Here is a 57,671-nt window from a genome sequence, read left to right on the forward strand (position 1 = left end):
CCGGGGCATTTGCTCGTTCATTTCGTTGTGTCGGAAGCTTATCTGGTCGGTGTTTCCGATGTCAAATCCGCTGTTTCGCGGTCTCTCGCCGGTCCCGATTCAGTTCTCGCTTCCCGCCAACCGTATCCGGTCCGCATTCTCGGTGTCAAATCCGCGGTAACCGCAGATATGATGTTCGCCGAGGTCACAGACCCTTTCAGGTCGGCGCCGCAGACGTTATCCGAACCGCATTTCCAGTGTCAAATCGGGGCCGAACCCACCATTTCCACAGAAAACCGTTCCGCACACACGCCTATCGGAACATATTCACTTCACATCTGATGGGAGCACACCCCAGCGACGCACCGCACCCAGGCGGTTTTAGTCAGGAGTGTGTTGTTCCCGAGGGTCGTACGCTACCCGATCAGTCGGAGCCGTCTTGAAGTGACCCCCTCAACAGAGGGTCAGCCTGTCAGCTGCGAATCAGGAGCACCGCAGTAACTTACCCGGTCCGTATCGCGGTGTCAACCCGCTCGACCCGGAGTTTCTGGCCGTACTGCCCGGGCTCTTCCGATCCCGGTCCGTTCGGCTTCCCGTGCGGCGGAGAGAAAGTTACGCAGCGCCGCACGGGAAGTCAAATCGGCTGGTCAGAGCCTTGCGGGACGATCTTGGGTGATCATCTTCAGCGGCCTCGTGGGCGGAGCCAGAGGGTCAGCGTGTCCGGGGTTCGACCGGTCTCCGGGTCGGCTCCGAGCAGGTCAGCGGGGTCCCGCGGCTCGGTGGACCCGAGCGGTACCAGGTCGTAGCCCCAAGTGCCGAACTCGCGCAGCACGGCGGCCGGGTCGTCGCCGAGCTCCACGGTCTGGCGCAGTGACAGCGAGCACACCACGTGCGGGCGGTCCCTGCGGAGCAGGCGGACCAGGCCGCCGAGCGCACGGTGACTGCCGCCCGGTGCGTCGACCTTCACCACGGACAGGCGCATCCCCCCGGTGGCGGGCAACGACTCCAGCTCCGTCTCCAGCCGGACGGCGCGCACGGTCGGTGCCTGCTGTTCCCCTTCCGCCGGTTCCCCGGCGGGGTGAACCACGACCCCACCGGTGAGGGCGGGCCGCACCTGGAGATCGGCCGGGGCGTCCCACGCCGCCGCGTCCACAACGGACAGCCGTTCGGCGACCGCGGGCGAGACGTTCACTCCGACGTTGTGCCGCAGCAGTGCCCTGGCGTGGGCGTCGGGCTCGACCGCGACCACCGCTCCACTGGTCCCGAGCATGTTGAGCACCCGGATCGAGTGGTAGCCGACGTGGGCCCCGATGTCGACGAACACCCCGTCCGGCTCGACCAGGGAGTCGATCAGCGCGGACAGCTCCGGCTCCCACACCCCGTTGGTCGAGAGCACCGGCAGCATCAGCGAGTCCTCGGCGGGCAGTCGCAGCAGACCGGCGTCTGTCAGGACCAGTGAGGTGCTCACTCCCTCTAACGACGGGTCAACGACTCCCGCGCGGTCGTGCTCGCGGACGACGATCCGGCGCAGCGAGTCCGCGGTGCGCAGGGCGTCGTTCGCCGCGCGGACCCCGGACTCCAGCCTCGCATCGCGTTCCCGCAGGGTGCTGACGACGCGGGACTCCAGCGAGTCGATGCGGTCGAGCGTGCGGTTGAGCGCGGAGGTGAGCCGGTCGATGCGCTCGGCGAGGGTGTCGACCTGCTTGTCGCGCATGGCGTCGCGTTCGGCGATGGACTCTTCGAGCGCCTGGAGGCGACGACCCTGGCTTGCCATGTCCGCACGGGCTCGGACCACTCCGTCGTCGACACCGATGAGCTGGTCGTCGAGCTGGCTCTGGCGTTCTGCCAGCTGGATCACGTCCGCGCGCACGTCGGCGATGTCGGCGCGGCCACCTCCGGTTCCGGCGTCCTCGCCCTGCCTGCGGGCCAGCTCACCCGCGGTGCGCTCGACGCCGTCGACCACGGCGGTCAGGACTTCGCGAAGGTGGTTGTCGTAGTGGCTGAGCACGCGGAGGACAGCCTTGCGCAGCGCCGGCGCACCGGGCGTGCGGCTCTCCGTCTCCACGTTCGGCTTGCGCAGAAGTGCGTGCCTGGCAACAAGAAGCGGGCGAAGTGGGTCCTCGGCCGGGCCAGGAGCCGGGGCGGCGTGCTGGGCTCGCCAGCCACGGTAGGCGTGTTCGACGCGGTCGCGGAGCTGCTTCGCGGTGCCGTCCACCGTGCGGCTGTGCGTCAGGTGCTCGCGGGCGGCCTTGCCGAGGCGGATCGTCGCGTCGGGGTCTTCAGCGACGGAGCGCATCAGCTCGACGGCCGCCTGGGCATCCGGTTCCGTGCCGACTCCGTGGCAGGGCACCAGCATGGCGACCTCGGGACTGAACAGCTCCGCGACGGCGCCGTGCTGCGAGGCGAGCACCGGCAGCGACATGCTCGCCGCCCTGGCCAGCAGCAACGATGTGCGGTCGGCTCCGTTGCCCTCCGCGCGGTGCAGCGAGACGACGCAGTCGGCCATCGCCAGCAGGTCGTCGGTCAGCTCGATGTCGGTGACGCGGCCGTCCGAGGTGCGCTCGATGAGCAGGATGCGGTGGTCGGAGGCGGTGGCAAGGCGCAGGCGCTCCGCGGCTTCCGGGTTGCGGGCCGCGCCGCTGACCGTGAGCACCAGCCGGGCTTCCTGGCGGTCCGGGAACGCGCTGAGGAACGCCGAGACCAGCCCGAGCGCGTTGCCCCTGCGCTCCGCGGTGTGGTCGACGGCGGAGATGAACACGACTCCGTCGTCGAGGCCGAAGCGGGCTCGGGCGGCCTTGCGGGCCGGGGCGTCGACCTCACCTCGGTCCGGCACCGGGAGGGAGAGCACGCGCACCGGCACGGAGGTCGTGTTCTGCGTCGCCTGGCGGGTGGCGTCGGAGAGGACCCACACTTCGTCCACTTCGGACTGCGTGTCGGTGGGGAGGCCGTCCGGGCTGACCGAGATCACGTAGCGGTCGCCCGGCACCGGGAGCGCTCCAGCGCAGCGCAGCACCACCGGGTAGACCGGTTCGTCCGCCGTGGGCAGGCCGGACGCGCGGACGGTCGCGCGCAGCAGCTCCGCCTCGGTCCCCGTGCCGACGACGCTCACACCGAGCTGGTCGACCAGGACCGGACCCGCGTTCGGGTCGAGGCGGGGGACGGCGTCCGGGTGGACGCGGCCGGTGGAGACCCCCGTGGTCGCGCACCAGGTGCGGAACTCCTTGGCCTGCGCGCCGAACGGGTCCGGGTACTGCCTGCGCAGCTCGGGGTCGTCCTGCCAGAGCGCGGCGCCCCAGCGCGAGCCGCCGGAGGCGTGCTGGTTCTCGTCGGCCGGTTCGCACGCCCAGCGCAGGAAGTCCGCGATGTCGGCGGCCGGGCCGAACGCGGGTTTCGCGGGCGGGACGCCGTTGCGCTGCTGGGTGCTGAGGCGGTACTCGCGGCGCAGTGCGTCGGGGACCGGGGTGCCGTCGGGCAGCGCCGCGAACGCGTAGGGGTCGCGCTCGCGGTTGTGGCCGACGCGGACGAGCTCGTTGCGGTAGATCGCGCAGAGCTGCGCCATCGGCGGGTGTTCGGACAGCAGGACGCGCGGGCGGTCGGCGATGTTGGCGGAGAGCAGCCAGGGTCGCTGCGGGTCGAAGCCCGCGAGGTGCACCGTGCGCAGCGGCTTGTCACCGACGAGCAGGCGGCCCTTGGCGTCGCGCCACGGCGGACGCTGGTCGATGTTCCAGATGGAGACCCCGATGCCGGGATCGCGCAACACCTCGTGCTCGACCAGCGCGGGGGCTCCGTCCAGGAACGCGCCCGCGGCGTCGGGGGCCTGGCGGACCTGCTCGGCCCACATGTTGAGGAAGGGAGCGGAGCCGGGCGCGACCGCGATGAAGCCCGGGTCGAACATGCCCGCCGTCAGCAGCTCCTCCGGAGCTGGTCGCATGCCGTCGCGGGGAAGCGGTTCGAGGACCCTCGGCAGCAGCACGACCGGGTTGCGGGCGATCGCGCCGAGGATCTCGTCGATCACCGTGTCCAGCACGAGCACGTTGGAGTCGAGGTAGAGCACCGGGCCCGCCTCGGCGAGCAGCCGCATCATCAGCCTGGGCTGCAGGACCGCGCGCAGCTCCTCCGGGGTGCACGCCGTCGCCAACCAGGACAGCTCGGCCGCGTCCACGCCGATGTCCGCCGGGGTGAGCAGGCCGGGGCCGACCGATCCCGGCTCGGCGTCCACCAGCAGCGCGACGAACCGGCCGCCGGGGTGCTTGGCGAGGAAGGCCCCACTGAGGAGCCGGACCGCGGGCAGGTCCGCGCGGGTGGCGACTGTGCACGCGTTCAGCACGGCCTGCGGTTGCGACTGCGGCTGCGGATCGGTGGTCGGCTCGGTCTGTGCGGGAACTTCAGTCACGTCCCAGAACCTATCCCGCACGGCACGTGTTCGGGGTCGGTCAACCGGAGCACAAGGACCGCCGCTCGGCTCAGGCTCACGTCACCGCGGCAGCGTCGGCAGGTAGCGCGGGGTGAGCCGCGCTGGTCGCAGCCTCTCGAAGCCGGCGGCGAGCGCGAGCAGCCGGGCGTCGGAGTCCCGGCCCGCGAACAGCGACACGCCGATGGGCAGCGGCCCCGCCGCACCCGCGGGAACGGTGATGTTGGGGTAACCGGCCATGGCCGCCGGAGCGCTGGAGCCCAGCACGAACGCGTCGCCTTCGCCGTACTCGGTCTTCCACGCGGGGCTGTTGGTCGGCGCGAGGATCGCGTCCAGCCGGTGCTCGGCCAGCGTCTCGTCGATCGAGCGCCGCGAGAGATCGGTCACCAGGGCGCGCTTGCGCCGGTACTCCGGGTCGGTGGTCGGCGCGGCGGTGAGGGTCCGGGTGAACAGCTCCTGACCGAACTTCGACAGTTCGACAGGATCCTTCGCGTTGAAGCGAACCAGCTCGTCCAGGGTCTTCGGGCCGCAGGAGCGGGTGGCGAGGTAGGCGGGCAGGTCGCGTTTGAACTCGCTGAGGAGCACGTCGAGGGAGTGCTCACCGGCCTGGTCCAGGTAGGGCGGCTCGACGTCGACGACCGTGACCCCGTTGACGCGCAAGAGGTCCACTGTGGAGTTGAGCACCCGGTCCACGTCGGGGTCGGCGCCGGCCCTGCGCCACACACCGATGCGGGAACCGCGCAGGCTCGCGGGCGCCGTGGCGGCGGGCCTGGCGCGCAGCGCGTCCAGGGTGATCGCGACGTCGACCACGTGCCGGGCCATCGGTCCGGCCGTGTCCTGCTCGTGGGAGATCGGCACGACGCCTTCGCCGCTGACCACTCCGAGGGTGGGCTTGAGGCCGACGACCCCGGTCGCGCCCGCCGGGCAGACGATCGAGCCGTTGGTCTCCGTGCCGATCGCGACCTGTGCGAGCGACGCGGCGACCGCGGCACCCGAGCCGGAGGACGAGCCGCAGGGGTTGCGGTCGAGCACGTGCGGGTTCGCGGTCTGGCCGCCGACACCCGACCAGCCGGAGGTGGCCTTGGTGGAGCGGAAGTTGGCCCACTCCGAGAGGTTCGTCTTGCCGAGGATCACCGCGCCCGCGGCCCGGAGCTTGCGGACGAGCTCGGCGTCCTTCGCCGGACGGCTGCCGAGGAGCGCGCGCGAGCCAGCGGTGGTGACCCCCGCGTCGATGTTGTCCTTGAGCAGCACGGGAATGCCGTCGAGCGGGCCGCGCAGCGCGTTCGACCTCCTGCGCCGGTCGCTCGCGGCGGCTTGGGCGAGCGCGTCCGGCTCGACCCGCATGACCGCGTGCACCTCGCGGTCGACGGTGCGGATGCGCCGGAGGTAGGCGCTGGTGAGGCCGACCGCGCTGAGCCGGCCGGCGGCCATCTGCCGTTGCAGCGCGGGGATGGTGGCGCTGTCCAGGTGCTCGGCGGGATCGGCCGCGGCGGCCGGGGCGATCGCGGTGGCGGTGATCGCGATCACGGCCGAGCTCGTGGTCAGGATCGTGCTGAGGCGGCGACGCATGGCCACCACCCCAGCCGCCGACCCCGCCGGGGTCAACCCTCGATCAGAGCATCGGAAGGTAGGTGCTCAGTTCGAACGGGGTCACCTGACGGCGGTAGTCGTCCCACTCCGAGCGCTTGTTCCGCAGGAAGAAGTCGAAGACCCCCTCGCCGAGGGTCTCCGCGACCAGCTCCGAGTTCTCCATCTCCGCCAGCGCCTCCGCCAGGTTGTACGGCAGCGAGTCGTAGCCCGCGGCACGGCGCTCGGACTCCGTCAGCGACCACACGTTGTCCTCGGTGGGCGGCGGCAGCTCGTAGCCCTCCTGCACGCCCTTCAGCCCGGCGGCCAGGATCACCGCGTAGGCCAGGTACGGGTTGCACGAGGAGTCGGGGCTGCGCAGCTCGACGCGGCGCGAGGACGCCTTGCCCGGCGAGTACATCGGCACCCTGACCAGCGCCGACCGGTTCGCGTGGCCCCAGCACACCGTGGTCGGGGCCTCGCCGCCGACGATGAGGCGCTTGTAGGAGTTGACCCACTGGTTGGTGACCGCGCTGATCTCACGGGCGTGCTTGAGCAGACCCGCGACGAACGCCTTGCCGGTCTGGGACAGCTCGTAGGGGTCCTCGCTGTCGTAGAAGGCGTTGCGGTCGCCCTCGAAGAGGCTGAAGTGGGTGTGCATGCCGGAGCCCGCGTGCTGCGAGAACGGCTTGGGCATGAAGGACGCGCGCACGCCCTGGGTGATCGCGACCTCCTTCACCACGTAGCGGAAGGTCATCACGTTGTCGGCCATGGTCAGCGCGTCGGCGTAGCGCAGGTCGATCTCCTGCTGGCCGGGCGCGGCCTCGTGGTGGCTGAACTCCACCGAGATGCCCATCGCCTCCAGCGTCTCGATCGCGTGCCTGCGGAAGTGCGGCGCGGCGTTGAGGCTGGCCTGGTCGAAGTAGCCGCCGCGGTCGGCGGGCTCCGGCGGCCTGCCGTCGCCGTGCAGCTCGCGCAGCAGGTAGAACTCGATCTCCGGGTGCACGTAGCAGGTGAACCCGGCCTCGCTGGCCTTGGCGAGGGTGCGCCGCAGCACGTGCCGGGGGTCCGACCAGCACGGGGAGCCGTCCGGCATGGAGATGTCGCAGAACATCCGCGCCGAGTAGTGCTCACCGTCCGGGGTCTCCCAGGGCAGCACCTGGAAGGTCGCCGGGTCCGGCTTGGCGACCATGTCGGACTCGTAGACCCGGGCGAAGCCCTCGATGGCCGAGCCGTCGAAGCCGATGCCCTCGGCGAAGGCCCCTTCGAGCTCGGCGGGGGCGACGGCAACCGACTTCAGGAAACCGAGGACGTCGGTGAACCACAGCCGGACGAACCGGATGTCGCGCTCTTCCAGGGTGCGGAGCACGAACTCCTGCTGGCGATCCATGAGGTCACCCTAGATGTCCCTGGCGGCTGTCGCGGGCACGCACCACCGGGTGGGATCAGCCCGAGCAGCGTGCGCCCTCCGCGGGCGCCCGCAGATCCACCAGGTAGGCGATGCCCGCGCTGTCCAAGCACGCGTTGCCGGACAGGAAGCCGGTGTGCCGCGTGGCGTCCTGGGTGAGCAGCCGCGCCCGGAGCACTCGGGCGAGCTTGACGCCCGCCTCGTACGGGGTGGCCGGGTCACCGGTGGTGGACACGACTAGCAGCTGCGGCAGGCCCGGCAGCGCGGCGCGGTGCTGCTGCGCCGTGACCGGGGCGGGCCAGAACGCGCACGCGTCGAGGTAGCCGATCACCGGCGAGCCGTCGTCGAGGAAGGGCGCGGCCTGGCGGTAGCGGCGCTCGACGTCGGCCCGGACCTCGCGGTCGGTGGTCCTGGCGTCGTCGACGCAGCGCACCGCGGAGAACGCGTCGTTGATGTTGGAGTAGCGGCCGTCGGTGCCTCGGCCGTTGTAGCTGTCGGCCAGCGAGATCAGCGTCTCCCCCGACCCCTTGCTCAGCTGGTTGAGCCCGGTGTTCAGGCTCTCCCACAGGGTCTCGGCGTAGAGGGTCTGGATCACGGCGGTCACCGCGTCGCCGTAGGAGAGCTTGCGGCCGTCGCGCACCGGGACCGGCTTCTCCGCGAGCGGGCGGACCAGGCGCTGGAAGACCTGCGCGGCTCGGCTCGGGTCGCCGCCGAGCGCGCAGTCGAAGCGCGGCGCGCACCAGCGGCTGAACGCGTCGAAGGCCTTCTGGAACCCGGCGCCCTGCGCGATGAGCTCGTCGTTGGGGCTCTGGTCGGGGTCGACCGCGCCGTCGAGCACCATCGCGCGCACGTTGCCGGGGAAGGTCTCGGCGTAGACGGTGCCGATGCGGGTGCCGTAGGAGTAGCCGAGGTAGGTCAGCTTCTCGTCACCGAGTGCGGAGCGCATGACGTCGAGGTCCTTGGCGACCTCGCGCGTGCCGATGTTGGCCAGGACGTCCGCCCCGGTGCGCTCGGCGCACTTCGCGGCGTAGTCCTTCTCCTCCGCCTCGGTCTTCGCGACCCCCGCGGGCGAGTAGTCCAGGTCGGTGTCCAGGCGGAGCTCGTCGCGCTCGGCGTCGGTGAGGCAGCGGATCTCGGGCTGGCTCGCGCCGATGCCGCGCGGGTCGAATCCGACCAGGTCGAAGCGCCTGCCGAGGTCGTTGTCCCGGACCTGGCCGACCATGCCCGCGGCGGCGGCCATGCCGGAGGCGCCGGGGCCGCCGGGGTTGAGGACCAGGGAGCCGATGCGCCCGCCGGGCTCGCTCGCGGGCCTGCGCAGCAGGCCGAGGGTGATGTCGCGAGCGGCGGGGTTGGCGTAGTCCAGCGGCACGGTCAGCCGGGCGCACTCGACGGTGCGGCGCTGGAAGGCCGCACGCTGCTCGGCGCTGACCGCGTACCCGTCGCAGGGCTCCCAGGTGAGCTTCTGGGAGTAGTAGCGCTCCAGTCCGGCGGGCACCACACCGGCCGGGCCCCGTTGTTCGACGTGGGGTTGCTGGGGTTGTTGGGGCTGCTGGGTCGCGGTGCATCCGGCGAGCAGCGCGACCGACAGCGCGCACAGAGCGGTCCAGCGTCGTGGCACAACGGGCATGCCGTGATCCTGCCGTTGTGCCGATGCTGTGACCAAACCTGGTCTCGAACAGTGTCCAGTCCGCCACCGAGTGCGCGAAGATAGATGGCATGGCACAGCTCCGCCTCGCACTCGCCCAGGTCAACGCTTGTGTCGGCGATCTCGTCGGCAACTCCAAGCTGATCGTCGAATGGACCCGCAAGGCCGTCGACGATGGCGCCTCGGTCGTCGCCTTCCCCGAGATGGCGCTCACCGGTTACCCGGTGGAGGACCTGGCGCTGCGCAAGTCCTTCGCGGCGGCGTCGCGGTCCGCGCTGGACGAGGTGGCCGGGCAGCTGGCCGCCGCCGGTTGCGGGGACGTGCTGGTCGTCGTCGGCTACCTCGACCACGACCACAAGGGCCCGCGCAACGCGGCGGCGCTGATCCACAACGGCGCTGTGCTCGGCAGGCTGGCCAAGCACCACCTGCCCAACTACGGCGTCTTCGACGAGGCGCGGTACTTCGTGCCCGGTGACACGCTGCCGATCGTGCGGCTGCACGGGCTCGACATCGGCGTGGTGATCTGCGAGGACATCTGGCAGGACGGCGGCCCGGTCGCCGCGCTCGGCGAGGCCGGTGTCGACCTGGTGCTGTGCATCAACGGCTCGCCCTACGAGCGCAACAAGGACGATGCGCGCGGGCCGCTGGTCGCGCGCAGGGCCGCGGAGGCCGGGGCGCCGATGGCCTACGTGAACCTGGTCGGCGGGCAGGACGAGCTGGTCTTCGACGGCGACTCGCTGATCGCGGCTCCGAGCGGCGAGATCCTGGCGCGGGCCCCGCAGTTCGTCGAGCACCTGCTCGTGCACGACTTCGACCTCTCCCCCGGCGGCTACGGCAAGACCGGCTCCGTCGGTGGTTTCGAGGTCAGCCGCACCGTGGTCAGCGAGACCCCGCTCGCGGCCTACGAGCCGCTGCCCGGCACGGTCGCCGAGCCGCTGCGCGAAGAGGCCGAGGTGTGGAACGCCCTGGTCACCGGCTTGCGGGACTACGTGCGCAAGAACAACTTCCGGTCGGTGGTGTTCGGCTTCTCCGGCGGCATCGACTCGGCCGTGGTGGCCGCGCTGGCCGCGGACGCGCTCGGCGGCGCCGCGGTGCACGGCGTGGGCATGCCCTCGGAGTACTCCTCGGAGCACTCGCGCTCCGACGCGGCCGACCTGGCGCGGCGGATCGGCGCGCACTTCCAGGAGCTGCCGATCGGCAGGCAGGTGGAGGTCTTCGTCTCGCAGCTGGGCCTGACCGGGCTGGCCGAGGAGAACATCCAGGCGCGCTGCCGGGGCATGACGCTGATGGCGCTGTCCAACCAGCACGGGCACCTGGTGCTGGCCACCGGCAACAAGACCGAGCTGGCGGTGGGCTACTCCACGATCTACGGCGACGCGGTCGGCGGGTTCGCGCCGATCAAGGACGTGCCGAAGACGCTGGTGTGGCGGTTGGCGCGGTGGCGCAACGCCGAGGCGGAGAAGAACGGCGAGGTGCCGCCGATCCCGGAGAACTCGATCACCAAGCCGCCGTCGGCGGAGCTGCGGCCCGGACAGGTGGACAGCGACAGCCTGCCGGACTACGAGCTGCTGGACGCGGTGCTCGACGACTACATCGAGGGGGACAGCGGCTTCGGCGACCTGGTCGCCGCGGGCTTCGCCCCGGAGCTGGTCGAGCGGGTGCTGCAGCTGGTCGACCGGGCCGAGTACAAGCGCCGCCAGTACCCGCCGGGCACGAAGATCACCTTCAAGGCCTTCGGCCGCGACCGCCGCCTGCCCATCACCAACGCCTGGCGCGAACACCGCGCCTAACCCCCTTTTCCGGCCATTCGCGGGCTTATGGACGCTTTCGCACGCTCGGCAAGGTCCATAAGCCCGCGAATGGCGTGTGAAGCGTGTCGCAGGGGTGAGCGGGAGGGGCGGGGGCGTGCCAGGGTGGGTGGGAACACCATCCGCAGACCCAGGGACCAGCCGTGAGGCGGCCTTGAGGGAGGACGGTCAACGATGACCAGCCATGTCCCGGTGGAAGAGCAAGCGCCGTACGGTGCGGGCGCCGAGCGCAAGCCCGCTCGTCGGGTCCGCGTCCACCACCTTCGTGAGCTCAAGCAGCGCGGCGAGCCGTGGCCGATGCTCACCGCCTACGACATGTTCACCGCGAAGATCTTCGACGAGGCCGGGATCCCCGTGCTGCTGGTCGGGGACTCCGCCGCGAACACCGTGTTCGGCTACTCCAGCTCCCTGCCGGTCAGCGTCGAGGAGCTGATGCCGCTGGTGCGGGCCGTGACCAGGTCGGTCAGCAAGGCGCTCGTCGTCGCCGACCTGCCCTTCGGCTCCTACCAGATCTCACCGGAGCAGGCGCTCACCACGGCCGTGCGGTTCATGAAGGACGGCCAGGCGCACGCGGTGAAGCTGGAGGGCGGCAGGCGGTTCGCCCCGCACGTCGAGGCGATCACCGCGGCCGGGGTGCCGGTGATGGGCCACATCGGCTTCACCCCGCAGAGCGAGCACAACCTCGGTGGCTACCGGGTGCAGGGCCGGGGCGATGCCGCGGAGGACCTGGTCGCCGACGCGCTCGCGCTCCAGGAGGCGGGGGCGTTCGCGGTGGTGCTGGAGATGGTGCCCGCCGAGGTCGCCAAGCGGATCACCGCCGAGCTGGTCATCCCGACCGTGGGCATCGGCGCCGGGCCGGACTGCGACGCGCAGGTGCTGGTGTGGCAGGACATGGCCGGGATGAACCAGGGCAAGGCGCCGCGCTTCGTCAAGCGCTACGCCGACCTGGCCGGGGCGCTCTCGCGGGCCGCCGGGCAGTTCGCCGCCGAGGTGCGCGGCGGCGAGTTCCCCGGTCCGGAGCACGTTTTCCACTGAGCTCGGCGGCGAAGGGGACCTCCCGCGGGAGGTCCCCTTCGTGCTACCGCGGCGGAGTGCCCGAGCCGAACGGCCTGCCGCCGAGCGCCTCCCTGCCGTGCGGCTCGTACCAGCCGCGCGGGTCCGGCCCCTGCGGCACGATCAGGCTCGGGTTCAGCTGGTGGTGGGTGCCGTAGTAGTGCCGCTTGATGTGGTCGAAGTCCACGGTGTCACCGAACCCCGGCGTGCTGAACAGGTCGCGCGCGTAGGCCCACAGCACCGGCAGCTCCGCGAGCTTGTTCCGGTTGGTCTTGAAGTGGCCGTGGTAGACCGCGTCGAAGCGGACCAGGGTGGTGAACAACCGGACGTCGGCCTCGGTGATCGTGTCACCGACGAGGTAGCGCTGGTCGGCCAGCCGGGCGGCCAGCGCGTCCAGCCGCTCGAACAACGCGGCGTACGCCTTGTCGTAGGCCTGCTGCGAGGTCGCGAAACCGCAGCGGTACACGCCGTTGTTGACGTCGCGGTAGACCTCGGCGTTGACCGCGTCGATCTCCTCGCGCAGCGTCTCCGGGTACAGGTCGGGTGCGCCGGCGCGGTGAAAAGCCTTCCACCGCAAGGAGAAGTCGATGGTGATCTGCGGGTAGTCGTTGGTGACGACCTTGCCGCTGGGCACGTCGATCAGGCTCGGCACGGTGTAGCGGCCGGAGAACGACGGGTCGGTCGCCAGGTACGCCTCGGACAGGTACCCGATGCCCAGCACGGGATCGCGGTCGCCGTCGTCGAGGGTGAACCGCCAGCCCTTGTCGTCGCGGATCGGGTCGACGACACCGAGGGAGATGGTGTCCTCAAGGCCGAGCAACCGGCGGACGATCACCGCTCGGTGCGCCCACGGACAGGCCAGCGAGACCACCAGCCGGTAGCGACCGGCTTCAGCGGGCCAGTCCGGCGAGCCGATCCGGTCGGTGAAGCGGTTGGCCTGGCGGACCCACTCGCCGCGCTGGGAGGTTTCGGAGCCGAACTGCGCTGTCGCCATGACACCTGACGATAGGGGCTGCCGTCGTGTCCGGCAGCCCCTCCGCCGGGCGGCGTCAGGAGCAGGTGAAGGTGGGTTCCTTGCGGCACAACACGATCGACCCCAGCCCGCCGCGCGTGGTGTAGCTGATCGAGACCGGGTAGGTGCCCCGCTCACAGCGGATCGGCGACGGGAAGGCGCTCGGTCCGCCCTGGCCGGAGCGGATCACCTGCACGAAGTGGCAGTGCCCCGGCTCGTCCACCGTGATGGTGCCCGCGACCAGGACCTCCCGGTCGTCCTTGCCAGGAGCGGCGCCCTTGATCTCGTACGCGCCACTGGCGACAGCCGAGGTTCCGTCCCGCTTGCTCCACGTGCCGGTCTCGGCGGCGGTAGCGGGCGTCGCGATGGTGACGGCGAGGGCAGCGGTGATCAGCGCGGTTGCCAGCGCTCGCATGGAACTCCTCAGCGGTTCAGCGCGGCGGACAGCTCCGCGTGCGCGTCCAGCAGCGACGGACCGTACCAAGTCAGAAAGCGACCGTTGACCAGCACCGACTCGGCTCCGGGGAAGGCTTCCGGGCCGTCGTCGGCGGTGAACTCGTACGGCTCGTCGGGCAACACCACCAGGTCTGCGACACCATCGCGGAGCAGCCCTTGGAGCTCGTCGAGCTTGGGACGCGGGTAGCGCTCCGCGTGGTCCGCGTAGGCGTTGGCGACGCCGAGCCTGCGGAGCACGTCGCCCGCGAACGTCTCCCGGCCGACGACCACCCACGGCTTGCGCCACACCGGCACGATCGCGGTCGCCGTGACCGGCGGCGGTTCGCGGTTCCACAGGCGCTCCGCCTCGGCCAGCCACTCCGGCTCCGGCCTGCCGAACGCCTCGGCCAGCAGCCGCCGGATCGAGCGCAGCGCCGCGGGCACGGTCGCCGGGGCCTCGGTCACCCACACCGGCACCCCGGACTCGCGCAGCGCGGCGACCTCCTCCGGCCGGTTCTCCTCGGAGTTGGCCACCACCAGGTCCGGCTCCACCGCGAGCACCTCGGCGACCTTCGGGTACTTCGAACCGCCGATCCTGGGCAGGTCGAGGTCCTCGGGGTGGCTGCAGTAGTCGGTCACCCCGGCCAGGGCGTCGCGGACCTCGCGGGCCAGCACCTCGGTCAGCGACGGCACCAGCGAGACCACGCGCCTCGGCCGCCAGGCCAGCTCGACCGGAGCGCCGAGGTCGTCGCGTGCCGCCGCCATCAGACGTCGGTGATGCGGACGCCCGCGTGCGCCTTGTAGCGCTTGTTGATCGCGATCAGGTTGGCGGTGAACGCCTCGACCTGCCCGGCGTTGCGCAGGCGGCCGCCGAAGACACCGCGCATGCCCGGCACCAGGTCGGCCAGCGCGCGGACGGTGTCGGTGGCTCCGCGGTCGTCGCCGAGCACGAGCACGTCGATGTCCACCTCGGCCACCTCCGGGTCCGCAAGCAGCACCGCGGAGACGTGGTGGAAGGCCGCGGTGACCCGCGACTCCGGGAGCAGCGCCTCGGCCTGCTGCGCCGCGCTGCCCTCCTCGACCGGCAGCGCGTAGGGGCCCTTCTTGTCGAAGCCGAGCGGGTTCACGCAGTCGACGACGATCTTCCCGGCGAGCGCGTCGCGCAGCGGCTCCAGCGTCTTGGCGTGGGCGTCCCACGGCACCGCGACCAGCACGACGTCCGAGCTGGCCGCGCAGGAGGCGTTGTCGGCGCCGGTGACGTCACCCCCGGTCAGCTGGGCCAGCTCGGCCGCGGCGGCCTCGGCGCGGGCCGCGTCGCGGGAGCCGATGACGACCTTCACCCCGGCCTTCGCCCAGCGGTAGGCCAGGCCCTTGCCTTGCGCACCGGTGCCGCCGAACACGCCGACGGTCAGCGAGCGCACGTCGGGCTCGGGCTGCTGGACGGCTTCAGTCACGTCGTTCCTCCGGAAATTCCACTGTGGACGGTTCGGCTCATGCGGCCTCGAAGGTGACCCGGCGCGCGGCGGGGTCCACCTCCAGCAGCCTGGCCATGATCCGCTGGCCCTCGACCAGCCCCTCGCCCCGGCACTTGCCGACCACGGGCGGGTCGAGCAGGAAGACCGTTCCGCCGGTCTCCCCACTGGTGCGCAACACCACGGCGGGGAAAAGTCTTCCGACCTGGCCGGCCAGTGTCCACGCCTCCGCCTGGTCGATGCACGCGCGCTCCACCTGGGCGGCCAGCCGGTCCGAGCTCTCCATCGCCTGCGGCAGCTCCGGCAGCGCCTCGCGCACCCAGTCCGGCACCTCGCGGCCCGCGGTCACCGCGAGGCAGACCTCGGTGGCGAAGCGGTCGACCAGCCTGCGCAGCGGCGCGGTGACGTGCGCGTACGGCGCTCCGATGCCCGCGTGCCCGCGCACGTGCGGTGGCGCGCCGTCGAAAGCCGTGTAGCCCGCGCCGCGCAGCAGCCGGGTGGCGTCGTCCAGCAACGCCATCGTCGCTGGGCTCGCCGGGTCCAGGCCGATCAGGATGCTCGCCGGGTCGGCGTCCTCGGCCCAGTCGATGCCCAGTGCGGCGGCCGAGCGGCGCAGCTCCACCACGGCCTGCTCCGGCGCGTCCGGCAGCGTCCGCAGCACGCCGACGTTCGCGTCGGTCATGATCCGGGCCGCGCACATCCCGGTGAGCAGCGAGATCTCCGCGTTCCAGGTCTCGACGTCCAGCCTGGGCCGGATCACCACCCGCCACCCCCCGTTGCCGTCCGGGGCGACCTGCTGTTCGGGGAGTTCGAGCTCGATCGCGCCACGCGCGGCGGCGGCCTTGCGGCGCAGCTTGCCGAGCTCGGGCAGCGCGGCGATGGACGGGTGCGGTGTGCCCGCCTGGATCGCGGCGTGCACTCCCGCGTAGTCCAGCCGGGCGACGGAGCGCACCACCGCCCTGCGCAGCTCGACCCGGGTCGGCTCGCCGTCGGAGTCCAGGTCGATGGTCCACAGCACCGCCGCCCGCTCCGCGCCGGGCAGCAGGCTGGACGCGCCCTCCGACAGCACCGGCGGGTGCAGCGGAACCGCCCGGTCGGGCAGGTAGAAGGTCTGGCCGCGTCTGCGGACCTCGGTGTCCAGTGCGCCGTCCGGGCGAATGATCACGCCGAGGTCGGCGATGGCGTAGTGCACCCGGAAGCCCGAACCGAGCCGTTCGATCAGCACCGCCTGGTCCAGGTCGCGGCTGCCGGGCGGGTCCACGGTGACCAAGGGCAGACCGGTGGCGTCGACCCGGTCCACGCCGTCGGGAACGGCGGCGGCGCGCTCGGCCTCGGCCAGCGCGGCGGCGGGGAAGGCGCCGGGCAGGGGGAACTCGGCACGGATGGCGGCGAAGGCCGAAGCGGACAGGGCGACACCGTTCTGGTCGCCGCCCGCCGCACTCAGCACAGGCCGAGCCTAACCGCGCCTTCCGCGGGCGCAGGTCGAAAAACCCGGTGAACAGGCCGTGGCGAACCGGTGTCCCTAGTCCTCGTCATCGGCCCACGCCCGGTCCTTCTCGTCGGCCTGCTCGGTGCGCTGCCGGGCGATCTCCAGCGCGCGCTCCGCCGTCGCCTTGTCCGGGTAGGGGCCCATCCGGTCGGCGCCACGACAGGTCTTGCCCTGCTCCGCCGCGTGGTGCTTGAGGCAGAAGTACCAAGCGTGCTCCGCGTCCACCATGGACCGAGCCTGACATGCGTGATCGGACATGTCACGCGTCCGGCAAGGTGATCGGCGGGCTCGGCCGGGACATCGCGGACACGGACCGCACCGCGGGCCCTAGCGGCCAGCGCCCCACGGCGGCATGGGCTGGCCGTGCGGGGGCGTCCCCGGCGGTGGCGGCTGGTGGCCGTTGCCCTGCGGGGCGTGCCTGGGCTGCACCGGCTGCGGGCCGGTGCGCGGCCCACCGTTGTGCGGCCCGGTGTTCTGCGCCATCGGGGGATGCGGGGTCGGCGCGGGCGGCACGTGCCCCGCCTGCTGCCGCGGGATCGGGTCGAGGCAGGAGACCAGCACCCGCTTGTTCTCCGGGTCCTCGATCCGCTCGCCCGTGCGCTCCCGGTAGACCAGCTCACCGGTGACGTCGATCTCGGCGAAGCAGCCGACCTCGGCGAGCTGGTCCTCGTCCAGGTCGACCAGCCGCTCGTAGCGCGAGGGGACGACCCGGTAGACCGGCCAGCGCAGGTGCCCGAACGCCTGGTGGAACTCGGCCATCAGGTGGGCCATCTGCTGCTGCCACGGCAACGGCATGGACTCCGCGAGCGAGCGCGGCAGCACGGCGTAACCGGGGTCGACGCCGTGCCGGGCGCCGTTGAGGTAGTCCCGCAACGGCGTGGACGACGCCGGTGGTCCCGCGGGCCGCGGAATCGGCTCGTTGTTGTACATCCCTGCCCCTCCCAAGTCCCCGCTCCGCGGGTCAGGCCGTCGGCCGGACGACGAAGTCCAGCAGGCCCTTGTACTGGTCAACGCTGACCCTGCGGACATCCTTGCCGCTGTACGGCGCCTCCACCATCTCACCGTTGCCCAGGTACATGGCCACGTGGTGGATCGTCGCGGGGTTGCGCGTGTCGTAGGCCCAGAACAACAGATCACCCGGCTGGGCCTGCGAACGGGGGATGTAGGCGCCCGCCTTCCACTGGTCGCGGGACACGCGCGGCAGGTTCACCCCGGCCTTGCGGTACGCGGCCAGCATCAGGCCGGAGCAGTCGTAGGAGCTGGGCCCGGTCGCGCCCCAGATGTAGGGCTTGCCGATCTCCGAAAGGGCGAAGTCGATCGCGGCCTGCGCCACCTGGGACGCCGCGGGCAGGGTCTCGCAGCTGATCGGCTGGACGTCCCCGGCGAGCTGGCTGATCAGGAAGATCGCCATCGACTCCCACCGGTGGTAGCGCAGCGGGAAGGCCGAGCGCTCCACCTTCTGCGCCGCGTCACCGGGCCGCAGGTCCTCCCAGTTCGGGATGCGTTCGAGGGTGTCGTAGAACCAGGTGATCTGCCACGGGATGCTCAACCGGTCCGACAGCGGCCCGTGCATCCCCCGGATCTGGAAGATGCCGACGGAGTCCCGGTCGCCGTAGGTCAGGTTGCGCAGCCCGGACTCGGTGCGCCCGGCCTGGATGGCGATCTGCCAGGCCTTCGCGGGCAGGTTCCGCTGCTTGCCCATGGCGATGATCATCGCCACGATCTGCCTGGACTCCTCGCCGAGACCGGCCGCGTCGGCCTCGCCCTGCGCGGCCCCGGAGGACGACCAGTTGCCGCCGAACTCCGACGGGGCGCAGTAGGACAACGCGTTCTGCTGCTTGCCAGCGCCACCGAGCAGCGCGGAGACCACGGCGATCGCCATGATCGTGCCGATGGCCGTGATCGCCAGAAACACGGGAACGACACGCCTCATGGCTACTCCACCGGCGTGTAGTAGGACACCCGCCAGCCCTGCTCGGGCACGCGGATGACGTAGAGCTTGATCGAGCCCTTGTCGGTGGGCACCGTCACCTCCACCGAGCTGGTCGTGGAGTTGGCACCGGTGGCCTTACCGGTCACCGTGGTCGCGGGCACGTTGGCCGGATCGACCGTGCCGAGCACCGCCATCTGCTCCTCCGTGCTGTGCTGGCGCAGCCCGGAGAGCCACTGCTGCGCGGTGATGCCGTCGGGGTGGTTGACGAAGGCCCTCGCCCACGCCTCCCCCACGGTCAGCGCCTCGGCGGCGGGTGCGGCGGGGACCGGGGCGGCCAGCGGGTTGGTGGTGATGCGCGGGGTGGTGACCGTGGGACCGGGCACCGCGCCGCTCGTGCCACCGCCCTGCGGGCGCGTCGTGGTGGTCTGTGCCCTCGGCTGCTCCTGGGACGCGGGCTCGTTCGGTAACAGCAGGCCGATCCCTGTCGCGATGGCGCCCACGATGACCAGGGAAATGACGAAATGGGTCGGCGAACGCAGGGGCCAGCCCCACAGCCGGCGGTAGACCGCGGTGCGGCCTCGGTTGGTCCGGATCGGCATCGGCGACTACCTCCTCTCAGCTCTCGGGCTCGTTGTCAGCGGGACTCACCGTCGCGGAGCTCAAGTCCCCGCGACGGCCGGTAAACCACCCATACCGGACGTCCCGCCACCGTTTCCATGTCGGAACGGCGTGGATTCGACACCGATCCGGTCGACACGGCGCTGGGCGCGGTGTCCAACCGGGACGGCACGACCACGGCGTCCTCGCCGGTGCGGTCCCAGCTGCGGTCGAACACCGACGCCGTGTCCACGATCCGGCTCCGCGCGGCGGGCAGTGCGGCGGCGGCCCGGTTGGCGCCGAGCGCGCCACCCCCTGCCTCGTGCAACCGCTGCCCGGAGCTGGGCAGCGCCCGGCCGTCCGCTCCGACGACCTGGCCCTGCACCGTGCTCGCGAGCTCGGCGACCGCTCCTCGCACGCCCCGGCCTCCCGCGTAGGCGGCTTCGGGCCGGTCCCGGTGGGCACCGCGGCGACGGCCCTCGACGTTCTGGTCCGGGTCCATGCCGCGGACCTCGTCCCAGAAGTCGTCCTGCGGCGTCCGCTGCCCGGCGCGCCTGCCTCGGAAGCGGGACAGGAACCCGGGCGGCGACGCGGGCAGCGTGCTGCCGACCGCGCCCACCGACAGCTCCACCATCTGCCACATCCGCCGGATCGGCTTGCCCACCAGGAGCAGAACCAAGGTCATCAACCCTGCGAGCACCATCTGCGTCAGCAGTGTGAGACCGCGAGCCGGGTTGAAGATCCATGTCAGCACCATGGTGTGCAGGCCGGCCAGCGCCGAGATGACGATGACGTTGAGCAGCGCGGAACCCACGGCGCGACCGACGTTCCGAAGGACGCTGTGGTGGATCATCGCAATCAGACCGATAAGAGGCCCGGTGAGAATCACGACCCGGAGCAGAACTTGCCCAAGAACGACGGCCGCCTTGGCCAAGAGCTGGAAGACCGAATAGCACAGCGCCTGGAAAACCGAGAGGAAACCAGCGCCCATCCGGCTGCCATCGACCCCCTGAAAATACCCGTAGGTGCTGCCCAGCTTGGCGGCGATCTCCTTGAACGCCGCCTTCTTCGCGTCCGGCGGCCCCTGGTCGGCCTGAGTGTTCTTCTCTTCTCTGGTCCAGGCTTGCGCGTTGAGCAAGTCGCGACCGAACTGCTGAGCCTGAGGGGCGTCGGCCGAACCGAACTCACCACGCTTCCAATTCTGGAAAACGACCTGATCGTGCAGCATGGTCGGCAGCGACTTGGTGTCATTGATGCCGACCTCGTTCAGGAAGCCTCCCTGGAGCTGCGAGGTCCCCTTGATCAACACGCCGTCCAGGACCTGGGTGTAGATCAAGGGCGTGAGATACGTCGCGGCTGCCAGCCAGATACCTGCGAGCGCCCACAAACCGCGTTTACCAACCGTCGCAAGGTCGCCCGTCCAGATGTATCGGAACATCAGGACGGCCAAGAGTAGGGCAACCAGGCCGAACAGTGGCGTATAAACCGAGTTGTAAAGGGCTACGGTGCCACTTCTGACAATCTCGTCCAAGGGTTGCATGACCGTACCCTCAGAGAGCAGAAAATGGAGACCGTTGGTCGCACCGACAAGGTTCTTGGCGATATTGAAGAACTGGTTTCCGGCCCAGGTGTCGATCACCGCATTGGGGTTGCGGATGCCCTCCGGACCACAGCCCAGGTCGTAGGTGTGCCAAACCAGTCCGGCATAGCCGTACTCGTTGTAGGCACTCCCGGCCTGACCTTCATGCGCGGGGTCGAGAACGCCGACCATGCCCGCGCCGGGGCGTTCCGGGTTGGGGGCCTCGGCGCAGCTGGAGGTCTGGGCCATCGCGGGCGCGCCGAAGACGACCTGCATGCCGACGATGGCGAGCACCACGAGCAGGGCCCGCCTGCGCGCTGCGGACCGGGGGAACGAGTCAGGTCGCCTGCGCCGGGCACGCCGGCGTGCCACAAGCAGCGCGACGGCGACCGCCAGCACCACCAGGGTGGTCATGCGGCGCTGTCCCGCCCAACACGGCTCCTGCCGCCCCTGTCGTCGGTTCCGTCCGGTCGTGGGTCGAAGTCGTCGGAGTCCAGGCCGACCTCGTCGAGGGCGGCCTCCAGCTCGGCGTCCAAGTAGTCCTCCCCGGCCAGGTCCGGAACCGCTGCGTTCACGCGTGCCTGGGCCGCGTCCTGGGCCCGTGCGGCGTTGGCGGTCTTGACGGCGTCGCCGCGGACCGCGTCCGGCGTGGTGTCCATGGCCCCGCGCAGGTGCGCGAGGTGCGGGCCGCCGAAGTCGATCCGGATGCGCTCCACGCCACCCGCGCCGTCGCCGAAGATGAACTGCCTCGGGGACTGGTCGCGTTCGGTGGCGGTGCGCACCCCGCCGGGGCGGCGGCCGAGGCTGGACACGACCTGCTCGTAGCCGGCGCCGACCGGCACCTTGAGCAGCCGCAGCGCGTCGGCCTGGGCGTTCTCGTCGTCGAGTCTGCCGACGAAGACCGAGTCCAGCAGCGAGACGAAGCCCTGGATCTTCAGGAAGTCGGCGGGGATCTGGGAGGACAGCAGCACCCGGACGTTCCACTTGCGGGAGTCACGGGCGAAGCGGTTCATCAGCACGCGGCCGGTCGGCACCTCGGAGAGGAAGAACGCCTCGTCGATCCAGACGCCCTTGCGCTGGTCCTTGGGCCGCTCGTAGATCGAGCGCTGGGTGAGCCACGCGGCGAGGTTGAGCATCTCCACGCCGAGGGACTCCGCGTCGGTCCAGTGCTCGCGGCCGACCGCCTCCTTGGGCAGGGTCAGCCCGGCCATGGTGAGCACGGTGAACCGGTCGTCGCGGGTCTCGGAGTACGGGTCGGCGTCGCGCTCGGGGATGAGCAGCGACATGCGCTCCCGCATCTCGTCGAGGAAGTCCGCGACCACCGTCGCGTGCTCGTGGTGCTCGGAGGCGTCGCGGCGCAGCGCGTCGAAGACCATGCTCGGGTCGGCGTTGGGCCGGCCGCCCACGGTGCGGACGGCGCGCAGCAGCACGATCCGGGTCTGCGGCATCCGCGAGACCTCGTAGGGCAGCAGCCCGGTCAGCACGTCCAGGACGAGGCGGCGGCGGGTCGCTGCGGCCAGCGCCTTCTCCCTGCGCCACGCGCGCTCGGGGTCCTCCTCGTCGAGGAAGTGGTCCAGCTGCGGCTCGGCGACCACGCGGTACGGGTTGAGGATGCCGGGCTGGGCGTTGAGCAGGTTGATCGGCCGGGCGTAGGGCCGCAGCTCGGGCAGGTCGCACAGCTTCGCCAGCGGGCCCGAGGGGTCCAGCACCGTCCAGTACGCCCCGGCGCGCAGCGTCTTGTAGACGATGCCGCCGCCGAGGAAGGACTTTCCGCCACCGAGGCCGGCCACCATCGCGGTGAGCCCGGAGGCGTCGCGGATCTCCTGCGCCATCCACGGGTCCCACGCCACCGGGCGGCGGGTCGCGGTGCAGGTCTCGCCGAGCAGGATGCCGCGCCGGTCGCCGACCTCGGCGGTCGCGGTGGGCACCGCCGATGCGGCCCAGATCACCGAGCCCCTGCGCAGGTAGGCGGCAGAGGCCAGCGGTTCGCCGGGGACGAACTCCCTGGCCAGCGCGTACTGCGACTCGGGGTGCTCGATGGCGATCTTCGGCTTGTACAGCTCGACCAGCTGCTGGGCCAGCCGCAGCGCGTCGCGCTCGGTGTTGCCGGACACCGACAGCCGCCACCAGGACCGGACCCGGGTGGCCAGCGCGGTGAAGCCGGAGGTCATCTCGTCGTCGATCTCCAGCACGCGCGCGGCCTGGCGGGCCAGCGACTGCGGCGGTTCGAGCTCGTGCTCGTCGGTGTAGTGCCGGACCTGCGAGCGGACCTTGTTCATCTGCCGCTGCAGCTCGCCCGTGACGTCCTCGGGCCTGCGCACGTAGATCCGGGCTGACCACTCCACGGAGGCGGGCAGCCGGTCGGCGCGCTGCACCCACGGGTCGTCGATCTCGGGGATCTGCAGGCCGTGCATCATGCCGACGGTGAGCACGACGACGTTCTTGGTGGTGCCCGCGTTGGAGCCGGTGCGGCCGCGCACGGTGACCGTGGGCGCGTAGGGCTCCTGGTGGAAGTCGGCGGCGTCGGTGAAGGACGCCAGGTCCTCCGGTTCCCACTCGGCCGCGGGCACGGCGGGCAGGTTGCGCGGCGCGGGCAGGCCCAGCGAGCACGACCGGTGCATCAGCCAGGACATCTCCTCGGCGGTGACCGGGCGGCCCTCCAGGCCGGCGGAGCCGATCACCTGGTCCAGGTGCTCGACCTCGCTGTCCAGCGCGACCAGCTCGGCGTCGACGGCCTCGGGGAAGATCCGGCGCAGCACGGGAGCGGCTCGCTCGACCGCGCGGTCCATCACGTTGCGGGTCTGGACCTGGACGCCGAGGTAGACCTCCTTCTCCGCCATGGAGCGGCCCATCAGCTGCTGCTGCTCGCCGACCATGTAGTCGTCGAAGGACAGCGCGCCCGGGGTGTCCGGCAGCCGCCCGACCGCGTTGTGCACGTGCGCCTCGGCCCACATCCGGATCGGGTACGGGCGGTTGGTCACCCGCAGGTGCAGCCAGCGGCCCTGCAGCTCGGCGTACTGCCCGGCGATCGCGTGGATCAGGTCCTGGCGCTGGGAGTCGGAGCGGAAGGACCAGCGCTGCGGCGAGAGCCGGTACCAGGCGTAGACGTCCTGGCTGGTGCGCAGCAGGTGGCCGTCGATGCTGCGCGCCGAGATGGACGGCGTGTAGGTCGGCACCGACTGCTCCCCGGGCAGCCTGCGACCTCTTTTGCTGTGCGCACGCTGGTCGGCCTTGCCGCGGGTGCCCTGGCGGTTGTGCCGGGACGAGCCGTCCATGCCGGAGCTGCGGTCATGGTTACGCCGGCGACGAAACACCGGGTGCCTCCTTGCTGCGGGTTCGGCGCGGCCTCCTGCGGCCCCCCGATGTCTGCTGCGCCGCCTGCTGCGGCTGCTGGGCCTGCTGCTGCGGTCCCGTCGACCTGCGCGAGGACCGCTTCCCAGCCGTCCCGCGCCGGGACCTGGTGTCCTGGGCGGCCTTGTTCCTGGCGGCGTTCTTGGCGGCCTTCTTCGCCGCCCGCTTGTTCTTCGGGCGCGGCCGCTCCGGGCGCACCCTGATCCGGGCGGCGCTGGCAGCGCCACCCCGGCCCCCCGTGGTCTGCCTGGGCGCGGTGAGCTCACGCACCCACATCGTGGTGACCGCGCCGAGCGGCCGCTCCTGGTTGATCCGCGAGCAGATCATCCTGGTGAGCACGATGGTGATGATCACCGCCCACGCGGTGGAGAAGAAGCTGAAACCGAAGCCCATCCGGCGTTCCACGGCGATGACCAGCAGGAACACGCAGATGCCCACGCCCCAGGCCACGTAGCGGGCTCGCCACGGGAAGGTGGCGCGTGGTGGACCGAGCCAGACGGCGTCGATGCGGTAGACCTCGTCGTCGGTGCGAACGCGCACTCCAGATCACTCGTCCGATCACTGGGTAAATAGCTGGGCGATCCACTTGCCGATGTTCACACCGGCGCCACTGACCGCTAGACCGACGATGGCCAGCGCCACGATCACGCCGCCGAGGCGGCGCATCACGCCCGCGTTGTCCCCGCGACCGCCGCCCAGCCAGAGCAGCAGGATGGCGACGACGAGCAGGAGCAGGGGGAGGAGGTTGCTCTGGATCCAGTCCTGGATACCGCTGGTCTTGATCTGCTGGTTCCCCTGGGCGAGGAAATCCAAGATCGTTGTGGTGTTCATTGTCCCTACTCCCGGGTACGAGGAGCTCTGCTCGATCACGAGTCCGGGCCGCTGGTCTGGTCCCGGCGAGTCCTACGAGTACAACATGCCGCCATCACGAGGTGTACTGGCTAGAGTGCCGTGCGTCGAGCACGAAGAGGTTCAACCGCCCGAAATACGTCCAATCCGACCACACACATCATGGTGTGGAGGCTGCCAGCGGTGAACAACCGACGCGGCTTTGTCCCGCTTGCCGCAACGTTTCACCCGCCTGCGAACACGCCGGTGACGGATCGTGTGCGCACTGGACGGGACAAGGATTTGCTTGCGCACACATCCGGGTGTGCGGAAGTCTGTGGAACGCGTACCCGCAAGCCTGTCCTCGGGGTTGAAGCCCATGGGGCGTCGATCCGGCGTACCCGGCGTGGAGACCAGCAAGCGAACTCAGAGGAGTCCGCCGATGACCCAGTCCACCGAGCCCTCGGCCGGCATCGACGACCATGGCGCTGCCGGACTTGGTGACGATCAGGTTACCGCCACTGTCCAGCCTGGCCCGCGCAGGGTTCAGCGCACCGTGAACTTCGAGCGCACCGTGCTCGAACGGGCTCGCGCGGCCGCGACGTACCTGGCCGCCTACGCGCCCCAGGCGGGCGTGCGCAGCCTCGCCGACATCGTCAACCCGGCGGTCGAGGAGCGGGTGGCGGAGTTAGAGGCGGAGTTCAACGACGGCAAGCCGTTCCGCCCGGTCTACCGGATGCCTGCGGGCCGCCCGGCCCGCAACGTCCCCCGGCCGGACGAGCAGGAGCACGACTGAGGCATCTGCCTGATTCCCCGAACGGACCCGGCCCCGCTCACTGTCAGTCATCCTCCGGCAGGCCCCGGAGCCTGCCGATCAGCACCCACAGCACCCCGCCGAGCACGGCGAGCCCCGCCGCGCCCGCGAGCTGCCACGGCTGGCCGAACGCGGCGACGAACTCGTCGACCAGCAGCAGCCCGCCGCCGATCGCCAGCGCGATCGGCAGCACCGGTGACCTCGGCACGAGCCGGACCAGCGGCAGCAGCAGCCCGAGGCTGATCAGCACCTGGCCGAGCAGGGTCAGCAGCCAGTCCACGCCGTCCGCCTCCCGCTCCGCTGCTCGCCGGTTCACCGGTACGAGGGATGAGCCGGCCTGTAAGCCGGATCCTGTTCCGGGACGCCTCGCGGCGTTCCCTTCGGCGGCCATCCATCTAGGCCCGCCGTCGCCGACGGGCTCGTGCGGCCTACCCGCGAGCTCGGGCGGGCAGCCCTCAAGCACTCGCGCAGGCACCGCGCCCTCGAAAGGGCACGGGCCTTCTTGGCCTTGCTCCAGGTGGGGTTTACCGAGCCATCCCGGTCACCCGGGATGCTGGTGGTCTCTTACACCACCGTTTCACCCTTACCCGGTCCACTCTCGCGTCCGGGCGGTCTGTTTTCTGTGGCACTGTCCCGTGGGTCGCCCCAGGTTGCCGTTAACAACCACCCTGCCCTGCGGAGTCCGGACTTTCCTCGGCGGCGGGTCGCCCCGCCGACGCGGCCGCCCGGCCGGCTCATCCGGGTCCAGCCTACGCGTCCGCCATGATCACCCGAGGTGCGAGGTGTCGTTGACCAGCCGGACCGAGGCGTGACCGTCGGAGTAGAACTCCGCAACCGACACCGACGCCAGGTCCAGGTGCAGCCGGAACAGCAGCGACGGGCCGACGTCCAGCGCCATCCGCAGCAGCGCCTTGATCGGGGTGACGTGGCTGACCACGACGATCGTGGACCCGCCGTGCCTGGCGATCAGGTCGTCGCGGCAGCGCCGCACCCTGCGGTGCACGGCGTCGAAGCTCTCGCCGTCGCCGGGCGGGGTGACCGAGGTGTCCGCGAGCCACGAGCGGTGCAGCTCGGGGTCGCGCTCGGCGGCCTCGGCGAAGGTCAGCCCCTCCCAGGCGCCGAAGTCGGTCTCGGTCAGCCCGTCGAGGGTGGTCGGCTCCACGCCGAGGGCGTCGGCGACGGCGCGCGCGGTCTGCACGGTCCTGGTCAACGGGGAGCTGACGACCGCGGCGACGTCGTCGAGCTTGGCCAGCCGACGGGCGGCCACCACCGCTTGGCGCTGCCCCTCCTCGGTCAGGACCGCGTCGCCGCGACCGGAGTAGCGGCGCTCCACCGACAGCTGGGTCTGCCCGTGCCGCAGCAGGACCAGCCTGGTCGGGACGCCCGTCGCCCCCGTCCAGGACGGGGGCGCGACGAGCTTGGGCGCGGACCGCTCACGGTCGGCCGGGGCTTTTCCCGCCTGGGTGTCCATCGCCTCGTTGGCCAGCCGGTCCGCGCGCTTGTTGCGCTCGCGCGGGATCCACGTCCACCGCACGCCGCCGAACCGCGACGCCAGCCGCTTGGCCTCGGCGGCCAGCGGCTGCATCGCGGGGTGCTTGACCTTCCACCGCCCGGCCATCTGCTCGATGACCAGCTTGGAGTCCATCCGGACCTCGACGGTGTCCGCGCCGAGTGAGACCGCGGCGGTGAGCCCGGCGATCAGGCCCTGGTACTCCGCGACGTTGTTGGTGGCGACGCCGATGCCCTCGGAGCGCTCGGCGAGCACCTCGCCCGTCGCGGCGTCGAGGACGACGGCGCCGTACCCGGCGGGGCCGGGGTTGCCGCGGGAGCCGCCGTCGGCCTCGATGACGACGCGGCTGGTCACAGACCGGACTCCGAGGTGCGCACCAGGATGGCGCCGCACTCCTGGCAGCGCACGACCTCGTCGGCGGCGGCGGAGCGCAGCTCGCCGAGCGCGGTGCGGTCCAGCTCCAGGCGGCAGGCCCCGCAGCGGCGCGCCCGCAGCAGCGCCGCGCCGGTGCCCTTGTTGGAGCGGATGCGCTCGTAGAGGGTGACGAGCTCGGTCGGCAGCTCGGCGAGCACCGCCTTGCGGCGGTCGCCCGAGCGGGCCTCGGTGGTCTCCAGGTCGGCGAACGCCTGGTCGCGGCGGCCCTGCGCGTCGGAGAGCTTCTCCTCGGCGGCGGTCAGCTCGCCCTTGGCGAAGATCACGTCCTGCTCGACGGCCTCGCGGCGCTCCATCAGCTCCAGGGACTCGTCCTCCAGGACGCCCTGCCGCCGCTGGAGCGTGTCGAGCTCGTGGTTGAGGTTCTCCGCCTGCTTGGCGGGCACGCCGTCGTCGAGCAGCTTGCGGTCCCGGTCGCTGCGCGCGCGGACCTGGTCGATCTCGGTCTCCAGCCGCTTCACGTCCCGGTCGAGGTCGCCGAGCGTGGTCTCGGCAGCGACCACCGCGTCCCGCTTGGCCCGCAGCACCTGCTCCGCCTCGGTGATCTCGGCGAGCTCGGGCAGGTTCCGCCTGCGGTGGGTGACGCGGTCGAGCTCGATGTCGACCTCGGCCAGGTCGAGCAGTCGGCGCTGGACGGCGGGTGCTGCTTTCACGTGGTGCTCCCCCTATGGAAGTCGTTCAGGTCAGTCGGAGTCGGAGACGGCCAGCGTCCACGGATCGGTCCGGCGCGTGGAGACGTGGACTGCGACCGTACCGCCGAAGGCGGCGCGAATGACGCCCGCCGCCTGCTCGCACCACGGCCACTCGCTCGCCCAGTGCGAGACGTCGACGAGAGCGGGCATCCGCGGGCCCTTGGCGAGGTGCTCGTCGGCGGGGTGGTGCCGGAGGTCGGCGGTCACGTAGGCGTCGGCCCCGGACCTGGTCGCGGCCGCGAGCATCGAGTCCCCCGCGCCACCGCACACCGCAACGCGCTTGATCATCCGCTCGGGGTCGCCCGCGGCGCGCACGCCCCACGCGGTGGCGGGCAACGCGTCGGCGACCCGCCGCACGAAGGCGGAGAAGGGCTCCGGCTCGGGCAGCTCGCCGACGCGGCCCAAGCCCTTGGTGGAGGGCAGCGCCGCCATCTCGTGCAGGTCGAACGCGGGCACCTCATACGGGTGCGCGGAGCGCAGGGCCTCGACGACGGCCGTCCTGCGGCTGCGCGGCAGCACGGTCTCGATGCGGGTCTCGGGTTCCTTGTGCAGCTCGCCGACCGAGCCGAGCACGGGGTTCGAGCCCTCCAGCGGCATGAACTGCCCGGTGCCGTCGACGGTCCACGCGCCGTGGCTGTAACCGTCGAAGCGGCCCGCCCCGGCCTCGGTCAGCGCGTCGAGCACGCGGGGCGCGTGGGCGGCCGGGACGAAGACCGTCAGCGCGTCCATCGGCTCGCCGGGCTTGGCGTCGAGCGGGCTGGTGCCGATCAGGCCGAGCGCGTCGGCGAGGGCGTCGGAGACACCGGGGTCGGCCGAGTCGGCGTTGGTGTGCGCGCAGTACAGGGCGGAACCGGCTCGGATCAGCTTGTGGACCAGGCTGCCCTTGGGGTCGTCCGCTGGCACGCCGTGCACCCCGCGCAGCAGCAGCGGGTGGTGGGCGAGCACCAGGTCGGCGCCGAGCTCCACCGCTTCGTCCACTGTGGACTCGACAGGGTCGACGCAGACCAGCACGGAGCGCACCGGCTCGGCGCGGTCTCCGCAGACCAGCCCGATGGCGTCCCAGGACTCGGCGAGCGCGGGCGGATAGGCCCGCTCCAACGCGGTGATCACCTCGGCCAGGGTGGGACTCACGGAAGGCGCTCCTCGGGGTCTGGGGCGGGCTCGGCCCGGCTGTCGCGAACACGGACCCCCGACACCCGCCCCAGCAGCTCGCGCAGCGCGGCGAGCAGCGGGGCGGTCTGGTCCGGCGCGCGCACGGCGACGCGCAGGTGGTCGGGGGTCAGTCCGGGGAAGGTGTCGGCGCGGCGCACCGCGAACCCCTTCTCCCGCAAGCGTTCGCGCAACCGGTCGGCACCGGGGACGTGGATCAGCAGGAATGGCGCGCGGGCGGGTTCGGCAACGGTCACGCCGGGCAGCTCGCCGAGCGCCTTGGCGAACCGCACGCGGTGGTCCTCCAGCTCGCGGGCGACCGCCTCGGCCTCGGCGACCGCGCCGGGCTCGCAGCACGCACGGACCGCTTCGAGCACCAGCGCGTTGACCGGCCACTGTGGACGGTGGCGGCCGAGCCGCGCGAGGAGCTCCGGTGCGCCCAAGGCGTATCCGGCGCGCAGCCCCGGCAACGACCACGTCTTGGTCAGGCTGCGCAGCACGAGCAGGCCGGGAACCGCGTCCCCGCTGACGGACTCGGGCTCGCCGGGGATGGTGTCGGCGAACGCCTCGTCCACCACGAGCACCCGGCCAGGCCGGGCGAGCGCGCGGATCGCCTCGGCGGGGTGCAGCACGGAGGTCGGGTTGGTCGGGTTGCCGATCACGACCAGGTCGGCCTCGTCGGGAACGCACGCGGGGTTCAGCGCGTAGTCGTCCAGCACCACGCGCTCGACCGGCACGTTCACGTCGGTGAGCGCGACCTCGGGCTCGGTGAAGGAGGGGTGGATCACCGCGGCCAGCCGTGGCTTGAGCGCGGGCAGCAACGCGAAGCCCTCAGCGGCGCCGTTGAGCACCAGGACCTCGTCGGGACGGCGGCCGTGCCGTGCGGCGGCGCTCGCCCTGGCGTCGGCGTCATCCCGCGCGCCCGGATAGCGGCCGAGCCGGTCGAGCGCGGCGGCGAGCCGGTCGCGCAGCCACGGCGGCGGCTGGTCGGAGCGCACGTTGACGGCGAAGTCGGCCAGCCCGGGCAGGGCCTCGACGTCGCCGTGGTGGCGCAGCGCCGCCCGGTCCACATTCCCGTTCATCAGCCACGAAGTCTATGTCGGCCGGGCGGCGCCGGAGCGCCCCTGGGGCTGGCACCGCCGAACCCCTCATGACTTGCCAGGGCGGAAACACCGGGTCTCCGGCCGCACGAGGGGTGGAACGAGCAGGTTGCCCGCTCGCCGCTCATCCGCGCGTCGCGCCACAGCGGCTGGGAGAATGCGAGCGTGAGTTCGCGACCGTCTGAGCACGACCTGCACATCTGCTTCGTCTGCACCGGGAACATCTGCCGCTCCCCCATGGCCGCCTTGGTCTTCGCCGAGCACCTGCGGCGAGAGGCGCTCGCGGACCGGGTGCGGGTGACCAGCTCCGGGACCGGGCCGTGGCACGTGGGCGAGAAGATCGACTCGCGGGCCGGAGCCACGCTGCGCGAGCACGGCTACCCCACCGCGCACACCGCCGCACAGGTCGGCGAGGCGCATCTGGAGGCGGACCTGCTCGTCGCGCTGGACTCCGGCCACGCTCGGGACCTGCGGCGACTGGTCGACGACCCGGCTCGGATCCGGTTGCTCAGGTCGTTCGGGCCCGAGGGCGGCGATCTCGACGTGCCGGACCCGTACTACGGCGGGCGGAGGGGGTTCACCGAGGTGCTCGGCATGATCGAGGCCGCTTCGCCGGGGCTCGTGGCGTGGGTGAAGGAGAACCTGCCGGAGTGAGCGCCACCGACGCCGTCACGCGACTGCTCGGCTCCACGGCGACGAGCGAGCGAGTCGTCGGTGCCGGCGCGAGCGGCACGGTGCACCGCGTCGAGCTCGCGGACGGCCGCGCTGTCGCCGCGAAGGAACGGAGCGCGCCGGAGCGGGACGGCACGCGGGCCGAAGCCGCGTCGCTGGCCTGGTTGGGCATCGCCGTGCCCGAGGTGCTGGCGTGGGACGAGGACTGGCTGGTCATGCGGTACGTCGAGCCCGGAGAGCCGACCGCGCTCGCCGCGGAGGAGCTCGGCCGCGCGCTGGCGGCGATCCACGCGCAACCCGTGACGGCCTACGGGGCTCCGCCGACGGGCGGGCCTCGGGACGCGTGGATAGGGCCGGTGCCGATGCGGAACGAGGAGTGCGGCAGCTGGGCGGAGTTCTACTCACGGCTGCGCGTCGAGCCCTACGTGCGGATGGCCGTCGACCGGGGGCACCTCACCAGGGACGAGGCCCGCGAGTTCGACAGGACGTGGTCGGTGCCCGACGAAGCTCCGGCGCGGGTGCACGGCGACCTGTGGAACGGGAACGTGCACTGGGGTCGAGAGCGGGCGTGGTTGATCGACCCCGCGGCGCACGGCGGGCACCGCGAGAGCGACCTCGCGATGCTTGAGCTGTTCGGTTGCCCACACCTGGAGCGGGTGCGGGCCGCGTACCTGGAAGTGGCTCCGCTGGCCGACGGGTGGCGTGATCGCGTTGCGCTGCACCAGCTGTTCCCGCTGCTCGTGCACACCGCCGCGTTCGGCCGGGGCTACGCGGGACGGGCCGTGGAGGCAGCCCGCAGGACAGTCGTCGGCTGACTACGCATACCGTGGGGCTGTGCGTTGGAAGTTTCTGCTGCGGCCGGGTTGGCTGGCGTTGATCGCCGGAGTGCTGATGTTCTCCGCCGCGTGCTTCGTGCTGCTCGGGCCATGGCAGTTCCGGCAGCACGACCGCAAGCAGACATTGATCAACAACGTGACCAGCTCCGAGACGGCCCCCGTCGTTCCGTACGAGCGCCCGGCCGCGAACAACGAGTGGCGCCAGGTGCGGTTGACCGGGACTTATCTGCCCGAGGCCGAGACGGTCGCCCGGCTGCGCACCGTGCTCGGGGAGGCCGCCTTCGAGGTGCTGACCCCGATGCGGCTGACCGACGGCAGGACCGTGTTGATCAACCGCGGGTTCGAGCGCCCGATCAACGGCACCCAGATCCCCGACTACGACCGCCCGCCCGCCGGTGAGGTCACCGTGGTCGGTCGGCTGCGGCTCGACGGCGGCAGCGGTGAGACACGCGAAACGATCAGCGACGGCAAGCACAAGCAGGTCTACTCGGTGAGCACCGCCGCCGTGACCGCGGCGACCGGTGTGCAGCTTGAGCCCGGATTCGTGCAGCTCAACCCCGACCAGCCCGGCGTGCGCGGAGCGCTGCCGCTGCCGAACCTCGACTCCGGGCCGCACTTCTCCTACGCGTTGCAGTGGTACGGCTTCGGGATCATGGCGCTGCTCGGCCTCGGCTACTTCGCCTACCGCGAGGCCAACCCCGAGCAGCCGCGCAAGATGACCGTGCAGGAGATGCTCGCGCAGGAGGAGGGCTCAGCGTCTGCGGCGCAGCCAGCCGATCGCTACGGAAGCCGCCGCTGACACCGCCGCGGTCGCAGTCCCGATCACTCTGGACAGCTCCACGCTCCTGGTGACGTCACCGGAGTCCGGGGTGCGGCCCTCGCCGAGCACCGGGCGCTCCTCCGCGCCGTAGCCGTAGACCGTGCGCCCGCCCAGCCGCACGCCGAGCGCCCCCGCGAAGGCCGACTCGATCTGACCGGCGTTGGGGCTGGGGTGTGCGGAGGCGTCCTGCCGCCAGGTCCGCCACGCCCCGCGCGCGGAGCCGCCGACGACCGGGGCGCACAACGAGGTCAGCATGGCCGCGACCCGGGCAGGGACGAGGTTGGCAACGTCGTCGATCTTCGCCGAGGCCCAGCCGAAGTTGGTGTAGCGGGGTGAGCGGTGGCCGACCATCGCGTCCAGGGTGTTGACCGCGCGGTAGCCCAGCAGGCCGGGCACTCCGGCGACCGCGCCCCACAGCAGCGGCGCGACGACGGCGTCGGAGGTGTTCTCCGCGACGGACTCGACGGTCGCCCGCGCCAGGCCCTGGTTGTCCAGCAGCTCCGGCTCGCGCCCGCACAGGTTGGGCAGCCGCTCGCGCGCCTCGTCGAGCCGGCCGCCGTCCAGGGACTGGGCCATGGCCGCGCCCTCCTGACCGAGCGAGGTCCCGCCGAGCACCGCCCAGGTCGCCGCGGCCGTGCTCAGCGCCTGGAGGACGGGGCGGTCGCGGCCGAGGCGTTCCACACCGATGCCCAGCGCCACGACGCCTCCGGTGAGCGCGGCGTTGTAGAGGACGCCCGCGGCGCGGCTGTCGCGGTAGACGGCGCGCTCCAGCGACTGGGCCATCCGGCCGAACGCGGCGACGGGGTGCCCTCGGCGGGGATCACCCAGCGCAGCGTCCGCAGCGACCCCCAGCAACAAACCGATCGCGCGCGCCGCGCCCAACTGAGCCTCCTGATCATGCAGGTCCATCGGCTGTGAGCCTCCGGACGCGGTGCACGTTAGCGCTCGCGTCGGCCGCCTCGCGGAGCGGGTTAAGGTGGCGCTTCGTGAGTGTCGGGCGCGAGGGGCAGACGATCGAAACCGAGACCAGCTTGCCGGGCCGAGCGGGCGACGCGGTCGGTGCCGACCTGGAGACCGAGCCGCGCCTGGCCCTGTACTCGTACCTGACCGCGGAGCATCGTCGCAGCTACCTGGCCATCATGCGGCTGTTCACCGCGACGCTGCTGCCGGACCTCTCGCCCAACGAGGTCGCCGCGGCGCTGGCCCCGCTGGAGCGCGAAGGCGCGATCGACCCCGGCGAGTCCGACCCCGAGGTGATCGCCGACCGGCTCAAGCGGCTCCACGACTGGGGGAATCTGGTCAAGGGGCGGCGGGAGACCATCGCGTCGAGCATCGCCGAGTTCGTCCGCGGCGCGTTCCGCTACCAGGTGAACAAGCTCGCCGTGCGGGTGCAGCGCGACGTGGACGAGCTGCTGCGGGTGCCGGAGGGCGCGCGCGAGGTCTCCCGCGAGCTGCTGCCCGCCATCGAACGCGGTCTCACCCAGCTCGGCGGCACGCTGTCGCGGGCGATCACCGCCGAGCGCCAGGGCGAGGGCAGCGCGGTCGCCAAGCGGGCCCGCGAGGAGCTGGCCGAGCAGGTCACCACGCTGTTCCTGCAGCACGCCGAGCTGGCCGTGACGGTCCGGGACTTCTACGCCTACCTCGGCCAGGTGGTGACCCGGCACAACCTGGAGCCCGACGAGATCTCCGGCTTCCGGAACCTGCTGGTCGAGTACATCCAGATGGTCGTGGAGGACGTGCTGCGGCACACCCCGACGATCGCGGACGCGTTGAAGGGCCTGGCGAGGGGGCGCAGCGAGCTGCTGCGGCTGCTCGGCCCCAACGACCAGCTGGGCGTGGCGGTGGAGCGGGCGCGCGGGCGGTCGACGACCGACTGGCAGGAGCTGACCGACTGGTTCGTCGACCGTCCGGGGCGGCCGAGCCAGGTCACGGCGCTGCGCGAGGCCACGGCGCGCGCGATCGGCTCGCTGTTGGCCAGCGTGAAGCGCGCGACGGCGGGCGGCGGGCTGCTGCCGGGCAGACGGTCGGAGCTGCTGGAGCTGGCCACCTGGTTCGACGAGGCCGAGCCCGCCGAGGCGCACTCGCTCTACGCGGCCGCCTTCGGGCTGTACTCCTCGCGGCACCTCCTGCCCGCGCCGGAGCACGACGGCGACGACGAGCACACGCCCTGGCGCGACGGCCCGGTGGTGGACGTGACGGTCAGCGTGCGCAGCCGTGGCGATCGCGGCGCCCGTGGCCGTGCCTCGCGGATCCTCGACGACCCGTTCACCCAGGAAACCCTTCTGGCGGAGGCGAGAAAGGCCGACCAGCGTCGTGCGGCGGCGGTGTTCGAGCTGGCCGCCGCCGCGCCGGCGCTGGAGGAGACGGAGCTGTCCTCCGACGCGCTCGGCGTGTTCTGCGAGCTGCTGACCCTGGCGATGGCGCAGCGCGAGCGCGACACCGACCGGGGCTCCGCCGCCGACCCCGTGCGAGGGCTGCGGTTGACGGTCCAGCCCACCGAGGAGGGTCCGACCCGGATCAGAACGGTCGGCGGTGTGCTCACGCTGCACGGCGCGCGGGTCGCCCTCACCACCGAACAGCCCGAGGTGCGCTCGACATGACCACTCCCACCAAGCAGCCCGAGCAGCGGCGGCGGCCCGCGCGCGGCGCCGCGGCGGCGGTCGCGGTGCTCGACGGCATGTCGGACATCGACGCCGCGAACGTCGTGCGCTGTGCGCGCACGCTCCTGCGCAGACCACTGTTGCGAGTGGACAGTCACGACGGCGACCTGCTCCCGCTGGTGTTCCGGCACCGCGCCGCGTTGCAGGAGCTGTTCTCCTCGCTGCTGGGCTATCGCCTTGTCGTGCAACGGAAGTTCGCGCGGCTCTACAAGTCCGGCCCCGGTCCGCAGGTCACCCGTGGCGAGCAGTCGCTGACCCCGCGCGGCTACGCCTACCTCGCGCTGAGCATGGCCGCGTTGATCGGTGTCGGCCGCCAGGTGCTGTTGTCCCGGCTCGTCGCCGAGGTGCGCGCCGCCGCCGCGGAGGCCGGGATCGAGGTCTCCGACGGCCTTCCGGACCGCCGCGCGCTGACCGCAGCGCTGCGCCACCTCGTCGCGCTCGGCGTGATCACCGAGACCGAGGGTTCGGTGGCGCCGTGGACCGGGGAGGCGCCGAGCGAGGCGCTGATCACCGTGGACACCGACCTGCTCGGCCACCTGCTCGCGGGCCCGATCGGCGAGGTCGAGACGCCGGAGCAGCTGGTCACCGCGTCCGCGAGCACCGGGACCGTCGGCGGCGAGCAGGCCGTCGAGCACTCGGTCCGCCGTCGGCTCGTCGAGGATCCCGTCGTGCTGCACGAGGATCTGCCGGAGGCGCAGGCGACCTGGTTGCGGCGCAACCACAAGCGCGAGTCGCTGCTGCTGGAGCGCTGCTTCGGCCTGGTCACCGAGGTCCGCATGGAAGGCGTCGCGGTGACCGACCCCGAGGAGTACCTGACCGACCTCGGTTTCCCCGGCATGGGCACGGTGGCGCGGGTCGCCCTGCTGGCGCTGCCGGAGCTGCTCAAGCAGGAGTACCACGAGGACCCCGAGGACGAGCCGGAGCAGCGCGCGGACGGCCGGACACCGGTGAGCAGGCTGAAGGTGCGCGAGGTCTGCGTGAACCTCGTCGAGTCCTATCCGTCCGCGTGGTCCAAGCAGGCCACCGAGGACGTGGACGAGCTGGTCGACGGGGTCCTCGACCTGCTGGCCGCGCTCAGCCTGGCCGTCCAGGCCGACGAGGGCACCTGGCTGATCAGCCCCGCCGCGCACCGCTGGCTGCCCGACCCCGACGCCTCCCCCGGCAGGGAGAGCGCCGACGAGACACCCGAACCCGTTGCGCAGACACCGAACTGGTCGCTGTTCGACGAAGATCCGATCGCGGGATCGAGCATGAGCACCGAGGAGAGCACCACGTGAACCGCTGGCGGCTGCACCGAGGCGGCATCGTCAACATCTGGCAGTACGCCGAGCAGGAGTTCGACTTCTCCGGCGGGCGCGTGATCTTCCAGGGCACCAACGGCTCCGGCAAGTCCAGGACCCTGGAGCTGCTGCTGCCGCTGTGCCTGGACGGCGAGCTGCGGCAGATGGGCTCCAAGGGCTTCGACACGGTCAGCATCCGGCGGCTGATGCTCGACGACTACACCGGCGGCCCGAACCGGATCGGCTACGCCTGGGTGGAGCTGGAGCGCGGGGAGGGCGAGTACCTCACCTGCGGCATCGGCGTGAAGGCGTCGAAGACCTCGCAGCAGGTGACCGACTCGTGGCGGTTCATCACGACCGCGCGCGTCGGCCGCACCCTGCAGCTCGTCGGCGCGGAACGGGTCCCGCTCGGCCCGGCGCAGCTGCGCGAGGTGATCGGCGCGGACTGCGTGCTGGAGGAGGCGTCCTTCCGCGCGAAGATCGCCGAGACCGTCTACGGCGTGCCCGCCGACCGCTACTCCGACCTGCTGCACCTCCAGCGCACGCTGCGCAACCCCGACGTCGGCCTGAAGGTCCTGGAGGGCCAGCTCGAACAGATCCTCTCCGACGCGCTGCCGCCGCTGGAGACCTCGCTGATCGAGCGGCTGGCGACCTCCTTCGACGACCTGGAGTCGATCAGGGAGAACATCGTCCGGCTGAGCACGGCCGACTCCGCGCTGGGCACCTTCCTCAGCTCCTACTCCGGCTACGCGCTGACCGAGCTGCGCCGCGCCGCCGAGCAGGCCGAGGCCGCCCAGCGCAGGCTGACCTCGCTGCTGGCGGAGCTGAACCGCCTGGAGCGCAGGAAGATCTCCGCGGGCGAGGAGCGCGCCGAGGCCGAGGCGAAGGTCGCGGAGCTGGAGGAGACCGAGAGCGAGCTCGAAGTCCGCATCGAGGCGCTGAAGGCGCTGCCCGCCTACCAGGGACTGCGCGACCTCCAGGACCGCGAGCGCCTGGTGGCGACCTCCCGCAAGGGCGCCGAGAGCGCGCTTGAGGTGGCGAACCGCCAACGCGCGCAAGAGGACCGCGCCGTCGACGCGGTGCTGGGCAGCCTGGAGCGGCTGGAGCGGGACACCGCGGCCGCGAGCGGGCTCGCCGAGCAGGCGAGCCAGCTGCTCGCCGCGGCCGGGCTGGAGCGGACGCTGTCGGTCCAGGCCCCCGCGGCCCCGTCGGCGGCCGTCCAGGTGGTCACGGCACGGGTGCGGGCGAAGCCGGACCCCGACGCCGAGGCGCTGCCGATCGAGCGCCGCGAGCTGCCGCCGCTGAGCCCGGACGCGCTGCTGACCGCGCTGCGCGAAGCCGGTGAGCGCGCCGAGGAGGCCGCGGCCGTTGTGCGGCAACGGAGTGCGCTCACCCTGACGCTGCACCAGCGCGCCACTGAGTCCGACCGCGCCCGGGACCGGGTGGAGCAGCTGCACCGCACGGCGCGCGACGCGATGATCGCGGCGACGGAGTCGGCGGGACGGCGCAACGAGGCCGGGCAGCGCGTCGAGGTCGCCGCCCAGGAGTGGTCCGAGGCGGCGCAGCGCTGGGCCCAGGACGGTCCGCTGTCCACTTTGGACATCACGGAGCTGCCGCACCTGCCGCGCCCAGAGCTCCTCGTCGCCGAGAGCGCCGCTGGCCGCAGGGCGGCGCAGGAGATCCGCAAGTGGGCGGGCCCGCACCTGCACACCGCGGGGCAGCGGGTGCTGGCGGCGGAGCAGCGGCTCGCCGAGCAGCGCACGTCGATCTCCGAGCGGGACACCGAGCTGCGCGCCCTGCGCCAGGGCCAGGAGCCGGTGCCGCCGCGCAGCACGCTGAGCGAGCGCGATCCCGGCAGCGGTGGGGAGTTCTACCGCCTGGTCGACTTCCGCCAGGTGCTCTCCCCCGCCGAGCGCGCGGGCCTGGAGGCGGCGTTGCAGTCCAGCGGCCTGCTGGCCGCGTGGGTGCACGCCGACGGCCGGGTCGCGGTTGCGGGCGAGGCCGACGTCATCGCCAGCCCCGGCGAGCAGGTGCCGGGCCGCAGCCTCGCCGAGGTCCTCACGCCCGCGCCCGAACCGGGCTGCCCGGTCCCCACGGAGCTGATCGAACAGCTGCTGGAGTCCGTCGAATGTCCTGACGGCCCAGTGGTTTCCGCGGGCAAGGGCATGGCGGTCTCCACCGACGGCACGTGGCGGGCGGGCACGCTGTCCGGCTCGTGGAGCAAGGACGCGGCGGAGTACCTGGGCGCCGGTGCCCGCAAGGCCGCGCAGGGGCGGCGGATCGCCGAGCTGGAGGAGGAGCTCGACCAGCTCCGCGGCCTGCGTGCCGAGGCGCAGCAGGCGGTGGAGACCGCGCGGCAGAACGTGAAGGCGTGGGAGAAGCACCTCGCCGCGTTCCCCGACGACGGTGACCTGATCACCGCGCACGCCCGGCTGGCAAGCGCGCAGGAGGCGTCGGTCGAGGCCGAGCAGCGCGCGCGGACCCTGCGCGAGCAGCACCAGGAAGCCGACCTGCGGTGGCAGGCGACGAGGACCGAGCTGACGCAGGCCGCGACCGAGGCGGGCCTGTCCGACGAGACCGCCGCGCTGGAGCAGGCTTACCGCGCCGCAGAGCAGGCGCGCGGAACCGTCGAGCAGCTGCGGGAGGCACTGGTCGAGCGCTGCGCGGGCACGGTGAACCAGCTGGCCGACGCGCTGCACAACCACCACGCCGCGCTGTCGGACCGCGCGGAGGCCGAGGCCGAGGCGGAGCTGCGCTGCACCGAGTACGGCGAGCAGGCCAGGGCGATGGAGGAGCTGACCACCGCGATCGGGGGCGAGGCCCAGCAGATCGCGGTGCAGCTGGCCGAGGTGGAGAAGGAGCACCGCCAGGCCCGCAAGGACCTGCCCGCCGCCCGCGAGCGCGTGATCGCCGTGCGCGAGGAGGCGACGAAGGTCGAGACGCTGCTGGAGACCAAGCAGCAGCAGCGGGGCGGAGCCGAGGCCGAGGTCGAACGCGCGAACGAGGGACTGCGCGCCCTGCTGACCGCGCCCGGGGTCTGGGCCGCCGCGCTGCCGGAGGCCGAGGAGCCGCCGCTGGAGGAGCTGGCGACGGCGATCCAGACGCTGCGCGAGGCCCCGGACAAGCGCCCGGTCAGCGAGGGCACCGTGATCGGCAAGCTCCAGGCGCTCCAGGCGTCGCTGGCGGGCAGCCACAACATCACCGCCGAGACGTACGCGGGCGTCCTGACCGTCACGGTCACCTCCGAGGAGGGCCCGCGGCCCGTTGCGGACGCGGCGGCCCGCGTGGCGTCGAAGCTCGGGGAGCAGCGCGGCTACCTCGGTGAGCGCTACCAGGACATCTTCTCCGACTACCTGATGCGCGACCTCGCGGAGCGGCTGCGCACCCAGATCGGGGTCGCCGAGGACCTGTGCAAGCGGATGAACGAGGTGCTCGACCAGGCGCGCTCCAGCCAGGGCGTGCACGTGCAGCTCGAATGGCGACCGTCGGCGGCGTTGGACCCCGACACCAAGGACGCGCTGGAGCTGGTCCGCACGCCCTTCGCCGACCGCGACGAGGACCAGGACGCGGTGCTGCGCAGGGCTTTCACCGAGCGCATCGAGTCCGAGCGCGACGCGCACTCCAGCGGCTACGCGGAGATCCTGGCGCGGGCGCTGGACTACCGGACCTGGTACGCGTTCACCGTCCGCGTCCGCGACACGGGTCCGGACAGCAAGCCGCGCGTGCGGCGGCTGCGGCAGCTGTCCTCTGGCGAGACCCGCCTGGTGTCCTACGTGACGCTGTTCGCGGCGGCGGCCTCGTTCTACGACGCTGTGGGCACCGAGCCCGGTGAGGGCACGCTGGCGCCGCTGCGGCTGGTGCTGCTGGACGAGGCGTTCGAGCGGCTCGACGACCCGACGATCGCCAGGATGCTCGGGCTCCTGGTGGACCTGGACATGGACTGGATCATCACCTGGCCCAGCGGTTGGGGCGTGTCGCCGAAGATCCCGCGCATGCACATCTTCGACGTGCTGCGGCCGAAGAACGGCGGCGGCGTCGCGTGCACGCACACCACGTGGGACGGCAGCGCACTGGACCGGGAGGATGTCTGATTCGCCCCGTTCTCCCAGGTGCTTCACAAAAAACCGTGAAACAGAGGGTTCCTTCGGAGGGTTAGCGAGCTGCGGCCGAACGGCTTAGTTTCGGATCACGTTTCTCACCCTGCGAGAGGACGAGCATGTCTCGACTGAGTCGTCTCCCGATCTTGGGCATAGCGACCGCGTTGGCCGTGTCCGGTGTGCTGCTGACGCAGAACACCGGCGCGGTGCCGGTCGCGCAGACCGACAGCGTCACCGCGCAGAAGTCCCAGGAGCAGTACGTCTACCGCGTCAAGCAGGCGGTCAAGGACTCCGAGCGCCTGCTGGGCCTGGGTTCCGACGTCCTTGAGGAGCGCGACGGCGACGACCTGTTCGTGCTCGGCGGCGCCGACGAGGGCGAGCGCATCCGCGCCGCGGGCTTCACCGCGACCGTCGAGTCGGTGATGCCGGCCGCGAAGTGGAACCCGCCGAAGGCGCAGCGCGACGCCGGTCCGATCAGCCGGGCCGACGCCGAGGAGACCTACTACGGCGGCTACCGCACGGTCCGCGCGCACCACGCGCACCTGGACAAGGTCGCCGCGGACTTCCCCGCGCTGAGCAGCCTGGTGACCTACGGCCAGTCCTGGCGCAAGTCCACCGGCAAGGGCGGCTACGACCTCAAGGCCATCTGCCTGACCAAGAAGGCCGCCGGCGACTGCGAGCAGAAGCCGAGCTCCGCCAAGCCGCGGTTCTTCCTGATGGCGCAGATCCACGCCCGCGAGATCACCACCGGTGACATGGCATGGCGCTGGATCGACCACCTCACGGCGAACTACGGCAAGGACGCCGAGGTCACCAAGCTGATGGACTCCACGGAGATGTGGGTCGTGCCCATCACCAACCCGGACGGCGTGGAGATCGTGCAGCAGGGCGGCAACTCGCCGAAGCTGCACCGCAAGAACGCCAACGACAGCAACGGCGCGTCCTGCGGCATCGGCGGTCAGGTCGGCATCGACCTGAACCGCAACTCCAACACCCACTTCGGTGGCAGCGGCACCTCGACCGACCCGTGCAGCGAGATCTACCGCGGGCCGAGCGCGTCCTCGGAGGTCGAGACCAAGGCGCTGGAGGGCCTGCTCGGCAAGCTCTACCCCGACACCCGCGGCGAGGGCGACAGCACCGCGGCCTCGGCGGACACCAAGGGCATGATGATCACCCTGCACAGCTACACCAACGGGATCATCTTCCCCTGGAGCCACAAGTCCAACGCCAAGACCGGCAACGACGCCAGCCTGCGCGCGATGGCCAAGGACATGGCGGGCATCACCGGCTACACCTACGGCACCGCGCCCGAGGTGGTCGGCTACGCGGCCTCCGGCGGCACCGACGACTGGATCTACGACAAGCTCGGCGTGCCCGGCTACACCTTCGAGATCGGCGCGCGGTCCGGCGCGTGCAGCGGCTTCCTGCCGCAGTACTCCTGCCAGGAGAGCACGCACTGGCCGAAGATCAAGCCCGCGCTGATGTACGCGGCAGGCAAGGCGGCGGCCCCGTACAAGTAGGCCCTACCCGGCGAGGCGGTCGGCCTCGTCGATCTTCTGGAAGTCCGCTTCGGACTGGGTGTTGTCGGCGCGCCGGGACTCCGCTCCCGGCGCGCCGACGCGGTCCAGCAGCCAGGTGAGCAGCCGCAGGTCCCGCTGGATGGCACCGAGTCCGCGCGAACGCGTGTCAGCGGGCCGGACCAGCCGGGAACGCAACCGCCCGCGCAGCAACGAGACCAGGTCCTCGACCACCCCGCGCCGCGAGCCCGCCTCATGAGCGATCATGCGCGCGCAGAGGTACCCGGCCTCCTGGTACAGCGGCCCGCCGCCGGTCCGGGCCTGTCCGATGCCGGGGAAGAACAACCCGCGGTGACGCGGCGAAGCCGTCCGCGCGCACAGGACCGGCTGGCCGTCCACGAGCTCCGGCGCGAGCATCGGGAAGTCGATCCGGTACCCCGTCGCGTAGACCACGACGTCGAAGTCCGCGCTGGTGCCGTCCACGAACCGCCGCAGGTCCCCCACCGCCAGCCGCAGCACCACCCGGCCGAACGCCCACTCCAGCGGAGCCAGCCGCAGCCAGGCTGGCATCCGCGTCGGCACGTCGGACAACGGGACGCCGAGGAAGGTCTTCGGGAAGAACCAGGTGCCCGAACGCATGCTGATCGAGGAGTGCGTCCCGGCCCGTCCGGCGTCCACGGCGATGTCGCAGCCGGTGTTGCCGCACCCGATCACCAGCACCCTGCTGCTCTCGGAGACCGAGGCGTCCCAGTACTCGTCCGAGCGCGTGGTCACCCCGGAGAACTGCCCCGGATGGCGCACCCGCCGCGGCGACCAGGTGTGTCCGTTCGCCACCGTCACGGTCCGGTACCGGCGTGTCTGCTGGCGGCCGTCGGCGCGGAGCAGCACAGTCCACCCCGGAGCACCGAAACGATCTTCGCAGGGGACGGCGGAGAGCACCTCGGTGTCCAGCTCGATGTGCCGGTCCAGCCCGAACACCTCGGCGTAGGAGGCGAGGTACTGCCGCGTCCGCAGCCGGGACGGGAAGTCCGGGTACCAGGACGGCATCGGGTGGTCCGGGAACTGGGTGGACGACCTGGAGGAGATCAGATGCGCCTCGCGGTAGACGCCGGTGTGCCGATCCCGGAGTTGCGGTCGACGACGTCGAGGGGCCTGCCGAGCCCGGCGAGCCGCTTGGCGACGGGAAGTCCGGAGAAGCCCGCCCCGATGATCAGGTGCCGTTCCGGCATGAGCGCCTCCATCGAGGTGTTACCTCCGGTAACACTTACCAAGGGTTACATGTAGTTCAGAGGATGGTCAACCCACGATGGGCGTCACACGGGGCCAGGAGGCCACAGTGGTCCTGAACCGGGTCCTGCACCGGGCCATGAACCGAGCGCGCGAGATCGCCGCGCGTCACCCCCACGCGCTGGACCTGCTGGCGCCGCTGCTGATCACCGTGATCGGCGCCCCGGTGACGGCGCTGAGGTACGGCTCGGACCCGCTGCCCTGGTTCTTCCAGTTGGCCCTCGTGCTCCCGCTGCCCTGGTGGCGGCGAGCCCCGTCCACGGTCTTCGCGGCCACCGCGACGCTGGTCGGGATCCAGTGGGCGCTGGGGATCAGCGTCGTCGGCGAGCTGGCCGCGCACGTGGCCTACTACAGCGTCATGCTGCGCCGCCCGGCCAGGGACGGCGCCATCGCAACCGCGGTGGTCACGATCGGCATCACCGCGCAGTCGATCTACGGCGTCGTCTTCTCCCGTTTCCTCGGCATCCCACCGGTCGGGCTGGCCACGGTGGCGGGCCTGCTCGGCCTGACGATGCGCAGCAGGCGCGCCTACATGGCGTCGATGCGCGAACGCGAGGCGCGGCAGGCGGAGCTGGCGGTGACGGCGGAGCGGACCCGCATCGCCCGCGAGATCCATGACATCGTCGCGCACAGCCTCGGCGTGATGATCTCGCTCGCGGACGGCGCGACCATGGCGGCCCGCACCGACCCGCAACGAGCGCTCGGCGCGATGGAGGCGGTGTCCAGCACTGGCCGCAACGCGCTCGGCGAGCTCCGGCGGGTCCTCGGAGTCCTGCGCGCGGAGCACCAGCAGGACGACCACCTGCCGCAGCCGGGCATCGCCGCACTGGCCGACCTGGTCGACAAGACGCGCACGGCGGGGCTGCCGGTGACCTACGAACTGGACGGCCACTCGGACAACATGCCCGCGAGCGCCCAGGTCGCGGTGTACCGCATCGTGCAGGAGGCGCTGACCAACACGATGAAGCACGCCGACGGCTGCGCGGCGGTCCGGGTGGAGGTCAGCCTGAGCGACTCCGGCGCGGAGATCGTGGTGTCCGACACGGGCGGCTCGGATCTCGCTCCTCGCCAGCCGGGCAGCGGTCACGGGCTGGTGGGGATGCGCGAGCGGGTGGCGGTGTTCGGCGGCTCGTTCGCGGCGGGCCCGCGAGCGGGCGGCGGCTGGCTGATGCGCGCCCGCGTCCCGGTGTCCCGGGAAACCTCGCTGCCCGCCCTGGAGTAGCGCACGGGGACTGTTAATCGCAGGGTTACTGGTCCGACTCTCCGCACACGCGGGGGGCCGACGGCCCGCGGCATTGTGCCGTCGTCGGTGATCCTCGGGGCCGTCGTCGGTGATCCTCGGGCTCTTGCACCGGTCACAAGAAACTGGGCGCGACGCTCACCTCGACCCCGTCGAGCTCCCGCACGAAGTCCGCGCCGAAGGCGGACGACGGCGTGTGCGCTCCGGGCCGGACGACGCCGGACCCGAGCCGCCGCACCGCGCGCACGACGGCGTCGGCCGTCATCGGATACGGCCCCGGACCCGTCAGCGTCGCCGAGACTGTCTCACCGGATGCCGCGGTCACCCGCCCCCACAGCTCGGAACGACTGCGCGCCAAGGTCTTCTCGGAGGGGCCGGGCACGAAGCGATCCACCAGCCCGGTCGCGATCCGCCGCACCACAGGCAGCTTCATCACCGCGGTGCCCAGATCCTGTGCCACGGCGGGCATCCTGGGCACTCGCAGGTACGTCGCGATCTCCTCGATTCCGGTGGACCGGTGCGCGGTCACCAGGTCGCCCCACGGGATCGGCATCGCCGAGGCCACCCCGGACGGGAACGGCACCTCCACGTGGTGACCCGAGCCGATCGCCCGCAGTCCCCCCGCGGCGCGCACGAACGTGCCCCGCCCGGCGGACTCGATCACGGACTTGAGCGTGCCGGGACTCGCCCCGCCGGTGATCGACAGCGCCAGCTCCAGCCGCCGGGCGTCCGGCAGCTCCGCTGCCAGCGTCGCCGCGAGGCAGTCGGTCGGCACGACGTCGAACCCGCTGCCGGGCAACAGGACGATCCCGGCGTCGGCGGCGTCGGCGTGGCGCGCGAAGACCTCCTCGAACACCGCGATCTCACCGGTGACGTCGAGGTAGTGGGTCCGCGAGTCGACGCACGCCCGCACCATGGGCACGGCCGTCGCGGAGAACGGTCCCGCGCAGTGCGCGACGATGTCGACCTGGCTCAGCGCGGCCCGCGTCGCCTCGCCGTCGACCAGGTCGAAGATCCGGTACGGCAGGTCCAGCTCGGCGGCCAGCGGAGCGACCCGCTCCCGCGACCGCCCGGCCAGCGTCGGCCGCTCCCCCAGTTCGACGGCCAGCCGCGCGACGAGGCGGCCGGTGTAACCGTTGGCGCCGTACACCATCCACGTCATGCGACCAGAATGCCGCCCACCTCGGCGAATGGCTAGGAGTCCGACCTCGTCGCCTGCCGCAGCCGGGCCTTCGCGGGATCACGGGACTGCTTGGCGGAGCGATGCGCCCTGCCCGAGGAGGCCCCGGAGGAACCGGCGTGCCGGACGAACAGCGTGACCGTGACCCGGTCGCTGAAACCGTTGTGCTGCATGAGGGTCGCCGACGCGGTGTTGGTGGCCTCGACGTCGGTGACGATGCGCGTGGCCCCGGCGTCGAAGAGCGCGCCGCAGCACGCGTCGAGCAGCCTGCTGGCCAGCCCCTGTCCCTGGTGCTCCGGATCGACGGCGATCCATTCGAGATAGCCCCAGTCCTCGCGCTCGTCGTAGGACAGCGACCCGAGCACGAACCCGACGACCTCGCCGTCGCTCTCGGCGACCCAGCACGCGGACGGCTGGGCGTCTAGGTGCACGGCCACGCTGGACAGCGACCACGAGGTGTACGGCATGGCCGTGACATCGAAAACTCTGTTCCCCAGAGCCAGAACTCCGGGCAGATGATCCAGTCGCATCAGCACGAGGCTGGTCACGGTTCCCACTCCCCTGGGTAAGTCCGGCCGTGTCCGAATCTACCCGCGGGACCGGCCTTCCACCGGACGTGGCGAACCGCGCAATTGTGGGGTCACTGCGCGCGGCTCGGGCTCGCGATCGTGGAAATTTCAGCGTTTCCGCTGGTGGTGGGCGCAGCAGGTTTCGAACCTGCGACCCCTCGCTTGTAAGGCGAGTGCTCTCCCGCTGAGCTATGCGCCCCTGCTCGCGACGATCACGGGGACCGCCGCGAGCGAGAGTACTGGGTACCGCTAGGCGGTGACGACCGCCTTCACGGCCTGCTTCCAGCCGGACTGGTCGCGGGCCTCGCCGGGCGCGTTGACCTCGGCGAAGCGGACGACGCCCTGCTTGTCGATCAGGAACGTGCCCCGGACAGCCATGCCCGCGCCCTCGTTGAACACGCCGTAGGCCTTGGCGACCTCGCCGTGCGGCCAGAAGTCCGACAGCAGCGGGAAGGTGTAGCCCTCCTTCTCCGCCCACGCCTTCAGCGAGAACGGTGTGTCCACCGACACACCGAGGACCTGCACCTCGTCGTTCTGGTAGTCCGCGAGCTCGTCGCGCACCTGGCACAGCTCGCCCGTGCAGATCCCGCTGAACGCGAACGGGTAGAAGACGAGGAGCACGTTCTTCTCACCCCGGAACGAGGACAGGCTGACCTGCTCCTTGTTGAAGTCCGGAAGCGTGAAGTCCGGGGCCTCGTTACCGACCTCAAGCGTCATGTCGGGCACTCTCCTGGGTCTAGGCTGCGAGCTCTGCTACCGCCTGCAGCCTAGCCCCACCGCGAGATCGTCTCAGCGCTTGGACTTCACCGAGCGGGAGGTGACCAGTCGGGTCCCGAGCCAGTCCTGGGCCGCGGCGATGTTGGAGGTCTGGGAGAGACCGGCCGTCTGCGCCGCCTCGGCGATGTCGGCGGGCTCCACGTGACCGTCCCGGCCCGTCTTCGGTGTGAGCAGCCAGATCACGCCGTCGTCGGCGAGCGGGCTCATCGCGTCGACCATGTCGTCGGTGAGGTCGCCGTCGTCTTCTCGCCACCACATCAGCACGACGTCGACCACCTCCTGCGCGTCCTCGTCGAGCAGCTCGCCTCCGCAGCGCTCCTCGACCGCGGCACGGAGGTCGTCGTCGACGTCCTCGTCCCAGCCGAGTTCTTGGACGACAGTGCCCGGTTCGATTCCGAGCTTCTCGGCGACACCGACCTTGCCGGCGTCTTCCGCGGCGACCACGGCTTCTCACTCCTCCAACTACGCTGAGGCGGCAACCCCGGTGGACGCCGCTCCTCGATGTGAAATCGGTCGCGGTTAGCGAACACTGGAGATGCCCCGTTCCGCAACCGCCCACACCGGGACACGCCGTAACGGTTGCGCACAGGCATGCCTCGATCGGTTGATTGACAGTTACCGACGAGTAGCACTCCCGCGCGTGCGCGCACACGCGAGCGTGGGGGAGGATGGGTGGGTAACCACCCTGGATCGAGTGACCGACACGAGCAGCAGGCGAGGAGAACCCTTGGCCCCGCACAACACCGGCGCCCCCGGCGTAGGCGCCCCCGAGCGGGTGCGAGTCATCCGTGACGGACTGGCCGCCCATCTCCCGGACATCGACCCTGAGGAGACGGCCGAATGGCTTGAGTCCTTCGACTCAGTCCTCGAAGGCGCAGGTCAGCAGCGTGCGCGGTACCTGATGCTGCGACTGCTGGAACGCGCTCGGGAGAGCCACGTCGGCATCCCGTCGCTGACCAGCACCGACTACGTCAACACCATCCCGACCGAGCGCGAGCCCTGGTTCCCCGGCGACGAGGAGACCGAGCGGCGCTACCGGGCGTGGATCCGGTGGAACGCCGCGATCATGGTGCACCGGGCGCAGCGGCCCGGGGTCGGCGTCGGCGGCCACATCTCCACCTACGGTTCGTCGGCCGCGCTCTACGAGGTCGGCTTCAACTGGTTCTTCCGTGGCAAGGATCACCCGGGTGGCGGTGACCAGATCTTCATCCAGGGCCACGCCTCCCCGGGCATCTACGCCAGGGCGTTCCTGGAGGGCCGCCTGTCCGCGGAGCAGCTCGACGGCTTCCGGCAGGAGTTCTCCCACGGCGGCGCGGGCCACGGCCTGCCGTCGTACCCGCACCCGCGGCTGATGCAGGACTTCTGGGAGTTCCCCACGGTGTCCATGGGCCTCGGCCCGATGAACGCCATCTACCAGGCGCGGTTCAACCGCTACCTGCACAACCGGGGCATCAAGGACACCTCGCAGCAGCGGGTGTGGGCCTTCCTCGGCGACGGCGAGATGGACGAGCCGGAGTCGCGCGGCCTGGTGCACGTGGCGGCGGCCGAGGGCCTGGACAACCTGACCTTCGTGGTCAACTGCAACCTGCAGCGGCTCGACGGCCCGGTGCGCGGCAACGGCAAGATCATCCAGGAGCTGGAGTCGTTCTTCCGCGGCGCGGGCTGGAACGTCATCAAGGTGATCTGGGGCCGAGAGTGGGACGCCCTGCTGCACGCCGACAAGCAGGGTGCGCTGGTCAACCTGATGAACACCACGCCGGACGGTGACTACCAGACCTACAAGGCCAACGACGGCGCCTACGTGCGCGAGCACTTCTTCGGCCGCGACCCGCGGACCAAGGAGCTGGTGCAGCCGCTGACCGACGAGGAGATCTGGAACCTCAAGCGCGGCGGCCACGACTACCGCAAGGTCTACGCGGCCTACAAGGCGGCCACCGAGAGCAACGGCCAGCCCACGGTGATCCTGGCGAAGACGATCAAGGGCTACGGGCTCGGCCCGCAGTTCGAGGCGCGCAACGCCACGCACCAGATGAAGAAGCTCAACGACCTCAAGCTCTTCCGCGACCTCCAGCGCATCCCGATCACCGACGAGGAGCTGGAGCGCGACCCGTACCTGCCGCCGTACTACCACCCCGGCGACGACGCGCCGGAGATCCAGTACCTGCAGGAGCGGCGGCGCCAGCTCGGCGGGTACTCGCCGGAGCGCCGGGTCAAGAGCACGCCGCTGGTGCTGCCCGGCGACAAGGTCTACGACGTGCTCAAGCGCGGGTCGGGCAAGCAGGAGGTCGCCACCACCATGGCGTTCGTCCGGCTGCTCAAGGACCTGGCCAAGGACCCGGAGATCGGCCCGCGCCTGGTGCCGATCATCCCGGACGAGGCGCGGACCTTCGGCGTGGACTCGATGTTCCCCACGCAGAAGATCTACAACCCCAACGGCCAGCTCTACACCTCGGTCGACGCCAAGCTGATGCTGTCCTACAAGGAGAGCGAGCAGGGCCAGATCCTGCACGAGGGCATCAACGAGGCCGGTTCGGTCGCGTCGTTCACGGCGGCGGGCACGTCCTACGCCACGCACGGCGAGCCGATGATCCCGGTCTACATCTTCTACTCGATGTTCGGCTTCCAGCGGACCGGTGACGCGTTCTGGGCCGCCGCCGACCAGATGGCGCGCGGTTTCGTGCTCGGCGCCACGGCCGGCCGCACCACGCTGACCGGTGAGGGCCTTCAGCACAACGACGGCCACTCGATCATGCTGGCGCACACCAACCCCGCGGTCGTTGCCTACGACCCGGCGTGGTCGTTCGAGGTCGCGCACATCGTCAAGGACGGTCTCCGCCGGATGTACGGGGAGAACTCCGAGGCGGTGATGTACTACCTGACGATCTACAACGAGCCGTACGTGCAGGTGGCCGAGCCGGAGAACCTCGACGTGGAGGGCCTGCTCAAGGGCCTCTACAAGTTCCGGTCGGCCCCGGGCGGCTCCGGCCCGCGCGCCCAGGTGCTCACCTCGGGTGTGGCGATGCCGTGGGCGCTCAAGGCCCAGGAGCTGCTCGCCGAGGAGTGGGGCGTGCAGGCCGACGTGTGGTCGGCGACCTCCTGGTCGGAGCTGCGCCGCGAGGCGGTGGAGATCGACAAGCAGAACCTGCTCCAGCCGGACGTCCCGCCGAGGGTGCCGCACGTGACCCGCGCCCTGGCCGACGCGGCCGGTCCGGTCGTCGCCGTGTCGGACTGGATGCGGGCGGTCCCGGACCTGATCCGGCCGTACGTTCCCGGCGAGATGGTCACGCTGGGCACGGACGGCTTCGGCTTCTCCGACACCCGGCCCGCGGCGCGGCGGCACTTCCTGGTCGACGCGGAGTCGATCGTGGTGGCCACCCTGGCCGCGCTGGCCAGACGAGGTGAGGTCGAGCAGTCGAAGGTCGTGGAGGCGGCGCGCAAGTACCGCATCGACGACGTCCACGCCGCCGGTCCGCAGACCTCGGACCCCGGCTCAGCCTGACCCCAGGAGAGCGCCCGCACCCACGCGGGCGCTCTCTTGTCCCACTCCCCGGCCATTCGCGGGCTTATGGACCTTTCCGAGCGCGCTCAGGGGTCCATAAGCCCGCGAATGGCGGTCAGGGGATGAGGGATTGGGCGGGGATGGTGAGGAAGTCGGCGAACTCGGGGTCCAGGACCAGGCGGGCGAAGAGCTCCTCCGCCTCCGCGTAGCGCTGGGAGACGTAGGACTCCTCGCCCAGCTCCGCGCGCAGGGATGCGCGGAGCTCCGCCAGCAGTGCGTGGATCAGCGCCGGGGTCACGTGGCGGCCGTCGGTCATGCGGACCGAGTAGCGCAGCCACTGCCACAGCTGGGAGCGGGAGATCTCCGCCGTTGCCGCGTCCTCCATCAGGTTGTCGATGGCCGCCGCGCCCGTGCCCCGGAGCCAGGACGCCACGTAGCGCACGCCCACGCTCAGGTTGGTGCGGACACCGCCCTCGGTGACCCTGCCCGGGGTCGATGCGAGGTCCAGCAGCCGCGCGGCGTCCGGGCGGAGCACCGGTCTGCGGGTCAGCTGGTTGGGGGCCTCGCCGAGCACCGGGTCGAACACCTCGCGGCACACCGGAACCAGGTCGGGGTGGGCCACCCAGGAGCCGTCGTAGCCCATGCTCGCCTCGCGTTGCTTGTCCTCGCGGACCTTGGCCAGTGCGCGCGAGGTGACCTCGGAGTCGCGGCGGTTGGGGATGAACGCCGCCATGCCGCCGATCGCGTGGGCGCCCCTGCGGTGGCAGGTCGCCACCAGCAGCTCCGCGTACGCGCTCATGAACGGGGCCGTCATGCCCACCGAGGCGCGGTCGGGCAGCACGAACCGCTCACCGGCGTCCCGGAAGTTCTTGATCACGCTGAACAGGTAGTCCCACCGGCCCGCGTTCAGGCCGGAGGCGTGCTCCCGCAGCTCGTAGAGGATCTCCTCCATCTCGAACGCCGCGGTGATCGTCTCGATCAGCACAGTGGCGCGGATGGTGCCGTGCGCGATGCCCAGCGCCTCCTGGGCATAGGTGAAGACCTGGTTCCACAGCCGCGCCTCGAAGTGGTTCTCCAGCTTCGGCAGGTAGAAGTACGGCCCGCTGTCCCGCCGCAGCAGCTCGTGCGCGTTGTGCAGGAGGTACAGCCCGAAGTCCACCAGCGCGCCGACCGCCGGCCGCCCGTCGACGAGCAGGTGCGGCTCGTCGAGGTGCCAGCCGCGCGGCCGGACCACGATCGCGGGTAACGGCCGGTTGTCGGTGCGCAGCCGGTACTCCTTGCCGCCCTGCGCGGTGTAGCTGATCTTCCTGCGGACCGCGTCGATCAGGTTGACCTGGCCGGAGACCACGTTCTCCCAGTGCGGGGTGTTGGCGTCCTCCAGGTCGGCCAGCCACACCCGCGCGCCGGAGTTCAGCGCGTTGATGGTCATCTTGCGCTCGGTCGGCCCGGTGATCTCCACCCGGCGGTCCACCAGGTCCGCGGGCGCGGGCGCCACGGTCCACTCCGCCGCGCGCAGCGACGCCGTCTCCCGGGGGAAGTCCAGCCGCCCCGTCCGGCCGATCTCCGCGCGGCGCTCGGCGCGCTGGGCGAGCAGCCGGTCGCGGGTCGGCCGGAAGCGCCGGTTCAGGTCGGCGACGAAGGCGAGCGCCTGCGGGGTGAGGACCTCGTCGGAGCGGTCGACCTGGGCACCCAAAACCTGAACTTCAGACATGTTGCCATCATGCGCCCCGATCGGCCGCGCCGACAATCACAACCAGACCACCGTTGCGGCACAAGGAAATCAGCAGGTGCTGACGGGTTCCGCGGTGGTGATCCGGTACTGGCCGCGGGCGTCGAGCAGCAGCGGGACCAGCGACCGCGCCTGCTGCGCCAGCGGCACGAACCGGCCGTCACCGACGCTCCAGCTGTGCACGTCGTGCAGCTCCAGCTTGTCGCGGACCTGCTGGAACTGCTGCGCGGTCAGCCGGTAGCCGCACGGTGGCTGGGTGAGGACCTCGTCGGGCTTGGGCGCCTGGTTGTCCGCACCGCCGAAGTAGATCGGCTCGCGCTTGAACGGCTCCAGGTTCCGGCTGAACGTCGTGGCCAGCTCGATCTGCGTCCGACGCTCCCGCGCCATCTTCAGCGTGCTGTCCACCGAGACCAGGTGCGCGTTCACCCGGCGGCGCGCGTTGAGCGCCGGGTCCGCCTTCTCCGCGGCGTCCTTGGGATCGACGGCCGATTCGAGCAGCATGCCGACCGCGTGCTTGAGCCCGGAGGTGTTGCGCAGGATGCGTTCCTGGCCGTCACCGGCGGTCTGCTTGATCGGCTCGCCGGTGTTCGGGTCGGTCCAGATCCCGTAGACACCGCTGGTGTGACCGGCGCTCTCCACCGCCACCCTGGCGTAGTCGCGCGAGAGCTTCTCGGACTCGTCGTGGACCCGGTCGGCGACGTTGAGGTTGCGCGGCCACAACCACGTCACGTCCTTGTCGTAGTACGGCGGTGTGGTGCCGTACTCGTGCAGGTCGTGGACCACGTCGGGCTTGTAGTCCTTGAAGACCTTCGCGGTCGCGCGGGCCTCCGGGGTGGCCAGCGCGAGGTGGTCGCGGTTGATGTCGACACCGTTGGCGTTGCCGCGGGTGTCGGCGACCCGGCCGTCGGGGTTGGCGGTCGGCACGAACAGCACGGTGGTGGTGCGCAGCATCCGCACCACGTCGGCATCGCGGGAGAAGGCCAGGTCGCGGATCTTGCTCAGGCAGCCTTCGCGACCGGCGGGCTCATCGCCGTGCTGCGAGCAGATGAACAGCACGACCGAGCCCGCCGCGACCACCGGCGCGGGACGAGGGCCCGGCTCGGCGATCTGCACGAGCTGGAGCGGGCGGCCCTGGACGGTCGAGCCGATGCGGTCGATCTTGACGCGGCGCGAGCCCTTGGCGACCTCGTCGAGGAAGGCCGCTTCCTCGGGCAGGGTGGTCCACGCGGCGCCGTGGGAGGCCTCGAACGGGGTCCGGGGCGGTTGGGCGGCAGCCGCCGCAGGGGAGGCGAGTGAGGCGCCGAGGCCGACGACGAGCGCGGCCAGGACTGCCATCCGGCGAGAAGTCACCGTTGGACTCTCACGGCGAACTTCCCGCCGGTCAAGGACCTTTCGGTTCAGGAGCCGTTCAGGGCGGTGCCGCCGACCCGGTGCCGGTCCGCGGTGCGCAGCCAGTCCAGCAGCCCGCGCACCACCAGGACGGCGAAGACCACGTAGACAGCGGCGGAGAACCAGAGTCCCGAGGCGATCTGCAACGGCACGCCGACGGCGTCCACGGCCAGCCACACCAGCCAGAACTCGACCAGCCCGCGCGCCTGCGCGGCGAAGGCGACGACGGTGCCGATGAAGATCCACGCGTCCGGCCACGGCGCCCACGACGCGTTCAGCGCGTCCAGGAGCAGCGCGAACGCGGCCGTGCCGAGCGCCATCGCGGCGACCAGCGCGAGCCGCTCACGGCCGGTCGCCTTGCGCACCACCACGCCGTACACCGGGTCCTGGCGGTGCGACCACGCCCACCAGCCGTAGAGCGAGATCGCGAAGATGACCACCTGCCGGGTCGCCAGGCCGCCGAGGTCGGCCGAGACGTAGACGGCGAACAGCAGCACGGTCGCCCCGACCTGCACCGGCCAGGTCCACAGCGTGCGCCGCTGGGCGAGGAACACCACCGCGAGGGCGCACAGCTGGCCGACGAGCTCGGCGTAGGAGATCTTCTGCCCGAACAGCGTGAGGCCCTGAGTGACCAGCACGTCCACCGCGTTCTCCTCTCCCGGGGCGCTCCGGGGCGGCACAACGCGGCAGACGGGTCGCGGGCAGCGCGAACCGTCTACGCACGCGTGCGCTGCCTACCATCCGGACTTTCACCGTCGGCCCTGGAATCGCACCAGGTCAACCGCTGACTGGCGGCCAGCGGGTCGCGGGCTGGGAGGTCCGGTGAGGGACCTCGTCACCGCCGGTTCGGACTTTCACCGAGCCCCGGAAGCGCACGACTTCTTCAGATCACCCAACAGTCTGGCCCACCACCGTATTCCGTTCACGGCGTTCGTTGTTCGGCCATCCAGGCGGCGATCCTGGCCCGCGAGCTGAAGGCCAGCTTGGTGAGGATGTGCTGCACGTGCGTCTCCGCCGTCCGCTGCGAGATCACCAGCTTCGTCGCGATGTCCTTGTTGGACATGCCCTGGGCGACGAGCTCGGCGACCTCCAGCTCCCGCCGGCTGAGGGCGGACCGCGTGCTCTCCCGCGCCCGGCACGGCGCGGCCGGTGCGCCTTCGGCGTCGTCGCCGAGGGCGTAGGTCACCACCCGCTCGAAGCTGAGCCCCCTGCCTTTCGCCAGCGCCGCGTGGAACGCCGCGTCGCCGAGCGCTTCCCGCACGGCCGCCTCGGCCTCGTCGTGGCAGGCGATCAGCTGCGCGATCCCGTTGAGCGGACCGCCGATCGTCTGCCAGATGCGCTGGGCCGCGCCCATCAGGCGGGCGGCCCGTTCGTGGTGGCCGTCGGCCGTGGCGATCCAGGCCAGCAGCTCCAGGGCCAGGCCGACACCCGGGCTGTCGTTGAGCGAGCGCTTCAACCGGACGCAGCGCCGCACCATCTCGGCGGCCTCGCGGTGTTTGCCCTGCTTCCACAGGCCGAGGCCGTAGACGAACAGCGCGTAGGTCCGGCACCAGATCTCCCCGCACGCCTCGCTGCGGCGCAGGCACTCCACGCACAGGGCGATGGCGTGGTCGACGTCCCCGTGCCTGGCGTCGCCGCGAAGGCAGTAGCAGAACGCCAGCTTGTAGAGCAGGGTGATGACGCCGACCTCGTCGTTGAGCGCGCGATGGCGGGCGAGGGCGTCCTCGTAGAGCACCAGGGCGGCAGCGTGGTCGCCCTCCGACATCGCCGCGTGCGCGGTGTAGTGCACGGCGTAGGCCTGGGCCGACTGGTAGCCGAGCCGTTCGGCCAGGGCGTGGCACTCCTCCAGCGCCACCCGCGCCGCGAAGTGGTCGCCCCGGATCTGCTCGATCCACCCGGTGATCCACAACGCCTTCGCCCGCAGCGGGGTGGGCTCGGTGGCGAGCGCGAGCAGCAGCTCGAACCAGCGGCGGCCCTCGCTGATGAAGCCGTAGGTGACCCAGTAGCTCCACAGCAGGGTCACCATGGCAAGGCCGATCTGCTTCTCCCCCGGCTCCACCAGGCAGTAGTCCAGCGCGACGCGCAGGTTGGCGTGCTCGGCGCGCAGGCGCTCGCACCAACTGGGCTGACGCGGGCCCAGCCAGTCCGCTTCGGCGCGCACGGCCAGCCGGTGGTAGTAGTCCCGGTGCCTGCGCCGCATCATCGCCTCCTCCGATGCGGGCAGCCGGGTCCGGCCGTAGTCGCGGATGGTGTGCAGCATCCGGAAGTACGACCGGCCGTCGTGCTCCTCCTTGGCCAGCAGCGACTTGTCGACCAGCCCGGCCACCAGGTTCAGCACGTCCTCCCGGTCGATGCCCCTGCCCGCGCACACCGCTTCGGCCGCGTCGAGGTCACAACCGCCGGTGAACACCGACAACCTGGTCCACAGCGTCCGCTCCTCGGGCGTGCACAGGTCGAAGCTCCAGTCGATGGCCGCCTGCAACGTCTGGTGCCGCGACGGCGCGGCCCGTCTGCCACCGCTGAGCAGGTTGAAGCGGTCGCCGAGGCGGATCAGGATCTCCTTCTCGGACAACACCTGCAGCCGCCGGGCGGCCAGCTCGATGGCCAGCGGGATGCCGTCGAGCAGGTGGCAGATCCCGGCCAGCACCGCGGAGTTGTCGTCGGTGACCCGGAACTCCGGCAGCACCGCCGCGGCGCGCTCCACGAACAGCCGCACCGCGTCGTACCGGTCGATGTCGGCGGCGGCGGGCGAGTGGTCCGGGGCGGGCGTCGGCAACGGGGGCACGATCAGCAGGTGCTCCCCCTGCACGGCGAGGACCTGCCTGCTGGTGGCCAGGATGCGCAGCCCGGCGGAGACGGCGAGCAGCTCGCCCGCCAGCCGCGAGCAGGCGTCGAGCAGGTGCTCGCAGTTGTCCAGCACCAGCAGGATCTGCTTGTCCCGCAGGTAGTCGGTGAGCACGGCCATCGGTGACCGCGCCGTGTGGTCGCTGATCCGCAGCGTGTCGGCGACGGTCTGGGCCAGCAGCGCGGGCTCCTCCAGCGCGGCCAGCTCCACCAGCCACGCCCCGTCGCGGAAGGACTGCCGCGCGTCCATGGCGACTCGGGTGGCCAACCGGGTCTTGCCGACCCCGCCGGTTCCGATCAATGTCACCAGCCGCGTGGCGGAGAGCAGTCGTTTCACCTCGGACACTTCGTGCCGGCGCCCGACAAAGCTGCTCACCTCGGCGAGCAGATTTCCGTTCCGGCAACGCGGCACCATGCCCTGGAACCTACGCGCCTGCCAAGAGGGCGAAACACGGAGATGACTCATCGCCGTTGCGTTGCGACCCAGACGGCGATCTGGGATCGAGAGCTGAATCCCAGTTTCTGCAGGATGTGTCCGGCGTGACCTTCCGCGGTGCGCCGCCCTATCACCAGCTTCACGGCGATCTCCTTGTCCGACAAGCCGTCCGCGATCAGTCTGGCGACCTGTCTCTCCCGTTGGGTCAGGGGCGTCCACTGGTCGGCCTTGCGTTCGCCCGCACCGAGCGGGGTGGGCTCGTACTGCTCCTCCAGGGCGTAGGAGATCGTCTCGTCGAGGTTGAGCTCGGCACCGCGCCGGAATGCCAGCTCGAACTCATGGTCACCGAGTTCCTTGCGGGCCAGGGACTCGCACTGCCGGTGCGGGGCACCGAAATACCGCGACCCGAACATCGGGAAGCCGACCGAGCGCCAGATCTGCCTGGCCGCGCCGAAAAGAACGGCCGCGCGTTCCGAGGCGGACCGGGTCGTATCAATCCACGCGAGCACCTCGACGGCCAGCGCGATTCCCAAGAGGTCGTTGAAATTTCTCTTTATTCGCAGGGATTCCTTTCCG

At 71.5% G+C, this 57,671-nt stretch carries 47 protein-coding genes, 1 tRNA gene, 1 other RNA gene and 1 riboswitch (1 of these 50 running past the window's edge); of the genes, 13 read left to right on the forward strand and 36 right to left on the reverse strand.

Annotation, left to right across the window (positions count from 1 at the left end; genetic code table 11):
* A partial coding sequence (locus tag ACFFQA_RS34495; RefSeq protein ID WP_377861453.1) for a hypothetical protein occupies window positions 1–321 on the forward strand: 321 nt, incomplete at its 5' end.
* 340 nt (window positions 322–661) lie between these two features.
* Here ACFFQA_RS34495 and ACFFQA_RS34500 read toward each other — a convergent pair.
* The 4 genes from ACFFQA_RS34500 to ACFFQA_RS34515 all read right to left on the reverse strand — a co-directional run bounded on the left by ACFFQA_RS34500 (window position 662) and on the right by ACFFQA_RS34515 (window position 8,991).
* Window positions 662–4,372, reverse strand: a complete 3,711-nt coding sequence (locus ACFFQA_RS34500; RefSeq protein ID WP_377861456.1) for an FkbM family methyltransferase — start codon at window positions 4,370–4,372, stop codon at window positions 662–664.
* Window positions 4,373–4,453: 81 nt separating this feature from the next.
* On the reverse strand, window positions 4,454–5,959 hold the full coding sequence (locus ACFFQA_RS34505) for an amidase family protein (RefSeq protein ID WP_377861459.1): 1,506 nt from the start codon (window positions 5,957–5,959) through the stop codon (window positions 4,454–4,456).
* Window positions 5,960–6,002: 43 nt separating this feature from the next.
* Complete coding sequence (locus tag ACFFQA_RS34510; protein ID WP_377861461.1) at window positions 6,003–7,346, reverse strand: glutamine synthetase family protein; 1,344 nt, start codon at window positions 7,344–7,346, stop codon at window positions 6,003–6,005.
* Window positions 7,347–7,401: 55 nt separating this feature from the next.
* Entirely contained in the window at window positions 7,402–8,991 is a 1,590-nt protein-coding gene (locus ACFFQA_RS34515; RefSeq protein ID WP_377861464.1) for an alpha/beta hydrolase, read from the reverse strand.
* Window positions 8,992–9,080: 89 nt separating this feature from the next.
* Between ACFFQA_RS34515 and ACFFQA_RS34520 the strand changes: the two genes are divergently transcribed.
* Both ACFFQA_RS34520 and panB read left to right on the forward strand, forming a co-directional pair.
* Entirely contained in the window at window positions 9,081–10,799 is a 1,719-nt protein-coding gene (locus ACFFQA_RS34520) for an NAD+ synthase (RefSeq protein ID WP_377861466.1), read from the forward strand.
* Window positions 10,800–10,991: 192 nt separating this feature from the next.
* On the forward strand, window positions 10,992–11,852 hold the full coding sequence (gene panB / locus ACFFQA_RS34525; RefSeq protein WP_377861469.1) for a 3-methyl-2-oxobutanoate hydroxymethyltransferase: 861 nt from the start codon (window positions 10,992–10,994) through the stop codon (window positions 11,850–11,852).
* Window positions 11,853–11,895: 43 nt separating this feature from the next.
* On the opposite strand, the gene ACFFQA_RS34530 is transcribed toward panB, so the two are convergent.
* From ACFFQA_RS34530 to ACFFQA_RS34590, 13 genes are all read right to left on the reverse strand, one after another.
* The gene (locus ACFFQA_RS34530; RefSeq protein WP_377861472.1) at window positions 11,896–12,864 is read right to left on the reverse strand and encodes a glutathione S-transferase family protein; all 969 of its coding nucleotides are present in this window, start codon (window positions 12,862–12,864) and stop codon (window positions 11,896–11,898) included.
* A gap of 55 nt (window positions 12,865–12,919) precedes the next feature.
* A complete protein-coding gene (locus ACFFQA_RS34535) occupies window positions 12,920–13,297 on the reverse strand; it encodes a hypothetical protein (protein WP_377861475.1) in 378 nt (125 codons plus the stop codon).
* Between the two features lie 8 nt (window positions 13,298–13,305).
* Window positions 13,306–14,082 (reverse strand): helical backbone metal receptor, encoded by a 777-nt coding sequence (locus ACFFQA_RS34540; RefSeq protein ID WP_377861478.1) that lies wholly within the window; start codon window positions 14,080–14,082, stop codon window positions 13,306–13,308.
* The gene (gene npdG, locus ACFFQA_RS34545; protein ID WP_377861481.1) at window positions 14,082–14,771 is read right to left on the reverse strand and encodes an NADPH-dependent F420 reductase; all 690 of its coding nucleotides are present in this window, start codon (window positions 14,769–14,771) and stop codon (window positions 14,082–14,084) included. Before npdG ends, ACFFQA_RS34540 begins: the two co-directional genes overlap by 1 nt.
* Window positions 14,772–14,808: 37 nt before the next feature.
* Window positions 14,809–16,236, reverse strand: coding sequence for an RNB domain-containing ribonuclease (locus ACFFQA_RS34550; RefSeq protein WP_377861482.1), 1,428 nt, complete (start codon window positions 16,234–16,236; stop codon window positions 14,809–14,811).
* Window positions 16,237–16,311: 75 nt separating this feature from the next.
* The gene (locus tag ACFFQA_RS34555; RefSeq protein ID WP_377861485.1) at window positions 16,312–16,506 is read right to left on the reverse strand and encodes a hypothetical protein; all 195 of its coding nucleotides are present in this window, start codon (window positions 16,504–16,506) and stop codon (window positions 16,312–16,314) included.
* A 99-nt stretch (window positions 16,507–16,605) separates the two neighbouring features.
* Window positions 16,606–17,208, reverse strand: coding sequence for a hypothetical protein (locus tag ACFFQA_RS34560; RefSeq protein WP_377861488.1), 603 nt, complete (start codon window positions 17,206–17,208; stop codon window positions 16,606–16,608).
* 31 nt (window positions 17,209–17,239) lie between these two features.
* Window positions 17,240–18,211, reverse strand: a complete 972-nt coding sequence (locus ACFFQA_RS34565; protein WP_377861491.1) for a C40 family peptidase — start codon at window positions 18,209–18,211, stop codon at window positions 17,240–17,242.
* A gap of 2 nt (window positions 18,212–18,213) precedes the next feature.
* Window positions 18,214–18,810: a hypothetical protein gene (locus ACFFQA_RS34570; protein ID WP_377861494.1), complete on the reverse strand. Its 597-nt coding sequence runs from the start codon at window positions 18,808–18,810 to the stop codon at window positions 18,214–18,216.
* 35 nt (window positions 18,811–18,845) lie between these two features.
* The gene (locus ACFFQA_RS34575; RefSeq protein WP_377861497.1) at window positions 18,846–20,801 is read right to left on the reverse strand and encodes a DNA polymerase family A protein; all 1,956 of its coding nucleotides are present in this window, start codon (window positions 20,799–20,801) and stop codon (window positions 18,846–18,848) included.
* Window positions 20,798–23,662, reverse strand: a complete 2,865-nt coding sequence (locus ACFFQA_RS34580) for an ATP-binding protein (protein ID WP_377862318.1) — start codon at window positions 23,660–23,662, stop codon at window positions 20,798–20,800. Before ACFFQA_RS34580 ends, ACFFQA_RS34575 begins: the two co-directional genes overlap by 4 nt.
* A 19-nt stretch (window positions 23,663–23,681) precedes the next feature.
* On the reverse strand, window positions 23,682–24,278 hold the full coding sequence (locus tag ACFFQA_RS34585) for a hypothetical protein (RefSeq protein WP_377861498.1): 597 nt from the start codon (window positions 24,276–24,278) through the stop codon (window positions 23,682–23,684).
* Window positions 24,279–24,296: 18 nt separating this feature from the next.
* The gene (locus tag ACFFQA_RS34590) at window positions 24,297–24,569 is read right to left on the reverse strand and encodes a hypothetical protein (RefSeq protein ID WP_377861501.1); all 273 of its coding nucleotides are present in this window, start codon (window positions 24,567–24,569) and stop codon (window positions 24,297–24,299) included.
* 439 nt (window positions 24,570–25,008) lie between these two features.
* Here ACFFQA_RS34590 and ACFFQA_RS34595 point away from each other — a divergent pair, with 439 nt between their 5' ends.
* Complete coding sequence (locus ACFFQA_RS34595) at window positions 25,009–25,362, forward strand: ParB family protein (protein ID WP_377861503.1); 354 nt, start codon at window positions 25,009–25,011, stop codon at window positions 25,360–25,362.
* 43 nt (window positions 25,363–25,405) lie between these two features.
* Here the strand turns inward: ACFFQA_RS34595 and ACFFQA_RS34600 are convergent, their stop codons facing one another.
* From ACFFQA_RS34600 to cobC, 6 genes are all read right to left on the reverse strand, one after another.
* On the reverse strand, window positions 25,406–25,696 hold the full coding sequence (locus ACFFQA_RS34600) for a hypothetical protein (RefSeq protein WP_377861505.1): 291 nt from the start codon (window positions 25,694–25,696) through the stop codon (window positions 25,406–25,408).
* An 8-nt stretch (window positions 25,697–25,704) separates the two neighbouring features.
* Window positions 25,705–26,117, reverse strand: an RNA gene (gene rnpB / locus ACFFQA_RS34605) — RNase P RNA component class A.
* A gap of 29 nt (window positions 26,118–26,146) precedes the next feature.
* Window positions 26,147–27,244 carry a bifunctional RNase H/acid phosphatase gene (locus tag ACFFQA_RS34610; protein ID WP_377861508.1) on the reverse strand — a complete coding sequence of 366 codons (1,098 nt, stop codon included), beginning with the start codon at window positions 27,242–27,244 and terminating at the stop codon, window positions 26,147–26,149.
* A complete protein-coding gene (locus tag ACFFQA_RS34615; RefSeq protein WP_377861510.1) occupies window positions 27,241–27,975 on the reverse strand; it encodes a zinc ribbon domain-containing protein in 735 nt (244 codons plus the stop codon). Before ACFFQA_RS34615 ends, ACFFQA_RS34610 begins: the two co-directional genes overlap by 4 nt.
* Window positions 27,976–28,005: 30 nt before the next feature.
* Window positions 28,006–29,145, reverse strand: coding sequence for a Nif3-like dinuclear metal center hexameric protein (locus ACFFQA_RS34620; RefSeq protein WP_377861512.1), 1,140 nt, complete (start codon window positions 29,143–29,145; stop codon window positions 28,006–28,008).
* Window positions 29,142–30,245 (reverse strand): Rv2231c family histidinol phosphate aminotransferase CobC, encoded by a 1,104-nt coding sequence (cobC, locus tag ACFFQA_RS34625; RefSeq protein ID WP_377861515.1) that lies wholly within the window; start codon window positions 30,243–30,245, stop codon window positions 29,142–29,144. The genes ACFFQA_RS34620 and cobC overlap by 4 nt, the downstream gene beginning before the upstream one ends.
* 255 nt (window positions 30,246–30,500) lie before the next feature.
* Between cobC and ACFFQA_RS34630 the strand changes: the two genes are divergently transcribed.
* From ACFFQA_RS34630 to ACFFQA_RS34640, 3 genes are read left to right on the forward strand one after another with little or no spacing between them, the layout of a single operon-like run.
* Window positions 30,501–30,917 carry a low molecular weight protein-tyrosine-phosphatase gene (locus tag ACFFQA_RS34630; RefSeq protein ID WP_512699670.1) on the forward strand — a complete coding sequence of 139 codons (417 nt, stop codon included), beginning with the start codon at window positions 30,501–30,503 and terminating at the stop codon, window positions 30,915–30,917.
* Window positions 30,914–31,750, forward strand: coding sequence for a fructosamine kinase family protein (locus tag ACFFQA_RS34635; protein WP_377861521.1), 837 nt, complete (start codon window positions 30,914–30,916; stop codon window positions 31,748–31,750). Before ACFFQA_RS34630 ends, ACFFQA_RS34635 begins: the two co-directional genes overlap by 4 nt.
* 19 nt (window positions 31,751–31,769) lie before the next feature.
* Complete coding sequence (locus ACFFQA_RS34640; RefSeq protein WP_377861523.1) at window positions 31,770–32,570, forward strand: SURF1 family cytochrome oxidase biogenesis protein; 801 nt, start codon at window positions 31,770–31,772, stop codon at window positions 32,568–32,570.
* On the opposite strand, the gene ACFFQA_RS34645 is transcribed toward ACFFQA_RS34640, so the two are convergent.
* Window positions 32,523–33,500: a cobalamin biosynthesis protein gene (locus ACFFQA_RS34645; RefSeq protein ID WP_377861526.1), complete on the reverse strand. Its 978-nt coding sequence runs from the start codon at window positions 33,498–33,500 to the stop codon at window positions 32,523–32,525. The genes ACFFQA_RS34640 and ACFFQA_RS34645 overlap by 48 nt on opposite strands.
* Before the next feature lie 77 nt (window positions 33,501–33,577).
* On the opposite strand from ACFFQA_RS34645, the gene ACFFQA_RS34650 reads away from it, so the two are divergent.
* The 4 genes from ACFFQA_RS34650 (at window position 33,578) to ACFFQA_RS34665 (ending at window position 42,148) form a co-directional block, all read left to right on the forward strand.
* A complete protein-coding gene (locus ACFFQA_RS34650; protein WP_377861528.1) occupies window positions 33,578–35,191 on the forward strand; it encodes a DUF2397 domain-containing protein in 1,614 nt (537 codons plus the stop codon).
* Window positions 35,188–36,528 (forward strand): TIGR02678 family protein, encoded by a 1,341-nt coding sequence (locus tag ACFFQA_RS34655; RefSeq protein WP_377861531.1) that lies wholly within the window; start codon window positions 35,188–35,190, stop codon window positions 36,526–36,528. Before ACFFQA_RS34650 ends, ACFFQA_RS34655 begins: the two co-directional genes overlap by 4 nt.
* Complete coding sequence (locus ACFFQA_RS34660; RefSeq protein ID WP_377861534.1) at window positions 36,525–40,622, forward strand: TIGR02680 family protein; 4,098 nt, start codon at window positions 36,525–36,527, stop codon at window positions 40,620–40,622. The genes ACFFQA_RS34655 and ACFFQA_RS34660 overlap by 4 nt, the downstream gene beginning before the upstream one ends.
* A 125-nt stretch (window positions 40,623–40,747) precedes the next feature.
* Window positions 40,748–42,148: a M14 family zinc carboxypeptidase gene (locus ACFFQA_RS34665; protein ID WP_377861537.1), complete on the forward strand. Its 1,401-nt coding sequence runs from the start codon at window positions 40,748–40,750 to the stop codon at window positions 42,146–42,148.
* A gap of 3 nt (window positions 42,149–42,151) precedes the next feature.
* Here ACFFQA_RS34665 and ACFFQA_RS34670 read toward each other — a convergent pair whose 3' ends face one another.
* Both ACFFQA_RS34670 and ACFFQA_RS34675 read right to left on the reverse strand, forming a co-directional pair.
* Window positions 42,152–43,234 (reverse strand): NAD(P)-binding domain-containing protein, encoded by a 1,083-nt coding sequence (locus ACFFQA_RS34670; RefSeq protein WP_377862319.1) that lies wholly within the window; start codon window positions 43,232–43,234, stop codon window positions 42,152–42,154.
* Window positions 43,231–43,374: an NAD(P)-binding protein gene (locus ACFFQA_RS34675; RefSeq protein ID WP_377861540.1), complete on the reverse strand. Its 144-nt coding sequence runs from the start codon at window positions 43,372–43,374 to the stop codon at window positions 43,231–43,233. The genes ACFFQA_RS34670 and ACFFQA_RS34675 overlap by 4 nt, the downstream gene beginning before the upstream one ends.
* A gap of 77 nt (window positions 43,375–43,451) precedes the next feature.
* Between ACFFQA_RS34675 and ACFFQA_RS34680 the strand changes: the two genes are divergently transcribed.
* Window positions 43,452–44,654: a sensor histidine kinase gene (locus ACFFQA_RS34680; protein WP_377861543.1), complete on the forward strand. Its 1,203-nt coding sequence runs from the start codon at window positions 43,452–43,454 to the stop codon at window positions 44,652–44,654.
* A 133-nt stretch (window positions 44,655–44,787) separates the two neighbouring features.
* Here ACFFQA_RS34680 and ACFFQA_RS34685 read toward each other — a convergent pair whose 3' ends face one another.
* The 5 genes from ACFFQA_RS34685 to ACFFQA_RS34705 all read right to left on the reverse strand — a co-directional run bounded on the left by ACFFQA_RS34685 (window position 44,788) and on the right by ACFFQA_RS34705 (window position 47,642).
* Window positions 44,788–45,834, reverse strand: coding sequence for a saccharopine dehydrogenase family protein (locus ACFFQA_RS34685; protein ID WP_377861545.1), 1,047 nt, complete (start codon window positions 45,832–45,834; stop codon window positions 44,788–44,790).
* 32 nt (window positions 45,835–45,866) lie between these two features.
* Window positions 45,867–46,382 (reverse strand): GNAT family N-acetyltransferase, encoded by a 516-nt coding sequence (locus ACFFQA_RS34690; protein WP_377861548.1) that lies wholly within the window; start codon window positions 46,380–46,382, stop codon window positions 45,867–45,869.
* A 163-nt stretch (window positions 46,383–46,545) separates the two neighbouring features.
* A tRNA-Val gene (locus ACFFQA_RS34695) sits at window positions 46,546–46,620 on the reverse strand.
* A 50-nt stretch (window positions 46,621–46,670) separates the two neighbouring features.
* Window positions 46,671–47,138, reverse strand: coding sequence for a peroxiredoxin (locus ACFFQA_RS34700; protein ID WP_377861551.1), 468 nt, complete (start codon window positions 47,136–47,138; stop codon window positions 46,671–46,673).
* A gap of 72 nt (window positions 47,139–47,210) precedes the next feature.
* A complete protein-coding gene (locus tag ACFFQA_RS34705) occupies window positions 47,211–47,642 on the reverse strand; it encodes a DUF3052 domain-containing protein (protein WP_377861554.1) in 432 nt (143 codons plus the stop codon).
* A 283-nt stretch (window positions 47,643–47,925) separates the two neighbouring features.
* Between ACFFQA_RS34705 and aceE the strand changes: the two genes are divergently transcribed.
* Window positions 47,926–50,697 carry a pyruvate dehydrogenase (acetyl-transferring), homodimeric type gene (gene aceE, locus ACFFQA_RS34710; RefSeq protein WP_377862320.1) on the forward strand — a complete coding sequence of 924 codons (2,772 nt, stop codon included), beginning with the start codon at window positions 47,926–47,928 and terminating at the stop codon, window positions 50,695–50,697.
* Window positions 50,698–50,812: 115 nt separating this feature from the next.
* On the opposite strand, the gene aceB is transcribed toward aceE, so the two are convergent.
* From aceB to ACFFQA_RS34735, 5 genes are all read right to left on the reverse strand, one after another.
* Complete coding sequence (gene aceB, locus ACFFQA_RS34715; RefSeq protein ID WP_377861557.1) at window positions 50,813–52,408, reverse strand: malate synthase A; 1,596 nt, start codon at window positions 52,406–52,408, stop codon at window positions 50,813–50,815.
* Window positions 52,409–52,477: 69 nt separating this feature from the next.
* The gene (locus tag ACFFQA_RS34720; RefSeq protein WP_377861559.1) at window positions 52,478–53,776 is read right to left on the reverse strand and encodes a M14 family metallopeptidase; all 1,299 of its coding nucleotides are present in this window, start codon (window positions 53,774–53,776) and stop codon (window positions 52,478–52,480) included.
* Window positions 53,777–53,823: 47 nt separating this feature from the next.
* A complete protein-coding gene (locus ACFFQA_RS34725) occupies window positions 53,824–54,459 on the reverse strand; it encodes a nicotinamide mononucleotide transporter family protein (protein WP_377861562.1) in 636 nt (211 codons plus the stop codon).
* Between the two features lie 81 nt (window positions 54,460–54,540).
* A riboswitch (FMN riboswitch) is annotated at window positions 54,541–54,691 on the reverse strand.
* A 46-nt stretch (window positions 54,692–54,737) separates the two neighbouring features.
* On the reverse strand, window positions 54,738–56,996 hold the full coding sequence (locus tag ACFFQA_RS34730) for a LuxR C-terminal-related transcriptional regulator (protein WP_377861565.1): 2,259 nt from the start codon (window positions 56,994–56,996) through the stop codon (window positions 54,738–54,740).
* 125 nt (window positions 56,997–57,121) lie between these two features.
* Window positions 57,122–57,671, reverse strand: the 3' end of a protein-coding gene (locus ACFFQA_RS34735; RefSeq protein WP_377861567.1) for an ATP-binding protein. The gene runs 1,682 nt beyond the window's last position; only the last 550 of its 2,232 coding nucleotides appear in the window; the start codon falls outside the window, past its right edge — the gene reads right to left on this strand; it ends in the stop codon at window positions 57,122–57,124.

It is taken from the genome of Allokutzneria oryzae (assembly GCF_042429765.1).
In the GTDB taxonomy this organism is placed as follows: Bacteria; Actinomycetota; Actinomycetes; order Mycobacteriales; family Pseudonocardiaceae; genus Allokutzneria; species Allokutzneria oryzae.

Coding starts and splice junctions, on each gene's coding strand:
- ACFFQA_RS34505 (WP_377861459.1), bottom strand. CDS start 5,959: ATGCGTCGCCGCCTCAGCACGATCCTGACCACGAGCTCGGCCGTGATC.
- ACFFQA_RS34510 (WP_377861461.1), bottom strand. CDS start 7,346: ATGGATCGCCAGCAGGAGTTCGTGCTCCGCACCCTGGAAGAGCGCGAC.
- ACFFQA_RS34515 (WP_377861464.1), bottom strand. CDS start 8,991: ATGCCCGTTGTGCCACGACGCTGGACCGCTCTGTGCGCGCTGTCGGTC.
- ACFFQA_RS34520 (WP_377861466.1), top strand. CDS start 9,081: ATGGCACAGCTCCGCCTCGCACTCGCCCAGGTCAACGCTTGTGTCGGC.
- panB (WP_377861469.1), top strand. CDS start 10,992: ATGACCAGCCATGTCCCGGTGGAAGAGCAAGCGCCGTACGGTGCGGGC.
- ACFFQA_RS34530 (WP_377861472.1), bottom strand. CDS start 12,864: ATGGCGACAGCGCAGTTCGGCTCCGAAACCTCCCAGCGCGGCGAGTGG.
- ACFFQA_RS34535 (WP_377861475.1), bottom strand. CDS start 13,297: ATGCGAGCGCTGGCAACCGCGCTGATCACCGCTGCCCTCGCCGTCACC.
- ACFFQA_RS34540 (WP_377861478.1), bottom strand. CDS start 14,082: ATGGCGGCGGCACGCGACGACCTCGGCGCTCCGGTCGAGCTGGCCTGG.
- ACFFQA_RS34555 (WP_377861485.1), bottom strand. CDS start 16,506: ATGGTGGACGCGGAGCACGCTTGGTACTTCTGCCTCAAGCACCACGCG.
- ACFFQA_RS34560 (WP_377861488.1), bottom strand. CDS start 17,208: ATGTACAACAACGAGCCGATTCCGCGGCCCGCGGGACCACCGGCGTCG.
- ACFFQA_RS34565 (WP_377861491.1), bottom strand. CDS start 18,211: ATGAGGCGTGTCGTTCCCGTGTTTCTGGCGATCACGGCCATCGGCACG.
- ACFFQA_RS34570 (WP_377861494.1), bottom strand. CDS start 18,810: ATGCCGATCCGGACCAACCGAGGCCGCACCGCGGTCTACCGCCGGCTG.
- ACFFQA_RS34575 (WP_377861497.1), bottom strand. CDS start 20,801: ATGACCACCCTGGTGGTGCTGGCGGTCGCCGTCGCGCTGCTTGTGGCA.
- ACFFQA_RS34580 (WP_377862318.1), bottom strand. CDS start 23,662: ATGGACGGCTCGTCCCGGCACAACCGCCAGGGCACCCGCGGCAAGGCC.
- ACFFQA_RS34590 (WP_377861501.1), bottom strand. CDS start 24,569: ATGAACACCACAACGATCTTGGATTTCCTCGCCCAGGGGAACCAGCAG.
- ACFFQA_RS34595 (WP_377861503.1), top strand. CDS start 25,009: ATGACCCAGTCCACCGAGCCCTCGGCCGGCATCGACGACCATGGCGCT.
- cobC (WP_377861515.1), bottom strand. CDS start 30,245: ATGAACGGGAATGTGGACCGGGCGGCGCTGCGCCACCACGGCGACGTC.
- ACFFQA_RS34630 (WP_512699670.1), top strand. CDS start 30,501: ATGGCCGCCTTGGTCTTCGCCGAGCACCTGCGGCGAGAGGCGCTCGCG.
- ACFFQA_RS34645 (WP_377861526.1), bottom strand. CDS start 33,500: ATGGACCTGCATGATCAGGAGGCTCAGTTGGGCGCGGCGCGCGCGATC.
- ACFFQA_RS34655 (WP_377861531.1), top strand. CDS start 35,188: ATGACCACTCCCACCAAGCAGCCCGAGCAGCGGCGGCGGCCCGCGCGC.
- ACFFQA_RS34665 (WP_377861537.1), top strand. CDS start 40,748: ATGTCTCGACTGAGTCGTCTCCCGATCTTGGGCATAGCGACCGCGTTG.
- ACFFQA_RS34675 (WP_377861540.1), bottom strand. CDS start 43,374: ATGCCGGAACGGCACCTGATCATCGGGGCGGGCTTCTCCGGACTTCCC.
- ACFFQA_RS34680 (WP_377861543.1), top strand. CDS start 43,452: ATGGGCGTCACACGGGGCCAGGAGGCCACAGTGGTCCTGAACCGGGTC.
- ACFFQA_RS34685 (WP_377861545.1), bottom strand. CDS start 45,834: ATGACGTGGATGGTGTACGGCGCCAACGGTTACACCGGCCGCCTCGTC.
- ACFFQA_RS34690 (WP_377861548.1), bottom strand. CDS start 46,382: ATGCGACTGGATCATCTGCCCGGAGTTCTGGCTCTGGGGAACAGAGTT.
- ACFFQA_RS34700 (WP_377861551.1), bottom strand. CDS start 47,138: ATGACGCTTGAGGTCGGTAACGAGGCCCCGGACTTCACGCTTCCGGAC.
- aceB (WP_377861557.1), bottom strand. CDS start 52,408: ATGTCTGAAGTTCAGGTTTTGGGTGCCCAGGTCGACCGCTCCGACGAG.